Raw genomic sequence first — 57,522 nt, forward strand, 5'->3', positions numbered from 1 at the left:
AATGACCTGCTTATTCGCACCTTCCTTAGATGCACGGAGGGGAATAATTAGAGGTATTGATATTTTGTATGGTTGCACCTGAAAAAAATAACATCGTGATTTTACTGGTGCTATTTCAAAAATAAGAATGGGCTATTCTTTTATATTGAATAGCCCATTCATTATTATTTCATCATCTCGCGAATTAATTTCCCAAGTTGTTTCACGGCCTGCTCTTCGCGTTCTCCCCAGTGCCATGCGGTATTGAAGCGAAAGAAGCGTGTCCAGGTTCCTGACGTCGAGAACATTTTCCCCGGTGCAATGCTGATATGGTGCGCCAGTGCCTGTGTGCTGAGCTCGCCCGCATCAAGCGGTTCAGGCAGTTCGAGCCACAGAAAATAGCCGCTATCGCTATGATGAATTTTGACTTCCGCCGGAAGATGGCGCAGCAGCGTTTGCCAGGCCTGCTGTTTGCGTTCTGCCAGTTGACGACGTAGCCGACGCAAATGCGCGTCATAACGCCGGGTAGAGAGGTAATCCACCAATGCGAGTTGCATCGGGGAACTGGTTGATAAGGTGCTCATCAACTGAAGCCGCTGAATGCGCCGCGCATGCTTCCCCGCCGCCACCCAGCCAACGCGAAATCCGGGCACCAGGCATTTTGAAAACGACGAACAGTGTAGCACTCTGTCGCCACGATCCCAGGCTTTGGCGGGCAGCGGTTTTTCACGGCCAAAATACAGCTCGCTGTAAACATCATCCTCGATCAGCATCACGTTGTATTTTTCCAGCAACGCGACCAGATGGGCCTTTTTCTCTGCGCTGAGCGTAAACCCCAACGGGTTTTGGCTGTTGGTCATCAGCCAGCAAGCCTTCACCGGATACTCTTGTAAAGCCTGCTCCAGTGCAACGAGATCGATCCCGTCCTTGACGTCGGTGGCAACAGACAGCGCTTTTAAACGTAGCCTTTCAAGCGCCTGCGAGGCGCCGTAAAAACAGGGATTTTCGACAATCACCCAGTCGCCAGGTTCGGTCACCGCTTGCAGGCTCAGGTTGAGGGCTTCCAGCGCCCCGGCGGTAATCACAATGTCATCCGGCGAAATAGTGATCCCCTGCTGGGCATAGCGACGGGCAATGGCATTACGCAATTCGGCATTACCCGGCGGCAGGTTTTCAATCACGCTCATTGCCGTCGCCGTTTTGCTCACCTGCGCCAACGAACGGTTAAGCTGCTGCAGGGGAAATAAACGGGGGTCGGGAAATGCGGACGCAAACGGCATCACCGAAGCATCCCGGCTGGCCTGCAGCATGTCAAAAATATACGTGTTGATATCGACCGCTTCATCGCGCACAACCTGCGATTGCGGGGTTGCCGACTCACGTTCGGGCCGCGCGGCAACATAATAGCCGGATTGCGGCCGCGCAATGATCCGCCCCTGACTTTCCAGCAACTGATAAGCATGGCCGACGGTCATAAAACTCATCCCACTGGTCGCCACCTGTTCACGTAAAGAAGGTAGACGATCGCCGGGTTGCCAGACGCCAGAGGCGATTTGATCGCGAATTTGTTCCGCCAGCCGTTGATATTTTTTCATGATGATTCTCGGGAGTCAGATGCAGGTGACGCTCGCAGTGTATATCAGTCAATAAAATTAACAACATTCTGACAACTGTTATGGGATTGTGTTTTTACTGCATTGTGAACGAAAGCGGTTATCCACATGCTCACACCGCGAGCCTGCACAGCATCAATTTTCGTCGCGTGCTTTAAATAGAATAAATAATTGATTTTATGGGTGTTTAAAAAATGAAGTTTTCATATCAGTACCACTAACAAATAACAGCACAGCAACTGTTATGGTTAAAAAGAACTGTTCTGTTTCTGCCCCCCACTGTTCCTCAGGCATAGAATTGCGCTAAATCAATTTTGCCTGCGGAGTTAAGCATGTTCGGTCTTGACGCGTTTCACCTGGCGCGCATCCAGTTCGCGTTTACGGTGTCGTTTCACATCATCTTTCCGGCCATTACTATCGGTCTTGCCAGCTATCTGGCGGTGCTTGAAGGTCTGTGGCTGAAAACCAAAAATCCCACCTGGCGTTCGCTGTATCATTTCTGGTCTAAAATATTCGCCGTCAACTTTGGTATGGGCGTGGTTTCGGGCCTGGTAATGGCCTACCAGTTCGGCACCAACTGGAGCGGTTTTTCCGAGTTCGCCGGGAGTATCACCGGGCCGCTGCTGACCTATGAAGTACTGACCGCCTTCTTCCTCGAGGCAGGATTCCTTGGCGTGATGCTGTTTGGCTGGCAGCGCGTGGGTCCAGGTCTGCACTTCTTCGCCACCTGTATGGTCGCGCTGGGCACCATTATTTCAACTTTCTGGATCCTCGCCTCCAACAGCTGGATGCAAACACCGCAGGGTTACGAAATTATCAACGGACAAGTCGTGCCGGTGGACTGGTTTGCCGTCATCTTCAATCCGTCCTTCCCCTATCGTCTACTGCATATGTCCGTCGCCGCCTTCCTGAGCAGCGCCCTGTTTGTCGCGGCGTCGGCGGCCTGGCATCTATTACGTGGAAATAATACGCCGGCAATTCGTGCCATGTTTTCAATGGCCCTGTGGATGATGCTGATCGTCGCCCCATTACAGGCGTTGATTGGTGATATGCATGGACTTAACACCCTGAAGCATCAACCCGCCAAGATTGCCGCCATTGAAGGCCACTGGGAAAACGTGTCCGGTGAACCGACCCCGCTGTTGCTGTTCGGCTGGCCGGATATGGAACAGGAGCGCACCCGCTACGGGCTGGCAATACCCGCGCTGGGCAGCCTGATTTTGACCCACAGTCTGGATAAACAAGTTCCGGCTCTGAAAGAATTTCCGAAAGAAGATCGTCCTAACTCCACCATGGTGTTCTGGTCGTTTCGCATTATGGCGGGACTGGGGATGTTGATGATCTTGCTCGGCACATTTGCCCTGTGGCTGCGCTACAAACAACGCCTGTATACCTCGCGTCCTTTCCTGCGCTTCGCACTATGGATGGGACCCTCCGGTCTGATTGCCATTCTGGCCGGATGGGTGACCACCGAAGTTGGTCGTCAGCCGTGGGTTGTTTACGGCCTGCAACGGACGGCGGATGCGGTTTCCGCACATGGCGATTTGCACATGAGCATCAGCCTGATGGCCTTCTTTGTGGTTTACAGTTCGGTCTTCGGTGTGGGTTACAGCTACATGATCCGCCTGATCCGTAAAGGACCGCAGGAAGATGACCCGACGAGTCCGCCAACGGGTACTCCTGCACGACCGCTTTCCGCTGCGGTCCTCGATTCTCAACCGGAGGCACATCGCTAATGGGTATTGATTTATCAGTTATCTGGTTCGTTATCATCGTGTTCGCCACCCTGATGTATATCGTGATGGATGGTTTCGACCTTGGGATTGGCATTTTATTTCCGGCCATTCAGGACCCCGACGATCGCGATGTGATGGTCAACAGCGTCGCGCCGGTCTGGGACGGCAATGAAACCTGGCTGGTGCTGGGGGGCGCAGGCTTGTTTGGTGCCTTTCCGCTGGCCTACGCGGTGATCGTCGATGCGCTGACCATCCCCTTAACCCTGATGCTAATCGGCCTGATTTTTCGCGGTGTGGCCTTTGAGTTTCGTTTCAAAGCAACGCCCGCACACCGGCCATTCTGGGATAAAGCGTTTATATGCGGTTCAATCCTCGCCACCTTTACCCAGGGCGTTGTCGTCGGTGCGGTGCTTAATGGATTCTCAGTCAGCGGACGCAGCTACAGCGGCGGACCTTTCGACTGGCTCACCCCTTTCACGCTGTTTTGCGGCGTGGGCCTGGTGGTGGCCTATGCGCTGCTGGGTGCGACATGGCTGGTGATGAAAAGCGAAAATCCACTACAGGATAAAATGCGCAACGCCGCCAAAAAACTGCTGCTGGCGTTGCTGGTCGTCATTGCCATTATCAGCCTGTGGACACCGCTGGCGCACAGCGCCATTGCCGATCGCTGGTTTAGCCTGCCAAACCTGTGGTTCCTGATGCCGGTTCCACTCCTGGTCGCGCTGATCAGCCTGTGGTTGTGGCGTTCGCTGGGCCAGCAGCACAGCCATGCACTGGCGTTTATCCTGACGCTGGGGCTAATTTTCCTCGGTTTCAGCGGACTGGGGATCAGCATCTGGCCGCATATCATTCCACCGTCCATCACCCTCTGGCAGGCGGCAGCCCCGCCACAAAGTCAGGGCTTTATGCTGGTAGGTGCCTTGTTGATTATCCCAATAATCCTCGTCTACACCTTCTGGAGCTATTACGTTTTTCGCGGCAAAGTTCAACCTGGTGAGGGGTATCATTGATGCAACAATCAATCTGGAAACGCCTGATGTGGCTGGCGATCCTGTGGGGCGGCAGCGTGCTGGCCCTGGCCGCTGTTGGCATGGCCTTCCGTGTGCTGATGACGGCAGCAGGTTTTAAGTCCTGAGTCTGCATTCATATTGGTCGGGTAGCGTAGCGTTACCCGACAGCTAAAATCCCAACGTTATATAAACAAAAATGCAATAACCGGCGAATTGATGAAACATCGATTGCCTTTAACTCGATTAAATAATGAAATAGTCACAAGACGAAATTACCGCAATTTTTGTTAAAACGTACCAGAGGGTGAATGATGTTTAAGAAAGGGTTAACGGTGTTATTGCTGAGCAGTGCGCTTTTTTCTGGCCAGCTTTTCGCTACTAATCAGGGACATGAATATCTTCAGGTGCAGGATGCCGATCACTTATTACGTCACACGGCTGACAGCGATGAACTGCGTATGACGGCGGAAGAATCCGCCGCCGATCTCCGCGAACACCATCACTGGCAAAAATCGCGCAAACCCGATACCCATCAAAGTTAACGCTTAGCCTTTACGCTTCGGCAGCGTTTTCATCAGTTCATCCGGACTGACGGAAGCCACGATGCTGCCCGGCAACGGCATTTTCAGAATGTGATGTTTCATCTTGCCGATGACGTGCATTTCGCACGGTCGGCAATCAAATTTCAGCGTCAGCACATCGTCACCGTTGACCAACTGCATTGGCGTCGCTTTCCAGCTTTTGATGTTACCTTTGGCCTGTTTTGGGCATAGATTAAAGGCAAAACGCAGGCAGTGCTTGGTGATCATCACCGGTACCTCGCCTTTTTCCTCATGCGCTTCATAAGCAGCATCAATCAGCTGAACACCATAACGGTGATAAAACGCGCGCGCTTTATGGTTATAGACGTTTGCCAGAAAACTCAGATGCGTTTGCGGGTAAACCGGGGCCGGGTCGGCTACCGGTTTGCGGCGGCCACGCTGGTAACTGGCCAGTCGCGCTGCGTCCAGCATTTCAACGGCGTCACGACGCAGCTGATTAAGCTGACCGTTCGGCACAAACAGTGCGCCCGGCAGATTCACCTGAATATCACGGGCGTAATACAGCGTCTGCCCAAGCTTTGCCAGCCCCTCCTGCAAATTGCTCAGCGCTTTTTCCGCGTTGTTCGCTTCCTCAAACTGGCCGTCCAGCGTGTGGGTGATGCTCACGCCCTCTTCGCTGGTGAGCGTCAGGATCAGCTGTTCCTGCCAGCCGCCCAGTTCAATATCGACCGCCACGCGACGTTCGCTGGACGTTTTGGTCAACGCCTGCTGCCAGTTATGATCGAGGTTACGATTCAACGGATGATGCGGACGCACTTTATGCAGATCGGCCGGCATTTCATTCGGCCAGACCCGATAGCGGTTGTTCCCCGTTTTCTCGACGGTATTGGCGCGAAATCCAACCACATCGCGTTTGATCAACACGTTCAGGCCATCGCCGTTAGCCAGCGGCTCCGTCACTTCAACATCAAGGTAATCTTTACCTACCTTCAGCACTTCGCCTACCGGCAAGCCGATAAACTTCGGCGAGTCAAATGCACCGATATCCCCTTTGCGGGCGGTGACAAAGTAATCTGTGCTGCCACGGTGGAACGTTTTGTCCGTTGAGGGGGTAAAGAAATGTTCTGTACGACCGGCTGAGGCACGGGCCAAATCACCGCGCTGTTCGATAATCGCATCCAACATCTGGCGATAATGGGCGGTGATATTTTTCACGTAGCTCATGTCTTTGTAGCGGCCTTCAATTTTGAAGGACCGCACGCCTGCGTCGATCAACGCGCCCAGATTAGCGGTCTGATCGTTATCTTTCATCGACAGCAGGTGTTTTTCGTATGACACCACCCGCCCCTGATCGTCTTTCAGGGTATACGGCAGGCGACAAGCCTGAGAGCAGTCACCACGGTTAGCGCTGCGCCCGGTCTGGGCATGGGAAATATAGCATTGGCCGGAATACGCCACACACAACGCACCGTGAATAAAAAACTCAAGGGTCGCGTCGGTAGCCTGATGGATGGCGCTAATCTGTTCCAGACTCAGCTCGCGCGCCAGTACAATCTGGGTAAACCCCACATCGCCGAGAAACTTAGCCTTCTCGACGCTGCGAATATCACACTGGGTGCTGGCATGCAGCTCAATGGGCGGAATATCCAGCTCCAGAATCCCCATATCCTGTACAATCAGGGCATCAACGCCGGTCTGATACAGGTCGGTAATCAACCGCTGAGCGGGTTCCAGCTCATCATCGTGTAAAATCGTGTTCAACGTCACAAAGATTTTTGCCCCATAGCGATGGGCGAAAGGCACCAGTTCAGCAATATCCTTCAGGCTGTTACTGGCATTATGACGTGCACCAAACCCCGGTCCACCAATGTAAACGGCATCTGCGCCGTGCAAAATGGCCTCGCGCGCAATCGCGGTGTCACGGGCCGGGCTTAACAATTCAAGACGATGAGGTTGCTGAGGCATACGGTTGTTACCATCCAAAAGCGGTAAAATGGCGGCTATTGTAGTCAGAAGCGCGACGTTGCGAAATAGTTTTCCCTATTAACTCCGTGGGTAATGGATGAGCGAATGAAAGTGAACCGGCAGTTCACTGCTGTTCCGATAACTGTGTGCGGTATCCCCGGCAAAACGCACTCCCTCACCGGTTTTTAACGTTCGCCATCTGCCGTCAATGTCCATATCCAGCAGGCCATTAATCACCACCACATGTTCAATAACGCCGGTCTCATGCGGGGTAGATTCGCTAAGCGCTCCCGGTGCCAGCAGTATCGAAAAATGGTCAAAGCAGAGCTGTGGATCCCACGGGAACAGCGGCGTGACGATCATCGCCTGCTGCTGCGGGTCGAATGCGGGCGTGCTCTCCGCTTCCGGCGGCGTGATAAAGCTCGAAAAGGGAACGTTCAACCCGGTGGCGATTTTCCATAATGTCGCCACCGTTGGGCTGGACTCGTTGCGCTCAATCTGCCCCAGCATGGCTTTTGACACACCGGTCTCCTGCGCCAGACGTGCAAGGCTCCATTCCCGCTGCTGACGTAACGCCCTGAGCGTGGTCGCCAGATAGTGGGTAACATTGTCCATTCGTTATCTCCCTCGATCTCATGTGGCAAAGCACTAGACTATCACTTGTACGCTATAGCGCACAGTGCTACAGTGACCGACCGTTATAACGCACACGGAGCCGCTATGCGCACATATTCACTCCCTCTGCCTACCGTACTGTCTGGTTTTGTTGCTGTGCTGGTCGGCTACGCCAGTTCAGCGGCGATTATCTGGCAAGCGGCGATAGCCGCCGGGGCAACTACCGGGCAAATTGCCGGCTGGATGACCGCGCTGGGCATCGCCATGGGCGTCAGTACGCTGGCATTAACGTTATGGTACCGTGCGCCGATATTAACCGCGTGGTCAACGCCCGGTGCAGCGCTGCTGGTCACCGGTCTGCAGGGTGTCACTATTCAGGAGGCAATTGGCGTATTTATTGTCGCCAATGCGCTGATTGTCCTGTGCGGCGTGACGGGATTGTTCGCCCGACTGATGCAAGTCATCCCTCACTCGCTGGCGTCAGCGATGCTGGCTGGGATCCTGCTGCGTTTTGGCCTACAGGCATTTAATAGTTTGAACAACGAGCTGCTCCTGTGCGGCAGCATGCTGCTGGCGTGGTTGGTGCTCAAAGTTGTCGCCCCGCGCTACGCGGTCATTGCTGCGATGTTGGTGGGAATAATGATTGCCTTGATAAAAGGTGACGTTGTCACTAACAACATCACTCTCTCACCGGTGATGCCGGAATTTATCGCCCCCCACTTTTCCCTCGCCCACAGCATCAGTGTTGCTCTGCCGCTGTTTCTGGTCACCATGGCCTCGCAAAATGCTCCCGGCATTGCCACCATGAAGGCCTCCGGCTATTCATTACCCGTTTCGCCGTTGATCGTGTTCACCGGCCTGCTGGCCCTGTTGTTTTCCCCGTTTGGCGTCTACTCCATCTGTATTGCCGCCATCACCGCCGCGATATGCCAAAGCCCGGAAGCGCACCCGGACGCCCAGCGACGCTGGTTAGCGGCCGCCGCCGCGGGGGGGGTCTGCCGGTCTGGCGCTGCTGGGGGCGATTAGCGGCAGCCTGTATCAGGCGCTGCATCACGAAGCTGAGCGTGACGCGGCGATTATCACCTTTCTGGTCACCGCCAGTGGTTTGACGCTGCTGGGGATTGGCTCTGCATTTTGGGGATTAATTGCCGGAGGGGTGTGCTACACGGTGCTGAGATTAGCGCGCCGCACGTAGCTGCGAGGGCGTTTTGCCCGTCACCTGCTTAAAACGGTTGCTGAAGTGGCTGGCGGAGCTAAACCCGCAGGCCATCGCGATATCAGACAAGCTGCGGGAAGAGTAACAAACCAGCTGCTGCGCCAGCGCCATACGGCGCTGCATTACATATTGATGGGGCGCCATGTTCATCGACTGGCGGAACATTCGGGCGAAGTGAAAATCGCTCAACGCCGCTTCACCTGCCAAATCGCTCAGGGTGATGGGGTATGCCAAATGCGCGTCGATATAGGCCAGCACATTACGCAAGGTGACAGGCGCGAGTCCGCCCGTCACCACCGGCGGTCGCCATTGTACGTTACTGTAATGCTGGATCAGGTGCGTTAATAACAGCGAAGATGCGGCGCTCAGCGTGAGATGGTTAGCAGGCTGTTGCCAGTCATTACCAAGTAGAAACTGGCGGTACACAGCGGTGATCCCCGGATCGCTGCCGAAAGTATGTTCGTCCAGCGTGACGCTATAAGGGCTCTTATCCCAGACTTTCTCCCCCACCTCACGCAAATGCGCGTCGGTGCAGTAGAGATGCACAAACGACAGATCGTCGCGGATATCCCAGCTGGATTCACTCTCTTTGGGCATCAGGCAGAAGCGGTCCGGGCCGCCGCCGTTCTTCCAGCCGCCCGCCGTTTTGTGGTAACTCTCATAGCCATCTGCCACATACAAACTGAGCGTATGGTGATCGCAATATTGGGTGATGGTATCGCGTTTGTTCGACCACGCCGCCAGCTGGATCCCAGAATGTAACGCAACCGATTCATGCAGCACGGCATTATGTTTGCGTAAGTTTTCAAAGGCATCGTAGGGCTGTGGCATACCATCACTTTCAAAAGACGTTGTGAGCAGACTTTCAGTCTATCTCAGCAACAGGGTGTTAACAGCCCTCTTTTCCGCTTTGCATAAAAAAAAGCGCAAGATTTTGCAAGTCTCCCGCAATCGGATGAAAGCGCCCTCGGAAGTGGCGTGGCACAGTCTGCCTTTGAATAGGCAAAATGAGAGCGATGTATGAACGCACTGTTGTACAGTCTGGTAGTGGTGATATGGGGCACGACATGGATTGCCATTTACCTGCAACAAGGCCCGGTTGCCGCCCCTGTTTCTATCTTCTGGCGCTTTGCCGTTGCCAGCACGATGATGATAGTCATTCTGCTGGTCAGCGGAAAATTGCGTAAGCTTTCCGCACGTGACCATCTGTTTTGTTTGTTACAAGGCGGCTGCGTTTTTTGTTTTAACTTCTGGTGTTTTTACACTGCCGCCGCATGGATCAATACCGGACTCGAATCGGTTATTTTCTCAATGGCAGTCCTGTTCAACGCGGTTAATAGCTACTTGTTTTTTGGTCAAAAACCGCCGCGACGTTTTTATGTCGCCGCCGGACTGGGCCTGACAGGCATCGTCACCTTGTTCTGGCAAGATTTAGTCAACAGCGGGTTAAATCATTCACTGCTTCTGGGCATTGGCTTGAGCGCCCTCGGCACGTTTGGTTTCTCACTGGGCAACATGATAAGCCTGCGCCATCAGAAAAATGGCCTCGAGGTGATGACCACCAACAGCTGGGCGATGTTATACGGCACCGTGTTGATTGCTATCATTGCGCTGGTGCGCGGCGACAACTTCACACCTCAGTGGACCTTCAGTTATCTTAGCGCGCTGTTGTATCTGGCAATTTTTGGTTCGGTGATTGCCTTTGGCGCCTATTTCACGCTGGTCGGACGTATCGGTCCCAGCAAGGCGGCCTACAGCACGCTGCTTTTTCCACTGGTGGCACTGACGCTGTCCACGCTGTATGAGGGGTATGTCTGGCAGATTAATGCCATTGCCGGATTAGTGCTGATTTTACTGGGGAATCTGGTGATGTTCACCCGCCCGGAAGTGCTGATGGGGAAACTGCTGTACCGCCGCCGGGTTGCCTGAAAAAATCGCACCATCCGCAGAAAGCAGACGGTGCGTTTTTCATTATTGCTTTTTATTTACGTCAAACATGGAGGCATCTGTCGCCATGTCATCAACAACTTTCTTCAACGTTTCGAACGCCATCGGCGTACTTTCGTTATTCAGATCTTTGCCTTCGCCCTTACGGACAACTTTAATTACCGGCTTATTGGTTGCCGCATCGATCAACTCACCCTCGAAATAGAGGTGGGTATCCATGGTGCGGTGCCCTGTTGCCATTTGTGTACCGGCAACAACCAGTGCAACCGGAACCACTTCATAGAATTGCAGCCCTTCTTTACTGGTATCAACACCAGTGATCGCCCCGCGGAAAATCAAAGTACGTGGGCCAGGCGTTGTCACCAGCGGCTTACGCTTACCAATGGAGGTTTTCATTTGAGTATTGGTATAGCTCAGCAGCCTATCAAGAACCTGTTGTCCAACCTGAGTGGTTGGTTTAGGAACCGGATAATACGTAATCGGGTTATAAACGATATTGTCGTATTTAGATTCATTAAAGCTAGGGTCAACCCAACGAAGCACCGGTTGCCCCGTTGCTGATTTAGTTTCCTTCAGGCCAGAATAGTCTTTTAAAAACCCAGAGTATTTCTCCGGCTGAGTCACTTTTGATGCACAGCCAGATAATGCCAACAGGCCAGTAAGCACTGCAACTTTAAATAAAGTTTGAGTACGCATGAAACGGTCCCTTTAGTTTTCGCAATGGTGCCTGAAAAGAATAGCAAATCAGAATCATTTTGGATGCACTAAAAATGGTAAGGACCGCACAATTTTATCTTAACGTTATCTTAACGTTCAGCACAAAAAAAATGCTGAACGTAGAAAGGCTTATCACAAATGGGTAGGTTAACCAGCTTTACGCGCCAACATTGTTGCAAAGCGCAGTTTAATACGGTTGCCGTTCTCATCCGTACGATGAAGTTCACCCACATCTTCGTTATATTTCAGCAGATCCCATCCGGTGTAATAGCGGCGTAATTCTCCGGCTTTAAACGCAAACGGGAACCCAACGGTGCACGGAAAATCATCGGTATCCATTGCCGCGACGATCAGGTTATATCCGCCCGGTTTGGTGCAGCGTTGCATATTTTCAATCAAGCCCGGGATAGTTTTTGCTTCGAGGAACATCATCACCACGGTGGAAAGAATAAAATCATATTCACCGTCAAAGCGTAACGCATTGAGGTCCGCTACCTCAGCGTGCAGATTGGTCAGCCCTTCTGCGTCTTTAATGCGCTCAAGGTTGGCAATGCTCATTGGGTTTTTATCCCACGCCGTCACGTCATAACCGTTAGCCGCCAGGTACAAGCTATTACGACCATTCCCACAGCCTAAATCTAATGTTTTGCCTGGCGTAACAATTTTTGCCGCCTCGACAACATCGGAATGCGTGCGGGTTAAATCATATTTCTCAGTAAAGTAGTTTTCGTCACAACGGGTCATTATTTATCCTCAGATTTCAGTAATGCTGCACGCTCCGTGCGAATAAGCAGTTTTCCCTGCATCAGCAATGCAAACGTGCGTATCAGTAATAGCGCAATGATAAAATTGGTAAAAATAAACAGCGGGATCGCCAGCGTATGAAAAAAACCTGACTCGCTGCCGTGGCCTAAATGCAGCCCCGTCGTTGCCAGCGCCGAGACGCCGAACGAGAAGCTCCAGAATGATGCATTAAACGGCTGAGACAGATACCACGGCATGAGGCGCAACATGAACAGCAGTTGCAGCAGGCCATAGCCGAACAACATTTTTGCCAGCGTATCGCCTTCGCCACCGTTGACGCTGAGCCAGGCACTACAGGCCACCAGCGCCGGAGCCAGTTGAATACCCAGCGAGGTACGTAATACCGCCGGCAGTTCACCAGAACTGCGTAAACGCTGCAGAATAACCGGCTCAAGGCTTAACCAGGAGAAGACGCCCGCCCCGAGAAACACCAGCCCGGCATCAGTGTAACCAAGCGCGCCGCAGGCCATGGCGCTGATAAAGTTATTGGCCACGGTCGGCAGATACAAACCCGGCGTGGTAGCTTCTTCCGGATGAGAACCCCGCCACAGCCCTGCCGTTTGCCAGGCTGCGTACGACAGCTGGATCACCACCCCAATACCAAACAAGACCACGGCTAAGGGCCGGCACCAGGGTACAAAACCAATCGCCACCAGCATGGTGGTGGCAGGGAAAAGACTGACAAAGCTGCTCATCACCGGGTGGCGTATTTCCGCCAGCACGCTGTGGGGAAAACGCACCAGACGGGTCATAAATGCCAGCGTCAACAGCCCCCAAATGACCATCGCGAGGATCACCAGACCGTCACCTATCCAGTAACTCACCGGCCATATCTGACTGGCATATCGCCAGGCAAAACCCATCCCGATGGTTCCCAGTACCATGCCAAAATAACCGGCCGGAAGATTAAGAACTCGCTCACTGTATTTGTTATTACTCATTTTGTTTATTTTATAAAGTATATTTGAAATACATTTTATGGAATTTACGGCTGTTTAGCCAGTGCTGAAAACTTTGCTACGTTTAACTAAGGTGCGCAACTGGGAAATTCTTTATGACCAAATACCGTCTGAGCGATGAGCCACGTTCCTTCAGTTATCAGGATAATGGCCACAAAAAAAACGTATTGCTACACCAGGTCATCGCCCTCACCGACTTTAATGATGTGCAAGCCGGTACGCCAGGCGGCTGGATTGACGACGAAAGCGTGCTGGCGCAAAACGGTGATTGCTGGATTTACGATGAGAATGCCATCGCCTTTGCCGGGGCGGTTATCTCCGGCAACGCCCGCATTACCCGTGCAAGCGTGATCAGAGAGGGGACGCAAATTGGCGATAACGCATGGATTGACCAGGCAGAAATCAGCCATGGCGCAGAAATACGTGACAACGTCACGATCAAAGATTCGACTGTCCGTGGGGAGTGCCTCCTTTCCGGTGAGGCTCGCGTGTTGAGTGGTTCAGAAATCATTGCCGCCAAAGGATTAACCCGTGAAAGCGACCAGATTTTGCACATTTATGACCGCGCAACCGTCAGCAACTCGCGCGTGGTGCATCAGGCGCAAATCTATGGCGACGCTGTCGTCAATTATGCCTTTATCGAACACCGCGCAGAAGTTTTTGATTTTGCGCGAATAGAAGGCAATGAAGAAAATAACGTCTGGATCTGCGATTGCGCGAAAGTTTACGGCCATGCTCAGGTTACCTCCGGAACTGATGAAGATGCCATTCCTACCCTGCGCTACAGCTCACAGGTGGCGGAGCACGCCGTGATCGAGGGTAACTGCGTCCTGAAGCATCACGTGCTGGTTGGGGGGCATGCGCGCCTACGCGGTGGCCCAATCCTGCTTGACGATCGCATTCTCATTGAAGGCCACGCCTGTATCCAGGGCGAAGTGCTGATCGAACATCACATTGAGGTTACCGGCCAGGCTTGCATCGAGGCCTTTGAGGGCGACGCAATTCATCTGCGCGGCCCGAAAGTGATCAACGGCGAGCAACGTATTACCCGCACGCCTCTGGCAGGCTTATTCTGAGGCGCAATCAATGATACGGGCGTAGAGATTCACATCATGGTACTCACCGTTGAGGAACTCCGCCTGCTTCAGACAACCTTCCAGCAGGAAACCATTGCGCTGTGCGACCTGATTGCTTTCACGGTTATCTACCCGGCATTTAATGATAAAACGGCGGATCTCACCGCGCTGCGCGTAATGTTGAATAAACGCCTGTAGCGCCTGGGACAGTATGCCTTTCCCCTGATGTTCTTCATCCAGCCAGTAACCAATATAGGCAGCTTTGTTCAACGGTTCGATCTGGTTAAACGAGATCACCCCCACCACGTTCTGCTGTTCAAAAATCAGAAACATTTTGGCGTAGCCGCGCTGGTGCAGCATCATATTGCCCTGCACGTTCTTGCGTGTGTCATCCTCGGATTCGACAAACTGTGGCCAGTTCAGCGACTGCTGCAGCCAGCGCTTATTTTTGAGTACCAGTTGATGCAATGGCGTGACGTGTTGCTCTTCGACTGCCCGCAGTTCCAGCGTGTCGCTGACGGGGATGACTTCTGGCATGTTTATCTCCTTCACTTTCGTTAACGGGGCATTTCTGACTGGCATCCGCAGATATTAATCTATTTATCACCCCGGACATCATACTTTTATGCTGTAACAGCAATCACTTAGCGACAATCTACCGCGCTGAACCCGCTACTCTGATTAACCGGGCATCCTCATGGGGATGATCCGCAATGATGACAATAATACCGCTATTTTTTTGCTAAGGAGCAAGCATGGCAGCACCTTTGGGTCGTTTAGCACTTATCCCGTTGTTTCTGATCACCGCCTGTCACCAACCCGTTCCCACCTCGCAGACCGGTCCCGTGCCTTATGCGGTTAGCAAGCAGGTGGTGGTGGATAATACCACCCTTGAGATCTCCCGCAGCGCGCTGGAATATAATATCCACAAAGTTCAGCAGTTGCTGGGAGATAAAACTCGCTTGTGCGCCATTCTCAAAGGCGATGCGTACGGGCACGACCTGTCTCTCGTCACGCCGGTGATGATGCAAAACGGCGTGCAGTGTATTGGCGTCGCCAGTAATGAAGAAATCAGCATCGTGCGTCAGGCCGGTTTTACATCACAACTGATGCGCGTGCGTAATGCCACGGAAAAAGAGATGCGTCAGGCGGCAGATTTTGATACTGAGGAGCTGATTGGCAATCTGGACATGGCGAAACGTCTGAGCGCCATTGCTCAGGAGAAAGGCAAAACCATCCGTATTCATCTGGCGTTAAACTCTGGCGGGATGTCGCGCAACGGTCTGGAAGTCAGCACGGCGGCCGGACTGGAAGAAGCCCGCGCTATTTCGGCCTTACCCGGACTGAAAATTGTCGGCATCATGTCGCATTTCCCGGAAGAAGATGCCGCGGTGGTCAAGCGCGATTTGGCCCGCTTCAATATCCAATCAGCCCAGGTTCTCAAGATTACCGGACTGAAGCGCGAAGACGTGACGTTGCATGTGGCCAATACCTTCGCCACGCTGACCGTGCGTGAATCATGGCTGGATCTGGTGCGCGTTGGCGGAATTTTTTATGGTGATACCATCGCCAGCACAGAATACAAACGCGTGATGACGTTTAAATCATCGATTGCGTCGGTAAACCATTACCCGAAAGGTAATACCGTCGGCTATGACCGTACATATACACTCAAACGCGATTCCGTTCTCGCTAACATTCCGGCAGGTTATGCTGACGGCTATCGTCGCGTGTTCAGCAACGCAGGACATGTGCTGATCCGCGGCCAGCGGGTACCGGTGCTGGGTAAAACGTCAATGAATACGCTGATTGTCGATGTGACCGATTTGCCGCTGGTGACCTCTGGTGATGAGGTGGTGCTGTTCGGTAAACAGGGCAAGGCACAGGTTAGCGCAGAGGAAGTGGAAGAAATCAGCGGCGCGCTGTTCACCGAAATGTCGATTCTATGGGGCGCGACGAACAAACGGGTTATGGTCGATTAAGTCTTAGACAGGAAGGGCTTCCCATTTTTTGCGGAAAGCCCTTTTACACAGTGAGAGCCGTACTATTTAGCTCTCACTGACACTCTCTTTTTGCAGGATTTTGAGCAGATCTTCCTTCAGGTGAAGTTTCTGTTTCTTCAGGCGAACAATATCCAAACTGTATCCCCGACCATCCGAACCTTCCAGTCTGGAAATCTCATGATCAAGGCTGTTGTGTTTTTCGAATAAAGACAGAAAGCGAGGGTTCTCGGATTTCAGTCGGGAAATGAGGTCTCTGTATTCTGGAAACATACTTTCTCCCTGTTAGTGGACAAAAAGCGTGTATAAGAAATACACACCTTCAGCTTACCCATTTGACATAGGGAAAAATGCGAACAGGATCGAGTAAATAGCGTACAGAATGTTTCAGCAGAGATGAGGTCTGTGACTCCCCTTCAGGAGAGACACAGACCGTGCGATTAACGCATTTCGCGGTCGTCAACGTACTGACGTTTATCCGGTGCTGGCGGGAAATACTGATACAGCCAGGTCTCGCTGATCGCATCGCCCTGACAACGCAGGAACATGCGCATATCTACCGGTTCGGTTGAGTCAGAGGTCGGATACCAGTCAAACTGAATACGATAGCCATCGATCGGCTCAACGTAGAGGATTTCAATCTGCTTCGCTTCGCCGCTTGAGAGCGTAATCACCGGCTCAATACCTTTCGGCGCAGCGGCTTTCAGATCGCCACCGACGAAGTCAACGGCAAAGCGGCGCGCCCATTTTTCCGGGTAATGCTCGCCCGGTGCCCACCCTTCCGGGAATCCTCCCATGCCAGTGCGGGTTGCCAACACACGCGCCAACGGTGAGCGTACCGGTGGCTGTGCGCTCCAGTACAGGCGATATTTGAACTCCAGATCGTCACCGGCTTTGATCGCCTTCTCCGGCTGCCAGAAGCAGACAACGTTATCCAGCGTTTCACCGGTGGTTGGGATCTCCATCAAGCCAATGGTCCCCTTGCCCCACTGGTTACGCGGCTCGACCCACAGGCTTGGGCGCTTATTGTACCAGCCCATGATGTCCTGATAGTGGGAGAAGTCACGATCCAACTGCAACAGGCCAAAGCCGCGCGGGTTGTTATCGGTGTAGGCATTGAACTGCAGTTTTTGTGGATTGTTCAGCGGACGGCAGATCCACTCCCCGTTGCCGCGCCACATTGCCAGGCGGTCGGAGTCATGGATTTGCGGGTGAATGGTATCGCACATCCGACGTTCGTTATTACCGCAGCTAAACATGCTGGTCATCGGCGCAATGCCGAGCTGTTTGATGTCTTTACGGGCGTAGACATGGTTCTGCACATCCATGATCACCTGCGTTTTCTCACAGTGGATCACAAATTTAAACGCACCGGTTACGCTTGGGCTGTCGAGCAGCGCATACACCGTAAAGCTGGTCGCGCCCGGTTTGACCGTTTCGAACCAGAACGCGGTAAAGTCAGGAAACTCTTCTTTGCTGTCGGTATAGGTATCCACCGCCAGGCCACGCGCTGACAAACCGTACTGATAGGTGTCATCGACGGCGCGAAAATAGCTGGCACCGAGGAAAGAAACCACATCACGACGGGCCAGTTCTGGCGCTTTAAACACGCGGAAACCAGCGAATCCGAGATCGGTTTGCCCTTCGAGCTGTTTGGTATCTACGCCCGCATCGTTGTATTTGAACAGTTCAGGGCGGAAGTGGATCTCACGCGCCAGATGCGTACTGTCATCAACCGAGAACATGCGCACGCGGCGACGAAACCCCATGCCGACATGGAAAAACTGCGCGTCCAGCTGACGATTTTCAACGTTATTCCACAGCGACTGCTCGGCGTCGTACTGAATACTGTTGTAAGCCTGAGGCGTGAGTTTCGCCAGCGTATCCGGCAACGCGCGCGGCGCACCGCCCCACGGTTTTTGTGCCAAATCATGGGCCATTGATTGCAGTACGGAAAAATCAAAACGTACGGTTTTTCCGTCTGCAATGTCAGACTCTGCCGCATAGGCGGCACGGGAAAAGAGTGATGCAATACCACTGGTTCCGCACACGGCGGCCATTGCCATTGAACCTTTAATAAATCGTCTACGATTCATGCCTGAAAGTAAGTCCTTCTGGTCGTGTGAATGGTCCCGCGCCGGTCAAAATCTGCGGCAAGAGAGTGCACATTTCTGACCGCTCACTCTAGACAAAATTCATTAATAATCCAATTGTTGGTCGCCGATTATCTGTACAAAATCGAAAATATATTATGTCGATGGGAACAGACCGAATCCCGTGTAAATTCCATTAAAGTAAACCACAGCGCCGTTTACTGCGCTCTTCAGCCTCCCGATACAGCACAAACTCATCATAAACCGCACAGCCCAGCGCCTGTTCAAACGCATCCCGACTGGCGTTACCATGACTGCGCGCCTGGGTTTCATTGCCCAGATTAGACTGGAAAATGCCCGCAGCGCTCACCGGTAAGAAATCTTCGTAGGTGATCGGTTGAGCCACCAGCCAGCCTCGTTCGATCAGCGGCTGCGGGTCATCCTCCGGTCGGATCGCCTGACGATGCGCCTCGCCCGACGGCGTTAGTCGATAGCGGAACCAGGCCAGCCCCTGCTGGCGTAGCAAAAACTCACTGTCAGGGAAGGCTTTAAACACCTCTTGAAGATGCAGCTGGTGCGTCAGGTTGTCTTTACCCGTTCCCGCGTGACTCAGAAGTTCATCATATAACTGCCTGCCTTTTGGGGTCAGCGCCACGCCACGCTGTTCAATCTCGCCAAAACGTGCGGTATGCGTACCACGCATTTCACCGGCAAACAGCACCGCCTCCTCCAGCGCTTTAAAGCTGGTCTGGCGCAGCAGAATAGGCACCTCGCGACGCGGCGGCCCTTCAATAAGGATTTTCGGTTCAATGCCACATCCCGGCATCATCGACTGCACACGGTCGATATCCAGCGTGCGTGGCGTCAGGTGGTTGATGTGGCAACCGGGGAAACACACCACATCAGCAATCAGTCGATGTTCGTTGTGTAGCGCGTGATAGGTCTCTTCATCTACCGTAGCGTGCTGATGCCAGCGGAAGGTTTCCAATGCTTCATGCACAAATTCCTGAGTCTGGGCAGATGTAAAACTACCCTGCGCATCAAACTCATCCAGTAATTCGTGGCAACGGCGCGTAAAAATATCGCGTTTTGCGAGAATATCCGCAGCCCGCTGGCGTAATGTTACGTTATCGATCAACTCGAGACGCAATAGCGAGGTAAACACCCGAAACGGATTACGCGAAAGCGAAGCATCATCGATGGGGCGAAACGCCGTGGAATGGACGGGAACGCCCGCCTGGGAGAGATCGTAATAGCTGACCGGGTACATGCCCATAATGGCAAACATCCGCCGCAGCGTGGACAGTTCCTGCGCGGTCCCTACCCGGATCGCACCGTGCCGCTCAACGTTAAGACGCGCTAACTCATCCGCATTGGCCAGTTTTTCATGCAGCGTCGGATTATTTTCCAGTACCGCCAGATTCACATCAGCGACAAGTTCCAGCAACGTGCCGTACTGCGGGACTTCCTGCTGGTACATTGCTGACATTGCCTGCGAAAATTGTTCCCGAATCTCATCTGCCGTGATGGTGTTCGCCATAATGTCATGCCTCCAGTGAATATTACCTGGAGTGTAGAGAACGCTACCGAGTCCGGTGGGAAGAATTTACAAACTGTGATCCCGCATGAATTCCCCCCACCCGCGTAGACGATGAACGGTGCTTACTGGCGTGGTTTCAAATGGTTTTCCAGCCACGGCAGCATCTGTTTTTTACGACTCAGCATCCCTTCAACCTTGCAGGGCTGCGCGATATCTGTCAGTTCTTTTCCGGCAAACCACAGGCTGGTGTCGCCTTTGTTGATATCCGTCAGCATCAGCACGACCAGCGCAGCGTGGCGTTCCTCAGCATAGCGCACCATTTCCGCACGCAAATCGTCCAGCACCGGCGCCACCTGATCCAGTGCGTAAAGCTCGAGCTGCGCCACGCAAACCTGGAGCCCATGAATCGTGAACGTTTTGCAATCTTTATTGAGAAGTTGCCGGGCGCTCATCCCCTCCACGCTGGTTTTAGCTGATAGCAGGTCGCGGCAGAATGCCTCCCGATCAACTCCCGTTTTTTCGACCAACGCGTCCACCGCCTGGCAGTCGTCTGCCGTAGTGGTAGGTGAGCGTAGCGTGACAGTGTCACTCAAAATGGCCCCCAGCAGCAACACGGCCTCGGAGGAAGAGATCTGGCGACGCTCCTCTTCCGACATTAGTTGCCATAACAGCGTCGCGCTACTGCCGACCGGTTTCACCCACACTTCCGGCGGTAAACGCGTCATCAAACCGCCGAGGCGGTGATGATCGATAATACCAACGACATTACTCTCAGCCAGAGAGTCTGGACCCTGAGCGGGTTCAGTAAAATCCACCAGCCAGACATCGCTGTCGGTCAACGGAAACGTCAGCAGTTCGGGCATCGAGAGTCCCGCGTGCTCAAAGATAAATTGCGTTTCACGGTTAGGTTCACCCGCGCGCCATGCCGTCGCCTGCTGGCCGCGTAAGGTTAACCAGCGCGCAGTCATCGCGGCGGTGCAGATGGCATCGCTATCGGGATTAAGGTGCCCTATGACATGTATCATTAATCAGTGCCTTGTAATGTGAAGAGAACAATAGCCAAAGTATACCGATCGGGTACATTCCCTTCCATGATCCCGCTGCGCAGTCAGGCAGTACAAAACATAAGCAAAATAAATCAGTTGTAAGTAAAATACGATAAATGTTAATAATATTTTGCTATCAGGTTATCAAAAACCAACAACTTTACTTGCTACCGATACGGCTCTGTTTTTAACATCGCTTATGGAAAAAAATGTTCTGTTCAATCAGCGTATTCGCTTGCGCCATCTTCACACTTTTGTCGCCGTTGCCCAACAGGGGACGCTGGGGCGCGCGGCTGAAACCCTAAACCTGAGTCAACCGGCTCTCTCCAAAACACTCAACGAACTGGAGCAACTGACCGGGACACGCCTCTTCGAGCGCGGTCGCCTTGGTGCGCAGTTAACGCTACCCGGCGAACAGTTTCTTACCCATGCGGTAAGAGTGCTGGACGCGCTCAATACGGCCGGTCAGGCATTAAATCGTCGGGAAGAAGCACATAATGATGTCGTGCGCATCGGAGCACTACCGACGGCTGCACTGGGTATTCTTCCCGCCGTCATTGGTCCGTTCCACAAGCAGCAAATGGAGACCACGCTGCAAGTTGCCACCATGAGTAACCCGATGATCCTCGCTGGGTTAAAATCCGGGGAAATCGATCTCGGCATTGGCCGGATGGCCGATGCGGAACTCATGGTCGGGCTAAACTACGAATTATTATTTCTCGAGTCGCTCAAGCTGGTAGTACGCCCTAACCACCCGCTGTTGCAGGAAACCATCACGCTAAGCCGGGTGATGGAGTGGCCGGTCGTGGTATCGCCAAAAGGTACAGCGCCGAGGCAGCATGCGGAAGCCCTGCTGCTAAGCCAGGGGTGTGAACTGCCACGAGGTTGTATTGAAACGCTGTCGGCATCGCTGTCGCGCCAGTTGACAGTGGATTACGACTACGTATGGTTTGTGCCGTCAGGCGCGGTGCGGGAAGATTTACGCCAGGCCACACTGGTGTCATTACCGATACCGTCGCAAGGATCCGGCGAACCCATTGGCATTTTGACCCGTAGCGACGTTCAGCTCTCTACCGCCGCACAGATCCTCATCGCCGCGATCCGCAAAACTGTCCCGTTTTGATCTTTCCCGCCGCCAAAAATAAAGGGACCCGCGGGTCCCTTTATCGTTAAAACGTTTCCCAATTCTCACCGTGGGATGGCGACGTTTGCGGCGACGAATAAACCGGTGTGGCAGCAAGGGGCGCGCGTTTTTTCACGCTGCCGCCCTGCAAGCGAAAGGTGCCAACCGCCTGGGTTAAACGTGCAGCCTGCTCCTCCAGCGAGGCCGCAGCAGCAGACGCTTCTTCGACCAGCGAAGCGTTTTGCTGCGTGACTTTGTCCATCTCTGAAATCGCCTGGCTCACCTGCACGATGCCCCGACTTTGCTCATCGGAGGCGGCAGCAATCTCCAGCATAATATCGGTCACGCGTTTTACCGCATCGACGATATCCGTCATGGTATTGCCTGCAGCCACCACTTCCCCGGAGCCTTGATCAATCAGCCGTACGGATTCGCTGATTAATCCTTCAATCTCTTTTGCTGCCTGGGCACTACGGCTTGCCAGTGTACGCACTTCGCTGGCCACCACCGCAAAGCCGCGCCCTTGCTCGCCTGCTCGCGCCGCTTCCACCGCCGCATTCAGCGCCAGGATGTTGGTCTGGAAAGCAATGCTGTTGATGACGGCGGTAATTTCAGAGATTTTCTTCGAGCTGGTCGAAATGTTGCCCATGGTATGCACCACGCCAGAAACCATCTGACCACCCCGACTGGCTTTGCCAGAAGCATCTTCCGCCAGTTTACTGGCATGATGTGCATTATCGGCGTTCTGTTTCACCGTAGCCGTCAGCTCTTCCATACTGGCCGCCGTCTGTTCAATCGCCGCAGCCTGCTCTTCCGTACGCGATGACAGGTCCGTATTCCCCATAGAGATTTCACTGGTCCCGCGATAGATTTCTTCTGCCCCCTGACGCACGGTTCCCACGGTTTTTACCAGCGAATGCTGCATGGCCTGCAAATGACGGCTCAAACGACCAATCTCGCTGCGCCCGGTGGGCTCATCCTGCATGGTCAGATCGCCCGCTGAGATTTGCTCAATGCGTTGGGCGGCACGCAGCAGCGGATGGATCACGGTACGACGCAGCACCATAAACGTCATCAGCGTCAATGCCAGTGCCAGACCGAATGCGCCCAGCATAAAGACCATGCCAATTTGTGTCCGATGATGGGCCTGCTCACTGAGCTGGTTTGCCCTTGCGGTGCGGATCTCAATGGCCTTCAGCAGCGCTTTGTTGTAGGCGGTATCCAGCGGTCTGGCCTGTTCATTTTCATGGTTAATGATCGCTTCAAACATGCCGTTTTTGGCGTACTTGAGCATCGGCTGCAAACCGTCGATATAGGCTTTGAAACTGGCGCTCAGTTCAGCGTCCAGCGCTTCATCTGCCGGCGTTTTCACCGCCCGAGACAGATAGGCATTAAAGCCCTCCTGCGACTGCTTAATCCGCTTTTCCGCCTCCGCAATATTGGCCTTCATATCGTCCATTTCGGCAATACGACTCGCCGCACCAGCATGGATCATATTGATACGCGAGGTGCGCAAGTGGTTAGAGCTGTTCGATAACCCCATCCTGACCTGAATTTCATCAGTCACATCGCGCTGATCGCGGTCGGCCTGCATAAGAAAATAGCTCGCCAGCCCGGAACTTAAGGCGAACAGCAGAAGGATGCCACCGAGAATGGAGGAAAACAGCGGAACCAGTCGGATTTGATGCAGGAAGCCCAGTTTATGCTGGGCCTGCATCGATGTTGTGTTGTCCATGACCGTCGACTCTCTTGTAGGGTTTATGCGTGAAAACACGCCCGATAGATAGTCATCGGCAATCCGCCAGGATTGCTTACCGCGAAAAGCGCCGGTTTCGTCACACTTTCACAACATCATTCTAAAAAATTCAGGAAAGTGCCAGCGGAGAGTTCCGCTGGCGGATGGATCAGTTATCGCCAAAGTGGATAACAGTACGAATAGACTTACCCTGATGCATTAAATCGAACGCCTCGTTGATCTGCTCCAGCGGCAGGCGATGCGTAATAAACGGATCTAACTGAATTTTCCCGCTCATTGCGTCTTCGACCATGCCCGGCAGCTGCGTACGCCCTTTTACACCACCAAATGCGGAGCCGCGCCAGACGCGTCCGGTCACCAGCTGGAACGGACGTGTTTTGATCTCCTGCCCAGCGCCCGCCACGCCAATGATGATGCTCTCGCCCCACCCTTTGTGGCAGCACTCCAGCGCAGCACGCATCACGTTCACATTACCGATGCATTCAAAGCTGAAGTCCACGCCGCCGTCGGTAAGCTCAACAATCACGTCCTGCACCGGCTTATCGTAATCGTTCGGATTGATGAAATCGGTCGCACCCATTTCACCGGCCAGCTTGAATTTCTCCGGGTTGGTATCGACCGCTAAAATGCGCCCGGCTTTCGCCTGTACCGCGCCCTGGATCACCGCCAGACCGATACCGCCCAGACCAAACACCGCCACGGTGTCGCCTTCTTTTACTTTTGCCGTGTTATGGACGGCGCCTATCCCGGTGGTAACGCCACAGCCCAGCAGACAGACTTTGTCCAGCGGTGCCTGTGGATTGACCTTCGCCAGCGAGATCTCTGCGCACACGGTATATTCACTGAAGGTGCTGGTGCCCATGTAGTGATAAATCGGCTCGCCGTTGTAAGAAAAACGCGTTGTGCCGTCTGGCATCAGACCTTTACCCTGGGTCGCGCGCACGGCCTGACAGAGGTTGGTTTTGCCCGATTTACAGAACTTACACTCGCCACATTCGGCGGTGTACAGCGGAATCACATGGTCACCCGGTTGCAGGCTGGTGACGCCTTCGCCCACTTCAACCACAATGCCGCCGCCTTCATGGCCCAGTACTGCCGGGAATACACCTTCCGGATCGTCGCCCGAGAGCGTAAATGCGTCTGTATGGCACACACCGGTGTGGGTGATTTTAACCAGCACTTCCCCTTTTTTTGGCGGCGCGACGTCGATTTCGACAATTTTTAACGGTTGGCCGGGGCCAAATGCAACTGCAGCACGTGATTTCATTTGTCTCTTCCCATTATTGCGAGGTGATGGTGTTATTTTAGATAAGCGCGCAGAAGATGGCCGATTTCAGCCATACGCACGGCACGCTGGTCCGGGGTGGTCTCCCCACTGACCAGTTCATCCTTCAGGTGGATCTCAACCATTTCGCCCATCAGGCCGTTGGATGCGCCGCGTACGGCGGCAATTTGTTGCAGGATCGCCAGACAGGGTTCGCCTGACTCCAGCGCGCGCTCGAGCGCATCAACCTGCCCACGAATACGTCGTACACGAGTGAGAATGCGTTTTTTATCTTCAGGTGAATGCGGCATACGCCCTCCGGATACTATAGGGGGGTATGGTATTTCATTTAATAGCCCCGTGTAAACGGTGAAATTTATGGGGTCATGAGGAGAGGCGCCATTGACCACCAGTATCGGGTAATTAAATAAATGCGAGGCGTCTCCAGAAAATAAATAACATCTCCCTGTTTTATACAATCAACTCACCCGCAGCAAATCCGCAAAACGCGTGGTATATCGTGGGGATAGCATTCCTCGTTTCATTTTCCACTGCTGTTCTATTCCCTGCCCGGCAAACCAGAGCGTTCCGCGCCCTTCTTTATTGAGCCGATCCACCACGGTCATCAACTCCGCGCTGTTGCGTCGAGGGCCATTGTCATCAAACAGATTCAACTGTGCCACGCCTGAACTGAAAAAATCCCCCAGCATCACGCCCGCTTTTTGATAGCGCAGTCCGTCTCGCCAGATAACGTCCAGGCAGCGTGTTGCCGCATTGATAATATCCCGACTATCCTGGGTGGGGATCAGCAATTTGGTCGACGCGCTATTAGCATAATAAGGTTCATTCGGGGCAAATGGACTGGTTTTAATAAACGCAGAGATAAACTGACAATACTGGTGTTCCCCGCGCAATTTTTCTGCTGCACGCGCGGCATAGGCGCAAATCGCCTCCCGCATGGCGTTGTAATCCGTGAGCCTCTCACCAAACGATCTTGAGCAGATGATTTCCTGCTTCACCGCTGCAAACTCTTCAAAACCCAGGCAGGGTTCACCGCGTAGTTCACGTACGGTACGCTCCAGTACCACGCTGAAATGCTTGCGGATAACGTCAGTGTGGGTATCCGCCAGATCCAGCGCACTCTTGATACCCATCGCGTCGAGTTTCTTGCTGGTACGGCGACCAACGCCCCAAACATCATCGACCGGAAGCGCCGCCATCAGCTTACGCTGGCGTTCCCTGTTCGAGAGGTCCACTACGCCGCCCGTCTGCTGTTGCCACTTTTTGGCCGCATGGTTCGCCAGCTTCGCGAGGGTTTTGGTGGGCGCAATACCTACGCCGACGAGCAGATGTGTGCGCTTGTGCAGCGTGCGTCGAATTTCACGTCCAAACGCCGCCAAATTGCAGCAATTCATAACCCCAGAGAGATCGCAAAACGCCTCATCAATTGAGTAGATCTCCACCCGTGGCGCGATCTCTTCCAGGGTGGTCATCACCCGCTGGCTCATATCGGCGTACAATTCATAGTTGCTGCTGAAGGTAACAATCCCGTGCCGGCGGAAAATTTCTTTCTGTTTGAAATAAGGTGCGCCCATTGTTACCAGCCCTTTGGCTTCGGCGCTGCGGGCAATGACGCAGCCGTCGTTATTCGATAGCACCACCACCGGGCGGCCTTTCAAATCCGGGCGAAACACGGTCTCACAGCTGGCATAGAATGCATTTACATCACAGAGCGCAAACATACTCACCCCGTCGATTTGACGATAAAAGTCACAACACCAAAGATATCGAGCGTATCTTCACTGCTGATCCGAATCGGTGACCAGGCGCGGTTCATCGGATTAAGCTGCACGGTAGGTCTGAGCTGGAGACATTTTACTGTAAACTCACCGTCCACCGCGGCAATCACAATATCCCCGTGAGCGGCGGTTCTGGCGCTGTCAACAATCAACAGATCGCCCTCATTGATCCCGGCATCAACCATCGAATCGCCTGCCGCTTTCACAAAGTAGGTCGCGCTGGGGTGCTTGATCAACAAGGCATTCAGATCAATACGCTGCTCCACGTAGTCCTGTGCCGGGCTGGGGAACCCGCACGCGACAACATCACTGAAAAGGGGTAGCGCGATCGCCTCGCGCGGTTCTGAAGGTCTGTACAACATCATGACGCATCCCTCACATACTGTTTTTATATACAGTAGTTGTAGTGAAGCATGCAATCAAGTGATGGGAAGACGGGCGCTGTTTATTGCTTAACCACCTCACGTGTAAGTATGGGTTGCGGTTAAAAATATCGGTTTTGTAAATTATTTCGGGAGGCCCAAATGTTGACGTTTTTTCAGCCAACCACACCACCGCTGCGCTGAATTTAACTATTTCTGAAACCGTTCACGTTGTGTTTTATCCGCCTCTTCTGCCTGGTTTGCCAACGGCTGGAATTGAGCCGGACCATAAAATACTTTTGGTAAAGGAAGTGATTCCATCGACGTTCCCGGATATATTTGCAATTCCCCCAGTCGAGACAACTGATACCCCAACACCACGGCGGGCATTGTGAGCATATAAGGTGCCGTTTTTTCGTAAGAGACCGGGGTCGGTAAGCGATTGTGGTCGAGATTATAGTTACGCTTCAGCACCAGAAATTTATCAGGCACCCTGCGTTTGCTATTCCACCAGTCACCGTCCAACTCACGAAACTTTCTTTCGGTTTCGGTTCCGGTGACCACCCCGAGCTGCAATAGCGCATGGCGCAGTTCACCGTCCATCGCGGCGTTATAAGCATCGATAGTTTCTGCTTTTCCTTGCAAAATCACGTTGATGGCAAGCCGTGCCCCCAAAAGATTTGAATATAAATCTTCCGGTGAAAATGCAGATATCTCTTCGGAAAATCCGGGAACAGACTGAAAACCGTACCATTGTGCAATTTCGTGCCACTGTGCCAACTGAAACGCCAGATGGCCTGCCAGCCAGGCCGCCAGGGTATAGCGCTGGGACAGTGAAGACGGCGGCGTAAATGCTAGGAGCTGCACTCGGCGAACGCCCAACTCTTCACTGTAGAAATAACGCCAGCGCTGACCCAGTTTGGGAAGAATACGCGAGAAAATATAGAACGTATTATCCGCCGTATCGCGAACATGGGCGATATCAATAAACCCACCGCGATGGGTATAAATAAGACCGCTTTTTTCTGCGCTGAGCCCGACAATATTCTTCACGGCACCCAACGCACTATCGTTATAATGATGGCTACCCAGCGTATCCAGGGTCAGGACGTTGCCAATCTGGTAAACCGGAATCGGGACCCCAACCGCTCGGACGTGAAGATCATAGCCAAACGCACAGCAAGGACGTAACGACTCCGGCGGTGAAAGCTGACTGACGACCGGGTAAACCTTGCGCGCGTACTTTATCGGAAACAGGTCCCCTTCTGCACAGGCCAAACCCGCCACCAACCACAAAAACATTAACCCTTTACGCATTCAGAAAGCCTCCGCAACCTGAAAATAAAAACCGGCACTTTCTTTACCAAACCCCAGATCCAGACGCACGTTCATCGCGGGCTTCACTTCAAACCGATATCCCACGCCTGCCGTGGGTAACAACGGATGATCGTCCAGCGCGCTGATGTTTTTTCCCAGCGTCCCGGCACCCAGCCACAATACAAATCCGTGTCGCCAGTTCAGCTTTCGTCGGTACTCTACCTGCCCACTGACAACGTCGTTGTCCCGGTAGCGGCCCTGATAATAGCCACGCATCCGCCGATCGTCGCCAGCCATCGACAACCGATCCCAGGGAACATCCCCTCGCGTAAAACGGCCCCAGAGATCAAAGGCCAATACCGTTTTTTCATTCAGTAAGTGGTAGTAATCGTATTGCCACTCGGTTGCGTTGAAATGGGTGTCAGACCCTACCGATGGATCGAACCAGGTGTATTCCACTTTAAAGAACTGTCCTCGTTGCGGGCGAGTGATCGCATCGCGAGAATCGTAATTCAGGCTGATGCTGGCACCCGATGCAAGTGAGGAGGACTGCGCGTCATAGCGTGTAAAGGTGTCATCCGCGCGGGGATCATCAATAGTCGCGTGCAACGTTGAAAAGTCCCAACCGGCGCCAAGATAAAGATTTTTAACGACCTCCCGCATAATAATCGGATGCACGCGGATGGCGTTATTGGTGTACTCCTGCTCATTGCCCTGCGCCGCATCGTAGCCAATGCCCCAGAAACCAGTCGGCACTCTGTTCACCGAACCGTCAATAAACAGTCGCCAACGATCGTCAGTAAAAAAGGTGTAACTGCTTAACCCAATCCCTAATGCGCCGCTGCTACTGACATAGCCGGTAAAAGACAGCGACGAGTTCTGGGTGGTTTTATCATTGGGATCGACCCGATAAATTCCCGCCACGGCCATCCCCAGACCTAGCCTGAGCTCAGGGGTATAAAACGGGCCCGGCAACACGCTCCAGTTAACGCCCTTCTGCGGATCATAGTGGTTATCGGCCCCCAGTCCGGAAAGCAGTTTATCTACTGATTTTTGATCCAGCGCTACTGCCGCCGAAGGCCAAGCGGTCAGCGTCAGTGACAATGTCAGCATGATGCGATGGGGTCTCATCAGAAACGGTACTCTCCCGCCACGAAGAAACTGTTACGCTCATTGAAACCGAATTCTGTGAGGACATTAAATTGCGGCGTCATTTCAAACTGGGTACCAATCAGCATATTCCAGGGTGATGTTAGCTTCTGTTTAACATCAAACCGCCCTTCATTATTCTGGTTCACGGTGTCAATGAGCGGTTGCAGTGCAGCGGGCATATGCAAGTCGGAAAGGCTGCCCCGGAACTCCTGCTGAACATTCTGGTACATACTCCCCAGCCAGACGCTAAGGTGAGACTCTCCGACGGGCCCCTGGAAACGAAAACGGTATCCCACCCGAGGTGACACCGTTAGCGCCGAAATTTTGCCATCCAGAATGTCGAAATCAGTACGGGTGTAGTTGGTGTCCACTAGCGCAAACCAATTTTCATATCCGCCCGCCAGCGTGATCCCGGTTCCCCAGGTCGTGCCTTTGAAGTCGAGAGTAAAATCGATATCCTGCAATTCACCACTCTGATAAAGCTGATGCACCGACGAGGCAATCACCCTGTCAATACCGGAATAGCGTGTCGGATCGGCATCGACGGAAACGTTCGATACCGATGAACCGCGCGTATGTCCCACTAACCCGTAGATATTGAGAAACGGAAACACCCACATATCGATACGCAGGTTTTCTGATTTACTTTGCTCACGGGTATGCCCGGCATCAATATTAAACATATCGGTCGGGATCGCATGGTTACCCAACGCCAGCCCTGAAAAACCAATGCTGTCGACGTCAATGTTCTGGCGCATATTCATATAGCTGAGATTGACGCCAAACGGCAACGGAATCGAGTATCCACGGGCTTTGGCCTCTTCTCCCCAGATGGGAAAGGTGCGCTCTTCCGTATCCGCGGCACACGCCACACCAGAAACCAGCAGAAGCGGCACCATCGTATTAGTCCATCTCATTATTATCCTCATTTATGTCTCGCTTCATTGGTTACAGGCCAGCGCCCACATTGAAGTAAACCGCCTCTTCGTTGTCACTAAGGGCAACATCAATGCCGGTATGCAGACCGTATTCCCGGGCGATTAAATAGCGGAATCCCGCGCCCCAACCAACTTCGGTGCTGGAGTAAAGATCGCCTGCATTGTCGGTAGCACTCCCCGCGCCTACGAATCCCTGAACAATCCAGCGCGACGTCATTTGCCAGGCAAGCTGTGTTTGCACGGTGCTGACATCATTGCCTTGATAGCGATAACGGGAGATCCCACGCAGCGCGATATAAGGACGCGTCATCGGCGGGAGATGTTGGTCATGTCGGGACAGCATTTGATAATTAGTTGCCAGAGAAAGCGTCCAGTCCCGACTTAGCGGCAGGAAAAATTTGCCATCAAGCGTCAGTAAATCGTAGCGGTAATCGCCCCCAAGGTAGTGACCGTAAAACTGATATTCACCGCTGAGCGACACACCGTGTCCCGGCCAGAAAAAGTTATCGGTGGTATCGTATTCTGCGACAATCCCTAAGCCCGATGACGTGCTGCTGTCACCGAGGACGTGTTTCCAGACGCGGTCGATAACCGGGTTATTTCGCGCAGAAATATCCATTTTCGCCCAAAACTGTGAGGCCCCTAAAAACACCGGAGAATCACCGACACGAAACAATAACTTTTGTATCCCGCCATAACCTTTGGTCTCAGTTTCAATCGCGCGATTGTTGCCGAAACCCGCGAGGTCACCCGAATAGATATCCAGATCGATATTTGCGTAACCTGCCGCAATAAAGTAACGAATATGATCGTCCGTCCAGGTATGCCGGTGGCCGCCCCCCACAAACCAGGTACCGTTATCCGTCGCGCCGCCGCCCAGCGCGGTCATGGCAGGGGGAATGAATTGCCCGTCAACCTGCTGGCCTTTTCCATGAAGAAATAAACCAAACACGCCGCCGCCATAGCCCACGGCAGGTTCTGTAATCACCACAGGGATGGGTAAAAAGCCGTACCGGTTTTCTTGCAAATAGCGGCTCATATCCAGCATCCCATCTTCAGGATCGATCAGGCCAACGGCGTGCGCTTGTCCGCAGAAAATCAGCAGCAAAAGGGAGGTTTTTTTCATGGTGCGGTTCCTTCCGGCGGTATGGCAGGCGCGGCATACCAGTTTTCTTTCGGCACCCTCACCGCATCATCGGGTTGCAACACAAAATTCGGCGACATGATCTGTACGTTAAATTCGTTGAACACATCCTGAATATGGCTGTACAACGCGTTGCGCGCCTCAGCCAATGACTGCCCCGGTAGTAACCTGACCTGCAATTCATAAGAGACATACCAGTCCATTAACGCCAACTGGCGCACAAGCGGCGGCTGGGATAGATCGATTCCTTTTGCCCGCTTGGCGGCCAGTTCCAGCATGGCATGCACCTGCCGCCAGGGGGGGTCATAACCGATGGTGACACCGACGGTCAGATTGATACCGCCCCCCGAGTTTTGTGCGCTGAGATTGGTAATTTTGCCGCTGACCACCACCGCGTTCGGCACCGTGACGACGTAATTTTCACGGGTAATGATTTTGGTAGCGAGCATGCCTATCTCGCTCACCAACCCTTCGTTATCCGCAACGCGAATAACGTCACCTTTACGCAGGGCGCGGGAGTAGATCAGCACCAGCCCGCTCATGGCATGATTCATTACCCCTGCCGACCCGAGTGTCAGCATCAGACCAAAGAACACGCTAATCCCTTTGAACGCCAGTGAATTGGCACCAGGAAGGAAGGGATAGGCTGCTGAAAGGGCGAACAACCACACCACCACGGAAATCAGCTTACGCGTCGCCCCCACGGTTTCAGGGTGAATACCGGGAAGTTGTAAGCGCCCTGCTTCTACCTGATTAAGTACAACTTTAAGCAGCTTAAGAATAAACGCGGTGATAAGAACAATAATCAGGACAATCATCAGCCCCGGTAATGCCGACGCAATCGACAGCGCGATTTCACGCAGCACCCGTATCGACCAATCACCCAAAGATGTCCCCCAGACACGCGTCCAGGGAAACAGGCTAAATACCCAACTGAGCCAGACATACAACGCGACTATGCCCAGCAGAATCATCAATAAGGCATACAAACGTGCCTCGATTGCACCAGTAAAATGCCGCCAGCGCTGGGGGAGCCAGCTTCTGTTGGCAATGATTCGACGCCGGTAATAACGGCGAACCCATCGCCATGAACGGTACGCGCCATAGAAAAAAAGAATCAGCCCCAGCAATCCCGCGGCTGTTTTCACCGCAGACAGCGCCAGCCAACCGCCGTCAAATTGATCGCGCAACGCCGTCCGCTGGGTCTCCATGCGCACCAGCACCCGCTGAGCGGCCTGATCGAGGGTCAGATCGTCGCCTTCATCCAGATCGGCTTGCGCCAGCAGCAGCAGCGGTTTGCCGTTCATGACGATCAGCCTTCCCGGCTGGTTGTAGCGGGTTATTGGCACAATTTTCAGCGGTTCACGCAGGTCCGCCTGCGTAAAATTACGCAGCGTATTATGGATGCGCAACACCCGCTCTTCTGGCGTGGTTAAGCCAAATTTTGCCTGCAGCATCACAATCGGCTGGTGAAAGATATACACCGTCCGCGCACGTTCCTGTTCCGATGGCTGCTGTCGGGGCTCCGCCGCGAATGAGGGAAAAGCCAGAGCGCTAATAAAACCCATCAAAAAAATGAGCAGTACCTTGTTCATACTCACCATCCCGCATGTGTAAACATACTGACCAACACTGTCCGCTTAAATGGAACGGTCTTGAGCATGGTGGAACTCCTTTCATTAGCGGCAAAAAAAGTATAGGAAACAAATTGATGAAAGACGCAGTTAAAAAAAACAATATTTTTACAATTTTAAACATATCAATATTGTTTATAAAAAAGTGCATGCATGATTAGTAGTCTATTGATTAGAAAGGAGGTAATAAAAAACAATGATTTTTCGATAAACGGTATCGCGGTCATAAACCGGGTATAGTGGCGCCATAAAATCATTAAAACGGATACACCATGAGCACTGCAGGGAAAAGTAACCCACTGGCGATTGGCGGCCTGGTCGCCTTGACGCTCATCTGGAGCTACAGCTGGATCGCCATGAAACAGGTCACGCTGTACATCGGCTCGTTCGACTTCACTGCCCTACGCTGCACTTTCGGCGCACTGGTCTTATTTATTGTCCTGATGCTTCGAGGCCGAGGGATGCGCCCGACGCCTTTCCGCTTTACGCTGGCAATTGCTTTGTTGCAGACCTGCGGCATGGTTGGGCTGTCGCAATGGGCGCTGGTCAGCGGCGGGGCTGGTAAGGTCGCGATCCTGAGCTATACCATGCCATTCTGGGTGGTGATTATGGCGGCCATGTTTTTGGGCGAACGCATGCGGCGTATACAGTATGCCGCGATTGCGGTAGCGGCATCCGGACTGCTGCTGGTTTTACAGCCGTGGCAGATGGACTTCACCTCAATGAAAAGTGCGTTGCTGGCGATCCTGTCGGGGATCAGTTGGGGGGCGAGCGCCATTGTCGCCAAGCGCATGTATGCCCGTCATCCGAATATCGATCTGCTCGCGCTAACCTCATGGCAGATGCTGTATGCCGCACTGGTAATGAGCCTGGTGGCCTTCCTGGTCCCTCAGCGCAGCCCTGACTGGCAGCCGGTGGTCTTCTGGGCGTTAGGCTATAGCGCCATACTGGCAACGGCGCTGGCATGGAGTTTATGGCTGTTTGTCCTGCGTAATTTACCTGCCAGTATTGCCAGTTTAAGCACATTGGCGGTACCCGTTTGCGGGGTCCTGTTTTCCTGGTGGCTGCTGGGTGAAGAGCCCGGCGTAGTTGAAGGGAGCGGGATTGTATTGATTGTTGTGGCGCTGGCGATCGTCAGTCTGAAAAAACGGTCCCCTCAGGTGCAGAGCATCAAAAAATAAGTGGCCCAAAACACACGCCCCGCATAATGCGGGGCGTTGATTATCGACATTACGAACGCTTGCGCGGCATCATGCGTAGCAGGGTATTATCCCGCCAAAAATAGTGATGCATCAGGGCGGCGGCGGCATGAAGACCAATGACAAAATAGCCCAGTTTTGCCAGCGTCACATGCCAGGACTTCAGCATATCCACAATATCAAAGTTGGCTTCTGTCGCATGTGGCATAACGATGCCAAAGGCGATCCACGGATTCCCTCGGTTGTACATCATCACCAGACCAATTATCGGCAGGACGATGAACAACAGATAAATAACCAGATGCCCAAGATGCGCCATACCGGTCATCATTGGCTTCGGTTTTGGCACAATCGGCGGCGTCGGATATTTAAGTCTGACCAGCAGGCGCGTTACCATCAGCGCTAAAATCGTGATGCCGCAGGACACGTGTACCATGTTGAACCCGGGGCGATAGCTGCGCGGGAAAAATCCGCGGAGTTCCATGGCACAGTAGGTCACAATCACCAATAAAAAAACCAGCCAGTGGATGCCAATTTGCAGGCCAGAATACTTATTCCCCATAACACTTCCTGAGTAAAAACAATAATGCGTCAACATAACCAGCTTTTGTTAAAAACTCATTAACTTTGTTAGATCCTTTTCCGTTGATTACGTGTAACCGCAAAAAATAACGATTGCCGGTACCCCGCCAGTACAGCGGAATACCGGTTGCAGATGAAGCATTACGTCCCGGTCACCATCAGTACGTCATCGACAAAATTTTTGGCGCGCGGAATATCCGACTCATCCACATGTTCAATAATCAGCGGAATATTCGGATGGTTTTTAGCGAGTAGTTCCACATACAGCAGATAGTTGAGTGACCCGAGGCCGGCAGCCGGCAGTTCCACCGAACCGGCCCCACGGAAGCTGTTATGCTCCGCAGCTCCGTCGCCGAATTTCTCAATAACCACATCAGTTTTTTTGCAGTCCTTGGCGTGGGCAATTTTAATTTTACCGTCGAGCACGTTGAAGATGCTGTGTAGTGTTTCATCAATAGCATCAATGTTTTTGTCGTCGAAATAGTTGGTGGGATCCAACGCCAGCCCAAGCCCTGGATGTTCAACATCACGCATCAACCGCGCAACCTGGCTTACCGAACCGATGATGTTGTTGACGTAGTTTTCCACCAGGAAAACCGCCCCATGCTCCCAGGCAAAGGTCGCCAGCTCTCGGGCGATACTTTTGAATTCCTGATACGCCTCTTCGGTGCTGTTTTGGGGATCGTATAGCCAGTCGCTGTCGACGTTATAAGTCCCTGTTTCGCTGATCACATACGGCGTACCAAAATCCCTTGCATGCGCCAGGATCTCTTTTACCGCTGCGATGTTCTCCGCGCGTTTTACCGGATCAGGATGCACGAGATTGGTATAAGCTGAAATGGCAACAATGGGCAGATTCGCCTGACGAAACGCGTCACGCACCTGGTGCGCTTTCTGTTTGGTAATGTGTCCACGGCTGAGATCAATATCAGTGAATTCGAGGTCGAGCTGTACGCAGCCCATGCCCGCCTGCTTAATCTTCGCAATGGTCTCTTCCAGCGTGTAAGGGTAATAACCGGTAAAAATGCCGACGTTAATCATTTTGTATTCTCCTGAAGGATTTCATTGAGATAAACCGTTCGTTCTTCCTGTATTGAGAGGTAACAGGCTTCAATACAGGCCAGCGTGCCTACGTTATCTTTTGCGCTGATGTCCGGTTCGACGCCGTGCTCCAGAGCGCACATCAGGTTCGCCATGGTGCCGATAAACGCATCCGGGAACCACTGACGTTCCCATTGCGGCATCACCCAGCGATCCGGGTAGTCGCGCAATGCAAGTTTCAACGTGCTGCCGCAATACTCCGGCGGTCGGCGGTGCCAGCCGAAATCACCTTCTGCCAGCCCATCGGTTCCTTCCACACGCCAGTTGATGTAGTTGTTTTTGGCACAGGGTTCCCCCGGCCAGGCCCAGACATCATCCAGGCTGGTCGCGATCAGGCCATTGGCATACTGGAAGGTGTATTGCGTAATACCATCGGTGTGCTCAAAGGTGGTTCGCGGATCAGTGCGGCACACAGCGGTCACTTTTATCGGATGACCAAATAAAAAGCGGAAGGCATCGATATGGTGAATCGCCATCGCATACAGCTCGAGCTTTTTGTATTGCTGCAGGAAGTGCTGCCAGTCGGGTATAGCGCGCATATCAATACTGGCAATCACCGGCGTGCCGATGAGTTGATTATCGAGAATGTACTTCAGCGCCCGCATTGATGGGTCATAGCGCATATTGGAGTTCACTGCGATGGGAATACCACTCTGTTGACTCAGCCGCACGATTTCACGCCCGGCCTCCAGCGACATCGCCAGCGGTTTCTGACAAAGAATGGCTTTCACGTTTTTCGCCGGGGAATCTTTAGCGCAGATAAAGCGCACGATCTCTAACTGAATATGCGGCGGTACAGCGATATCAATAATCTCAATCTGCGGATCACACACCATCTCCTTCCAGGATGCATACACTTTCGGGATGGCAAACATGTCGGACAGGCGCTGGCTATGGGTGGTATCCAGCGAAGTGATACCGTAGGTCGTAAAACCGGCTTTCTGATACGCCACCAGATGGCAGTGCTCAACAATAAAGCCGGCCCCGATAATACCGATTCTATAATCTTTTCTCTGCGGTAACGCCGGACGAGTCGCCTGTTCTAATAAGCGTTCTAACGAATCCATGATGCCCCCGTTGATGATGATATGTGTTGGCGGCGAGGATCACCTCGCCGCTGTTGTTTAGTGCAGCGCACGGCCTTTCACCACCGAACGCTCTCGCTGTGGTGCAGCACTCCGCTGTTTTTGCAACCAGAATTGTTCAATTTCTTCCAGCGATTTGCCTTTGGTTTCCGGCAACATCCGTTTGGTGATAATCAGTTGGATCAGACACATCACGGCAAAGAAATAGAATGTGTTGTTACCGCCAAAGGTGGCGAGCGTAAAAGGAAACAGCCAGACCACCAGGAAATTAAAGATCCACTGGGTAAAGGAGACCAGCGCCACCGCTTTGCTGCGGATCGCGTTAGGAAACATCTCCGAAACCAACGTCCAGAAAACCGGGCCGATACAGGCAGAAAAACAGGCGATATACGAGAACAAAAAGAACAGCGTCACCCCCGCTGGCAAGGCATGATGGAACGAGAAGCCGAGGAAAAACAGCGACACACCCATAATCAACGAGCCATAGAGATAAAGCGGGCGGCGCCCTACTCGATCAATTAACACCACGCCAACCACGGTGGCTGTCAGGTTAATAATGCCCATAAAGATATTGAAATAGAGCGCGGAGCTTATTGAGAACCCGGCAGCCATCATAATTTTCGGAGCATAATCGAGGGCGGCATTACAGCCGATCAACTGCACCAGCACAGCCAGAATCAGGCCTAGCATAATGCTGCTGCGCGCGTCTTTATGAAACAGCGTGCTGGACTGAGTAGCATGATGGGCCGCGAGGTTTTTCTCCACATCAGCGGTCATTCTTTGCGCTTCATCAGCAGAATAAAAACGTTGCAATATATTTAGCGCTTTTTGCTTTTGGCCTTTCAGGGTAAGCCAGCGTGGGCTCTCTGGGATAAACAGCAGCCCGACAAAGAATACGACCGCCGGGACAACGCCGGAAATAAACATCAACCGCCAGTTATTTTCCAGATCCTTAAGAAAATAGTTGGTCAGATAGGAAAGTAAAATACCCAGCATGATGCACAGTTGATATATCGCAGTCATCCGCCCACGCATGGAGGCAGGGGCCATTTCCGCGACATACATCGGCGACAAAACCGAAATCGCTCCCACGCTAATCCCACCCAGCAAGCGGTTCAGTATAAATGTGGTTTCATTCGTGGCGATGCCGGTGCCCACACAGGAAAGACCAAAGATAATGGCAGAAATAATTAAAACACGTTTGCGGCCAAATTTATTAGTGATATACCCCGAGCTGAACGAACCGATAATACAGCCAACTAATAATGAACTGACGCCCCAGCCAAGCTGGAGTTCATTCCAGTTAAAGTAAGTCTGAATAAAAGGAATAGCACCGGCAATAATCGCGATATCAAAGCCAAACATGATCCCGCCAAAAATAGCCGTGCAGCAGCTAAAGTACAAATAAAATGGATATTTCATCGTCACAATCCTTACCAGCATACGGGCTTAATGAGGAGAGAACATTGCCCATATCGCCTTGTCGTGTGCCTGCAATAATCCGCTAATGACCAGGCTGTTGCGAAACGCAACAGCCGCCACATTATTTAAGTTGTGGTACGTAATTTTCTTTAATCCGCTGACGGCGTGTTACGTAGGCGGGTAGCGGCTGCACGTTCGAACCCTCGGAAAACCAGGCGAAGGGGTCGGTACTGGCCACCAGCGCGAAATTGGCCCACGGGTTAAACGATCCCGAACGGATAATCACTTTGGCTTGGTGGGCAATCTCGCTGCACAGTCTTTCATGGCTGGCTTCGCTAAAGTCCGCGCCGGAACCAGTATAAATATCCTGTACCTGACGGTACAGATCCGGATTACAGTCGCGCACTTCGCGAGCGAACTGAATATCTTCGACAAAAACCTCCTGGCGCAGGACGCGGAGAATATCCGTCACGTCCGGGATACCTGGCCAAAAACCAAGATCGATACGGTTAGCGTTCGCCGGGATCGGGAAACCAGCATCGGTCACCAGAATAATATCGGTGTGGCCCAGGGTAGACAGCGCTGCTGCCAGTTGAGGATGTAGGATACGTTCAGGTCTCATTGTTATCTCTCCGAATGGAATTTTTATAATTAACAACCGAGAAAATCTTCAACGTCTTTGCGTGTTTTGTAGGAAGGGACCGTTTCCCAGTCACAGCAGCACAGTGCGGCGGTGGCATTGGCGAAATATGCGGCTTTATCAATAAGTTGACCTTCGCTTAAGGCAACTGCCAGCCCGGCGTTAAAGCTGTCACCCGCGCCGTTACTGTCCACCACGTCGACCTTGCAGGACGGGATTTCCAGGGTGTCGGTACGGGTAAACACCGCGCTACCGGCATCCCCCAGCGTCATCACCACATGGCTGCAGCCGGTTTCCAACAACAGATCGGCAATTTCACGGTTACTGCGCCCATCGTCCGGAGCCAGTCCTAGCGCAACGCGCGCTTCGGTTTCATTCGGCGTCAGGTAATCGATATGGCGAAGATTCACGCCGCGCAGGTCACAGGCGGGCGCCGGATTCAAAATGGTAATCTTTCCAAGCTGTTTGGCGAGTGTCAGGCCATAGAGTGCGGTTTCTAGCGGGATTTCCAGTTGTGCCAGCACAACTTTACTCTGCGCCATTTGCACTTGCGCTTCGTCCACCCGCGCCGGAGTGAAAAGCTTATTGGCCCCCATATCCACGACGATCACGTTACGGGCCTGATTATCTTTAATGATCAATCCAGCGCCGGTGGGCAGCTCGGGCGTTAAGGTCAGCGCCTCAATATTGACGCCTTCTTCACGCATTAACGCGACGAATTCATGGCCAAACGTATCGTCGCCGACCACACCTGCATAGGCCACGTGGGCTCCGAGTCGGGCCGCCTGTACGGCCATATCCGACCCCTTTCCACCCCAGGTCTGGCGGAAGTCGGTGCCGATTAATGTCTCGCCCGCCAGCGGAATACGTTCAGCCGTCATGACCAGCGCTTTGGCATAGCTACCAAGGATAAAAATACTCATCAGTCATTCTCCTTTTCACCTGACAATGGCATAACAATGCGCCATCGCAGCCAGGCTGCGATGGCCATACGTTAATAAGCGTTAATATCCCCTGTCAGACCTTTTACCAGTTCAGGTCCGGAACTGGTGCCGACCAGTTCCGCCCCGGCTTCGAACATCGTTTTCATTTTTTCCAGGGTATTGACCTTACCGGATACTTTTACCCGACACGGTAACTGAATATGGGCTTTGAGAAGCTGGACATCTTCTACCGTCGCTTCACACCCCCCCTTACCCCAACCGCTGGACTGCTTCACCCAGTCAATACCAGCTTCGAAAGCATAGCGTGTTGCTTTGATTTTCAATGCCTCTTCGGTAATAAATCCAAACTCCAGCATGGCTTTCACTTTCATACCGAGGTCATGGGCCACATGGGTCACGGTCTTCAACTCATCAAAATAGAGATCGTCCTGGCCGCCCAGCAAATAGCCAGGATTCGGCGGGAAGTCGAACTCATCCGCGCCCTGCTTCGCCAGTTCGCGCACCACCGCCACTTTCATTGCCGTCGTATCGTTAGCCATCGGGAAATTAACGGTCGTCGCCACGCGCACGCCGCTTCCTTTCAGTATCTCTTTTGCAAGAGCCACCCAGCAAGGTGCAATCATGGCGGCATCAAACTGGTACTGCATGCAGGTTTCCAGATGTTGAATCACCCCTTCACGCGTCAAATCCGGGTTGACGTTGGTGTACTGAATCGCCTTTGCGATCTGACGCGGGTCGTTAAAATCAATCATGGACAGCTCCTGTGTGGTAAGTAAAAAAATTGTAATAACACAGTGAAGATGACGTTACTTTAGCCGGGGCTGACGATAAGCGTGATGGGCAGGATTCCCTGAAACATGGATGAAATTTTCATGTCAATGAAAATGTGAGTGAGTTCAAAAATTGTTCATGTAAAAGGCATGCTGGCTGGGAAAAAGTGCCACCATGGTGAGTACAACGGACGCATCAAAAACACAATGCCAAAGGCCAGCCATGCCCACGCAAAAACAACGGACCCGCATAATTGCCAACTGGTATCGTGGCTCCGATGAGTTTTCACCCTTGATTAACTATCGAATTTTACGCGCCGGCCATATAGATACTGCCGCAGATTTCCGCGTTCATCGCCAGTCGGTCGTCGGCCATGAGTTGATCTTTTGCCTGCGCGGTGCGGGTTTTATTCGTATTGAGGATCGGTTATATCCAGTGAGTCAGGGGCAACTGGCCTGGCTGCCAGTACGCTGGCCGCACGAGCATTTCCCCGATAAAGGCGACCCATGGGAGATCCTCTGGCTGCGAATAGAGGGATCGAAATTGAATAATATCATGCAGATAATGGATGTCCCTCAGCGCCCAGTATTCCAGTTTGCGGATCCAGAAAAAGTTGTTGAGATTTATCACCATATTTTTGCTCGTATGAACAGCTACACCCTTGTGACCGACGCTTACTGCGATATGCTGTGCAGCCAGCTGATTTTTACTCTGCTGGAAAACCGGAGCCACGACGCCGCGCAGTCACAGGTGATCACCCATCGGGGGCTGGGCAAACTGCTGTACCAAATCCACAGTCATTACAACGATGAGTGGGATATCGAAAAGTTTATGCATTATTGTCAGGTGAGTAAGTCGCAGCTTTTTCGCTTGTTCCAGGCGACGTTTAATCAAAGCCCGCTCAAATGGCTGAAGAATTATCGTCTGTCCCAGGCACGACGCTTACTGGTGGAAACTCAGGAAAGTATCAGCCGAATTGCGGTTCAGGTGGGATACAACGATCCGCTGCATTTCTCCCGGGATTTTCATCGTGCGGTAGGTCTGTCACCCAGTGCATTTCGCAAACAGGAACAGCTGGAGGGTGCCCACGCGTCCAGGCATGAGGTGGAATAACGTATACCCCTTTTTATTTCTCGCGAATTCAAGACGTTGTGAATCGTTCCCCGTTTTCAATGTATTAATTATGTTATAGCTACCCTTTGCCACTGAGGGAGCAACGTAATGGAAGCACTGAGCCATGAAACATTAGAGAATATGATGGCGCAAGCCGTTGCCCACGCGACCACCTACCCGATATGGCCGCAGGGCGAAGCCCCCGGAGCAAAAAATAGCGATGCGGTATTTACGCCTGAACCCCGGCACACCGGAACGTCAGACTACGACCGCGCGGTAACCGGCATTCGCGCCCCTGAAATTACCGTCTACGCCCCCGCCAAACCGAACGGCGTGGGGATCCTGGTCACCCCTGGCGGTTCTTATCGTCGCGTTGTGATGGATAAAGAAGGCAGCGCGCTGGCACCGTTCTTTACCGCGCGTGGCTATACCCTGTTTGTGATGACCTATCGCATGCCGGGAGACGGTCACGAGGAAGCATCAAACGCACCGCTGGCCGATGCCCAGCGCGCCATCCGCTACATTCGCGCCAACGCACAGCAGTGGAAAATCGATCCGCTCCGTCTCGGCGTACTGGGGTTTTCCTCCGGGGGGCACGTCGCCGCCAGCCTGGGAACCCGCTTTGCAGAATCGGTGTATGCGCCGATGGATAGCATTGATGAACAGCCCACTCGCCCTGCGTTCATGGCGCTGGTTTATCCGGTGATTAGCCTGCGGGAAGGTGTCGCCCATCCGGGCTCACGTCTTGAGCTGGTTGGCGCCGCGCCCGCAGAGCAAGACATTCACCACTACTCCCTGGAAGAAAGAGCGGATGACACCACGCCGCCCGCCTTCCTGCTGCATGCGATTGACGATCCAGCGGTCAAAGTCGAGAACAGCCTGGTCTTGTTTACTGCGCTGCGCAAGCTCGGCGTACCGGTTGAAATGCATCTGTTTGAACGGGGCAAGCACGGGTTCGGCATTCGCGATACGCAAGGACTGCCGCTGGCCATCTGGCCGGAGATGATGATGAACTGGATAGCCAGCAAGGTGTAATGATTATGCCGGGTAGGTCGCTAAACCAACCCGGCAAAAATATCAGGATTGCAGATAAACCACCTGCGTTTGCAGGTACTCGTTCAGACCGTGCTTGCCATCTGCCCCGCCGATACCGGACTTGCGCCAGCCTGCGTGGAAGCCCTGCATCGCTTCGAAGTTTTCACGGTTGATATAGGTTTCGCCGAATTTCAGCCCTTTAATCGCCTTCATCGCCGTGTTCAGGTTTTGCGTGTAAATCGATGAGGTCAGACCGTAGTCGCTGTCGTTAGCCATCGCAATCGCCTCATCCAGGGCGTCAAACGACACCACTGGCAGCACCGGTCCAAAGGTTTCTTCGTGCATAATCGCCATCTCCTGGCGCACATCCAGCAATAACGTTGGCGGGTAGTAATATCCTTTCCCCTCAACCGCTTTGCCCCCCAGCACCACGCGGGCCCCTTCCTGCACCGCACGCGCAACTTTCTGCTCCACACGCTCCCGCGCCGCGGCGTTAATCAACGGCCCCATCGCAATGTCCTTACGTTCCGCAGGATTGCCAAACTGCACCGCTTTCATCGCCTCGCCCAGGCGATTAACAAACTGATCGTAAATCCCCTTCTGGACGTACACGCGCTCGGCGCAGTTACACACCTGCCCGGTATTAATCACGCGGGAATCGACAATCGCCTTCACGGCCAGCTCGAGGTCCGCATCATCCATCACGATAGCCGGGGCTTTACCGCCCAACTCCAGGCACACTTTGGTGATATTTTTCGCCGCCGCTGTCATAATTTTCTCACCGGCCACTACGCTGCCGGTCATGCTGACCATCGCCACTTTCGGGTTCCCGGCCAACTCCTGACCCACCGTTTCTCCCCGTCCGAGCACCAGGTTAAACACCCCGCGCGGCAGGCCGATGTCATCGACAATTTTGGCAAAAGCGATAGCGTTGTTCGGCGTAAACTCGCTTGGCTTAATGACAATGGTATTCCCGGTCAGCAAGGCGGGAGCCAGCTTACGGGCGATCAAGAAAAACGGGAAGTTCCACGGCAGAATGCCCGTGGTTACGCCAAGGGCGCGTTTAAACAGCAGGATGTTCTCGCCCGGACGATCGCTTTGTAGGATCTCACCTTCATAGCGGCGAGCCCACTCGGCCATGTAATCGATATAGTCGGCGGTAAACGCGACTTCAACATCCGCCAGTTGCTGGATTTTGCCGCCTTCCGCCACGATAAGCGCGCTAATTTCACCGGCTCGCTCACGGATCCCGGCGGAAATCTTGCGTAGCCAGCTGGCGCGTTCAATGGCGGGCAGCGCCTCCCACTCAGGCTGGGCGCGATGCGCTGCGTCAATCGCTTTGCGCGCATCCTCAGCACGTCCATCAGGAATACGGGAAATGACCTCTTCCGTCGCCGGATTGACGACATCAATCCAGGCGTCATCGTGCCAGGTCACAAACTGCCCATCGATATACATAGGATGTTGTACGGGTACTGACATGCGTTGCTCCTGTGATTGATTTGTTTTTAACAAGTAAAACTATTGTTAATTAATATCAATCATGCATAACACATTGCCACTGCGATGGTGGTTCTGTGAGCCGCTTCATAAAAGCGTCAAGCAACGTCGTGGTGACGAGAAAAAACCGGCGGGATGAATGCCCGTTTGCACAAAAAAAGCGACAAACGGGCAGCAGAGATTACAGAGAGCGGCTGTTCAGGAAGTCAATCAGCGCGGCATCGCGTTGCAGATGTAACCCTGCTTGTTCGACGATCGGCGGAATATCCACATGCGTAATAAAATCGCGACCACGGGGTCCATAGCCAGTTTCATCATCACGCAGACGCGGAAGCTCACCGGTAATAAGAGACAGGTAGCGGTCCACCGACCACAGACCTTCAGCGGTTGGCGCGAAATCCACGCCGTCGCCCTGTAGCGTTAACGCAGGGACAAAACCAGGGAAGCTGAGCCAGCGCGGCGCCTGCGGATCGTCACGCGTGACGCGCTCAAAAGTCGCCATGGTGCGGCGCTGCATGGTGGGGTCCTGCACCACAATCACGGTTTCCATGGTCTGGGTTGCCTGACGCAGTAACGCACAGCTAAAGCGGGCATTCTCCCCACAGTTGGTGGATTGGTCCTCCACCCAAATCGTCTCACCGGGAATGTGCCAGAACTGGTGCGCGATATCGGCAAGGATCGCCGCTTCTGCGCGTCCGGCGGTACGCAGGGTGTTATAGCGTGGGTGCTGCGCGATGGCGGCGTACAGAAAGGTCGTGGAATGACCGATACCACCGCTAATCAGCAACGGAACCTGTTGTTCTTTCGCTATCCGACAGGCCGCGTCGATGGTCGGGATCACCGCATTCCCGGCCAGAATCACGCAATCAGCCTGAACTGTGATATTTTCGGCGAAATCATTCTGCGCCAACCATTGCCCCACGGTGTTAATCGCCGTAAGGGTGCTGGCGGAGAGTGGCGGAAACTGTCTCATGTTCATGACTCCTGGTGTTTATTCTTTACCGGGTTCAGTAAGCCTGATAAGTGCAGCGCCATCAGGCACTGCACCGTATCTCGCCGGATGGCGGCGTCGCCTTATCCGGCCTACAGCCCCACCACGCGTTAACCCGTAATCTGATCCATCGCCTGCAGGATACGCTTATCCGAAATCGGATACGGCGTACCAAGCTGCTGGGCAAAGTAGCTGACTCGCAGTTCTTCTATCATCCAGCGGATCTCTTTGACATCGTCATCTTCGCGACGCGCGGGCGGCAGTTTATTGAACCACTGCTGCCAGGCCTGCTGCACGCTGTCCACTTTCAGCATCTGCGCACGATCGCGGTGCGGATCGATGGCCAGTTTCTCCAGACGTTTCTCGATAGCCTGCAAATAACGCAGCGTATCGCCCAAGCGTTTGAAGCCGTTGCCGGTAACGAATCCACGGTAGACCAGTCCGCCCATTTGCGCTTTGATATCCGAAAGCCCCAGCGCCATGGTCATGTCCACGCGGCCTTTCAGACGTTTGTTAATATTGAACACCGCTGTCAGGATCTGTTCGACCTGCTTGGCAATCTCCACCACGGTGTCGTTCAGTTCGGCGCGCACTTTTTCGTGCAGCGCCGCAAAGCCCTCTTCCGTCCACACCGGGCCGCCGTTGGCGTCGATTAATCGATCCACACCACAAGAAATACAGTCATCAATCAAATCCAGCACTTTGCCGTACGGGTTAAAGTACAGCCCCAACTTGGCTTTATTCGGCAACTTCTCGTGCAGATACTTGATGGGCGACGGAATATTCAGCAGCAGCAGACGGCGTAACCCGCTCCACATAGCCTGCTGTTGTTCCAGCGGATTATCAAACAATTTGATAGCCACGCTGTCGCGTTCATCCACCAGCGCGGGCCACGCTTTGACTTTATAGTTACCGCGTTTTTGCTCGTAGCTTTCCGGCAACTGGCCGAAGCTCCAGATGTGCAGCCCGCTCTGTTCGATGCCGTCATCCGCCACCGCCGACAGCGTTTCCTGCACTTTGCCTTTCAGCGTGTCTTTCAACGCCTGCAGCGAACGACCTTCCTGCAGCTTCTTGTTTTTATCATCCACCACCCTGAAGGTGATTTTCAGGTGATCGGGCACCTGATCCCAGTGCCAGTCGTCGCGGTCAACGGTAACGCCAGTCATCCGGCGCAGTTCGCGCTCCAGCGAGTCCAGCAACGGCAGTTCCAGCGGCGTTACGCGGCCTAAAAACGCTTCCGCATAGTTTGGCGCTGGCACAAAGTTGCGTCGCACCGGCTTCGGCAGCGATTTAATCAAGGCGATCACCAGTTCACGACGCAGCCCCGGAATTTGCCATTCAAACCCGGACTCTTCGACCTGGTTTAACAGCGGCAGCGGAATATGTACGGTGACACCGTCGGCGTCAGCGCCGGGTTCAAACTGATAGCTCAGTCGTAGCTTGAGATTGCCCTGATGCCAGAAGTTCGGGTAATCCAGCTTGCTGATTTTTTCCGCGCCCTCTTTGATGAGCATGCTCTTTTCAAAGTTGAGCAGGTCCGGCGTTTCACGGCTGACCTTTTTCCACCAGCTATCAAAATGGCGGGCAGAAACCACATCATGGCTGATGCGCTGGTCGTAAAATTCAAACAGCGTTTCATCATCGACCAGGATATCGCGGCGGCGTGATTTGTGTTCTAACTCTTCCACTTCCGCCCGCAGCTTCAGGTTGTCGCGGAAAAACGCATGCCGGGTCTGCCAGTCGCCTTCCACCAGCGCGTGACGGATAAACAGTTCGCGTGACAGCGCAGGGTCTATCAGGCTGTAGTTGACCTTACGCGCCGCGACAATCGGCAGCCCGTAGACAGTGACTTTTTCTGTCGCCATCACCGCACCCTGCGCGCGCTCCCAGTGCGGTTCACTGTACGAGCGTTTGATCAAATGCTGGGCAACCGGCTCCACCCACTCAGGGTCAATACGCGCGGCAATACGTCCCCACAGTCGGCTGGTTTCCACCAGTTCTGCCACCATCGTCCACTTCGGCGGTTTTTTGAACAAACCGGAGCCGGGGAAGATCGAAAAACGAGCGTTACGCGCGCCGGTAAATTCCTGCTTATCGGCATCTTTCATCCCGATATGCGACAGTAAACCGGTCAGCAGCGCGACGTGGATCTCCCGATACTCAGCAGGCTCGCTGTTAACCGGGATCCCTAACTCTTTCACCACCTGACGTAGCTGGGTGTAAACATCCTGCCATTCACGCACGCGCAGATAGTTGAGGAAATCGAGTTTACACTGGCGGCGGAACTGATTCGACGACAGCGCTTTTTGCTGCTCGCCAAGGTAATTCCACAAGTTCACAAAGGCGAGGAAGTCGGACTCTTTGTCGTGGAATCGACGGTGTTTTTCGTCAGACGCCTGCTGTTTGTCCATCGGACGCTCACGCGGATCCTGAATGGACAGCGCCGAGGTAATAATCATCGCCTCACGCACGCAGCCATGCTTCTGCGCTTCCAGCACCATCCGCGCCAGACGCGGATCCACCGGTAACTGACTGAGCTGGCGGCCCAACGGCGTGAGTTTATATGCGGTTTGCTGTTCATCAGTGGTGATTGCGCCCAGCTCTTCCAGCAGGCGCACACCGTCCTGAATATTGCGTTTATCCGGCGCTTCCACGAACGGGAACGCGGCGATATCGCCCAGCCCCAGCGCGGTCATTTGCAAAATGACGGAGGCCAGGTTGGTACGCAAAATTTCCGGATCGGTAAATTCCGGGCGCGACAGGAAGTCGTCTTCGGAATACAAACGAATACAGATCCCTTCCGATACGCGTCCGCAGCGGCCTTTACGCTGGTTGGCGGAGGCCTGCGATACCTGTTCAATGGGCAAGCGCTGAACTTTGGTGCGGAAGCTATAGCGGCTGATACGCGCGGTACCCGGGTCAATGACGTATTTGATCCCCGGCACGGTCAGTGAGGTTTCCGCCACGTTGGTCGCCAGCACAATACGGCGTCCGCTGTGCGACTGAAACACGCGGTTCTGCTCGCTGTTGGAGAGACGCGCATACAACGGCAACACTTCGGTGTGGCGTAAATCCAGCTTATTCAGCGCATCGGCTGTGTCGCGGATCTCACGCTCGCCACTCATGAAGATCAGAATATCCCCCTGGCTTTCACGTCCCAGTTCATCCACCGCGTCAAAAATCGCCTGCAGCTGATCGCGCTCGGTGTCGTCCGCATCTTCAACAATCGGACGGTAGCGCACTTCCACCGGGTACGTTCGACCGGAGACTTCGATAATTGGCGCGTTATTGAAATGCTTTGAAAAACGCTCAGGGTCGATGGTCGCCGAGGTGATAATGACTTTCAGATCCGGGCGACGCGGCAGCAGCTCTTTCAGATAGCCGAGCAGAAAATCGATGTTCAGGCTGCGCTCGTGGGCTTCATCGATGATGATGGTGTCGTACTGCATCAGCATGCGATCCTGCTGGATCTCCGCCAGCAGGATACCGTCCGTCATCAGCTTAACCATGGTGTTATCACTAACATGGTCGCTGAAACGCACTTTATACCCGATGCAGCCGCCCGGCTCAGTTTGCAGCTCTTCGGCGATACGGTTAGCTACGGTACGCGCCGCCAGTCGACGCGGCTGGGTATGGCCGATAAGCCCCTTCACCCCACGCCCCAGCTCCATACAGATTTTCGGTAACTGGGTGGTTTTACCGGAGCCGGTTTCCCCGGCAACAATCACCACCTGATGGTCGCGAACCGCGTCCAGGATGTCTTGTTTTTTCTGGCTAACAGGCAAGTTTTCCGGGTAGGTAATGTCCGGTCGTGCCGCTTCACGCAGCACAACTTTACCGGCAGCCTGTTCAATCTCTTTTGCCATCTCCTGGTAAATGGCCTGTTGTGCATCAGGATTTTTAACCTTCTTCACGCCGTGCAGGCGGCGGGAGAAACGCTGTTTGTCGCGCAGCATCAGTGATTCCAGCTGCTGCTGTAGCATGTTGAAGGTTATTTTTTGTTGTTCTGTCATAGCGTTAGAGGGCAGTGCTCTGCCGGGTTAAATCTCTTTAAGATGATAGGTATAGAGTACCACATCGGCGCTTTTCATGTGTTGTTCAATAATTTCGAACATAGGATTCGATATATTGCGCTATCACTGCGGCAGGATTGTGAATAAAGTGTCAACAAGCAACGGGGCACATCCCCTTCAAACACATAAAAGGAAACACCCATGAGCAAGGTATTAGTTCTTAAATCCAGTATTCTGGCAGGGTACTCTCAGTCTGGTCAGTTGTCTGATTATTTTGTTGAACAGTGGCGTGAAAAGCACTCTGCTGACGACATCACCATCCGTGACCTGGCGGCAAATCCTGTTCCGGTACTGGACGGCGAACTGGTAGGTGCAATGCGCCCGAGCGATACGCCGCTGACGCCGCGTCAACAGGAAGCACTGGCGCTGTCTGATGAGCTGATTGCTGAGCTGAAAGCCCATGACGTGATTGTGATCGCCGCGCCGATGTATAACTTCAACATCCCTACGCAGTTGAAAAACTATTTCGACCTGATTGCGCGTGCTGGCGTAACCTTCCGTTACACCGAGAAAGGGCCGGAAGGTCTGGTGACCGGTAAACGTGCAGTTATTGTCACCAGCCGTGGCGGTATCCATAAAGATACGCCGACTGACCTGGTTACCCCATATCTGTCGACCTTCCTGGGCTTTATCGGCATCACCGATGTGAACTTCGTGTTCGCAGAAGGTATCGCGTACGGTCCGGAAGTGGCGACCAAAGCACAGTCTGACGCCAAAGCCGCCATCGATAGCGTCGTCGCTGCCTGATAATTCACCCTCTCACCATCTGGTGGGAGGGTTTTTAACCCACACCAATTTTACTTCTTTGCCCGCATCCGCATCTGCTTGCCGTGAATACGATTGATATCACGCCAGATTATCGAATACTCCCGGCATTTCGCCAGATTCTCTTCCCAGCAATGGCACAAAAATTGTTCAGGCTCCGCAACATCCCGGCTTAACAGTTTGAACAGCCAACGATTCCAGACATACCACTTGAGAAGCCACATGTTTTCACTCCAGGAGACGCAGGAGAGGGAATATATCAGCATCAACACCGTGTAGTGTGGCAACTATTGCGCTGCCGAAAACGCTACACCAGCATCATCAACCAGGCCGCCCACAGCGCAGCAACCCAATAAAGCGTACGCCGAAACTGCGCCAATGCCCCCGCCTGGCGCTCGGTCAGGCTCAGCGTCTTCAGCTTGTCGCGCTGCCAGATGGCATAGAGTGTCTCTCCGGCCTGCACGTTGTTTTGCACATTGAGCAGCGAAAAGTAGCGGGCATCAAGCCACAGGCGCCAGCAGCCAAACCAGACAATGGCGCACAACAGCGCGATAACTGCACGTAGCCCCCCCGACGGTGCGACAACGATCGCCCACACCATGGGTGGGACGCTAAAAAGCAGGATGAAACGCCAGCTTTCCAGCGTGTGTCGTAGCAAATCGCGGTGCAGCGCTTCATTATTCGTTACGCCGTCACTTTCTGTTGCCATTGCTGCAGCCTCTCCAGATGTTTATCCGTCAGCACCACCTGCGCCCGACGTTCGCGAATATACGCCACCGCCTGCTCAACGGTTGCCACATGGCCGCATTGCAACAACCACGCCGCAACCACCATCGCACTGCGCGACAGCCCCAGCGCGCAGTGTACCAGTACGGTCCCCTGCTCTTTATGTAGCGTTTCCAGCCGGTCTACCGCCTGTTGTAACTCGGCGTCGCTCGGGATCACCAGATCCAGCATCGGGACGCAAGCGTAGGCGCGCATAGAAGTAGCATGCCCGCGCGCAAACTCAAAGGTCAGGTCAAGTACCGCGTTTTGTTCAGGTATGCGGCGTGGAAAACTACCGAGATAGACGCCAGCGGTAATGTTGCTCAGCGGTGGCAGACGGCGGGTAAATCCGCGCATCGACAGCCACATACCTACTCGCCAGGGCAGCGTCAGCCCGTACACGGCAGGCGGCAGTCGCCCTTGTTCATCTTTGCCCGTGGTCGCCGCGCCGAATCCGCCGTAGCCATAGCTCACCATCAGCAACGATACAGCAGGCCACAGCAGCCAGGGCGTTAGCCATACGCTGGCAATAGTGCATAACGCGGCACCCGACAAATAACGACGCATCAGCCTTAAGCGCGCCGCATCCGGTTTGCGCCAACACCAGCAACGCTTTTCCGGCACCATCCAGTCAATCAGCATGCCTGCCGCCAGCCCGGTAATGATATCGATAAAATGATGCTGCCAGGTGGTGAGTACCGACACGGCGATCAGCAAGAACCAACCGTCACATAACCTGCGCCAACCCCCACTGAGGTGATGACTGAAATGCCGCCACAGCAGCCAGCAGAGAATAATATGCAGCGACGGGGACTGGTTATACGGCAAGTCGAACTGTTCAAGCTGAGCAAACAGCCAGCCTGCCGCGCCGCTGACCTCCGGGCGCGTAAAGCTAAACTGGAGTGGAAACAGCAAAAAACCGACGCAGGCAATCACCGACGCCAGGAACAGACGCAGCACCAGCCGCCGCTGCTCAACGCGCGTGGTGCAGACAAACAGTGACAATCCGTAAAACAGATCCAGACTCCAGTACGGCAGAATAGTCCACGGAAGAAAGGGAATGGCGGACTCCCAGCCAAACACGATGCTGCCCACATTGTCATGCTGCGTGTCCTGCCAGGCAGTAAACTGATTGACCTTGCCATAGGTAAGAAAGAAAAAAGGCGCCAGCAGCATTAGCCAGCCCACCGCCTGTACCATCACCTTACGGCGTTCAGCCCCCACGGCGCACCGCCAGCGAGACAGTGAAAATCCCCCACTCATCAATCAGCTGCGTGCACTTATCAAACCCGGCTTCACGCACCAGCGCATCCATTTCCCCTTGCGTACGCACGCGCATCACCCAGGCTTTGCCGTCTTTGTGGCTGGTCAACGACCAGGCGATGGTTTTTAACTGCGGATGCCAGGGCTGCCCGGTGTAGATCAGCACGCCTCCAGGGGCAATCGCGTCAGCCAGCCCGGCGAGCGAATTACGTACCAGCGTATTTTCAGGGAAGAGTTCATATAACCCAGAAACAATACCTAATGTGGGACGCGGTTCCAGCGACGCCAGCTGTTCGCGGTTGAAGGCATCGCCCTGCTCGAAGCGGGCAATTTCAGCCATACCGCGGCTGGCGATCATCTCACTGCCTTTCTTAACATTCAGTTCGCTGTAATCGCGCAGCAAAATCGAGTTGACCGCCGCTTCGCCTTCCAGTGCGTCGAGTACATAGCGCCCGTGTCCGGCCGCGATATCCACTACATGCACTGCGGTTCCTTGCTCTGCCAGTTGCGCCACCGCCTGGCGGATCAGCATCTGCAAATGAACCTTGCGCTGGCGAATCCCCTTCCAGCCCACGCTGTTCAGGTAGTTTTTGTCAATCAGCCGACCCAGCGCGCTGCTGCCCTGAGGCTGGTTGCGATAGACATAATCCAACGTACTACCCGAATCAAAACCGGTCTCAAACCCCAGACGCACGCCCGTTGATTGCGTCCCGAGTAATTTCATCCCATAGCGCAGGCCACGATAGGCAATATCGTCAAGCGAATACGGCGCAGGTCCGCCACTAAGCAGCCGCCAGCTATCTGCTCCGGGGCTCCAGCGGTCTTCATTACGGTAGTCAAAGCGCTGCGGCGGCATCGCGTACAGCGTGTCGATAAAATCACGCATTTTGTCGAACGCCAGATGCCGGTCTTTTTCACCCAGTGTGTCGTGATAAAAGCCCGGCAACACGTGCAGTTCCTTGAGTGGGCTTCTGAGGCGTTGGTAAAAATCAATTTGCGGCTGGCGATGGACCACAAAATCATCCCCGGAAACCAACAGCTGTACAGGCAGAGTAATGGCGCTGGCATCGCTGACAATACGCTCCGCCGTTTTATAGAGATCGAGCAGGATGTTCACCGCAATCGCCCGGGTGATCTGTTTATCCTGGTTAAAACTCGCCACGCGCTCAGGATCGTGCGTCAGGTATTTGCCCTTGACGTAGGAGTTGACGAAAAACAGGCCGCGCAGGCGATGCATTAAGGCCAGCCCCGGACGGGCAAACGGTACGTACAGTTTGACTTTGAACGCCGGGGACGCCAGCACCAGCCCACGAATGGAAGGCGCATAATCATGAGCCCAGGTCGCTGCCAGCACTGCACCCACGCTTTGCGCCACCACCACCACATCTTCCATTGCAGCCTGGCTGTCAGCAGCGGCAAAGCGCACGAACTCGTCGACATCCTGCACCGAACGTGCCAGCGACGGGCTATATCCGCGCTGTCCTGGCGACTGCCCGTGACCGCGCGCATCCCAGGCATAGAACGCGGTGTCCGGCATCGCAAGCTCATCGACAATGTGTTGCAAACGCCCGGAATGTTCGTGTCCGCGATGAAACAGGACAATCACTTTTGGCGCAGGAGCTGCTGCTAATGCCGGCCAGTGGCGGAAAAACAGCGCGGTGTTGTCGCTGGTCAAAAATGGACGTTCATCGGGCACTCGAATGTTAGTCATGAGGGTGCGGTCCTGTAGTTTGTTGCTGTAGCAGCACCAGCTGCTGTCTGAGATCGTCCATAAAAACGCGTTTATCGCTCTGCGCGACCAACGGTCTGCCAATGTTGACGTCAATAAACAGCGGCAGAGGAATACGATTCCCCTTCGCCATCACATGCTCCGTTCCGCGCAGCCAGACGGGAATAATCGGTACCGACGGCATACGCTGACTGAGGTGCCAGATGCCGGATTTCAGTGGTGCCAGTATTCCCGGTTCGCCGCGGGTACCTTCAGGGAAAAGGATCAAGATCTTGCCGTCGCGTAAGGCCTGTTCACACTGTGCCAGCGGGTCAGCTTCGCCGCCCTTACGCGTAATCGGAATAATGTTGAGAATATTAAGCGCAAACCAGGCCATCCATTTATTACGCAGAAAATAGTCAGCGGCGGCCACCGGATGGATGGCCCCCTGACGGCGCAGCGCAAACAGCGACAGCAGCGCAAAAACATCCATATGACTGTTGTGATTTGCGACCACAATCGCCGGCCCCTGCTGCGGCAAGCGATCCCGGTGCCTGACGCGCAGCCCAAGCCACAGCCAAATTACCGGCCAGACGATGCACAGCGTAAACAGCGTTCGTAGCAATGTGTTGATCATACGTTAATAGTAAAAATAGCGAATGAAGTGGAAAAATACCGGGGCGGTGAAGATCAGCGAGTCCAGCCGGTCGAGAATACCGCCGTGACCTGGCAGCAGTGTACCGCTGTCTTTCACGCCAATATCGCGCTTAATGGCCGACATCACCACATCGCCACAGAAACCGCTGATGCCGATAATAAGCCCTGCCAGCATCGCCATCGGGATGCTTAACGGTGTCATGAGCGGGCCCAGCACCGCCGCCGCAAGCGTGGTGGTTGCCACACCGCCAACCAGTCCCGCCAGGGTCTTATTGGGGCTGATCTTAGGGATCACCTTGATACGGCCCATTGATTTTCCCCACAGGTACTGGGCAATGTCGTTGAATTCCGTTAAGCCGACGAGGAACAGCACCAGCAGTGCCCCGGTCTGCTTGCCGTCATCGGGCAGCACCAACAAAAATGCCACGTGACTGAACGCAAACACGGTGGTCATCAAGCTCCAGTGATGCTGGGAGGCGTAGCGTAAAAATCCCTGCGTATCGCCAGCAATCACCATACGCACCGGCAAGAATAAGAACGCATACACCGGAATAAACACCACGAACATGCCGTACCAGTTGATACCAATCAGCCAGTAGTTAATGGGGATCGCAATAAACATCCACAACAGCGGCATACGGTCGGTCTGGCGCGACGGGGCCAGCGTTAAAAACTCTTTTAACGCCATAAAGCTCACCAGCGCGAAGAAGGTCAACGCCAGCCAGGGCGGGCTTAAGATAGCCAGTGAAAACAGTACAATGATCACCCACCAGGTGCGAATACGCAGCGTCAGCTCACGCCAGTCTTTACCCGGCCGACGCCACACCAGCAGACCGTTTGCCAGTGTCGCTATCACAAGCAGGGCAAAAATCACCGCCAGCGACTTTTCCAGCAGCATCATTTCGCCCCCTCGTCACGTAATGCGCTCTTACAGCGGTTAACGATAGTCCACAGCAGCAATAGCGTGGCAATGCCCCAAATAACGTTATTCCACTGCGCCACCTGCGGCCACAGCGCCAGCACCAGCCCCCATGTACCGAACACCAGTGCCCTGTCGCTTTTGCCGAACGGTCCGGCATAGCTGCGCACGCCATTGATGGTTTGCGCCAGCACACCGCAGAATTCCGTCATCAAAGCACAAAACAGCATAACCAGTACCAGCAGCGCATTACTGCCGGAAAGCAGCATAAACGGCAGATACAACGCGAGATCGGAGAGAATATCCCCGGTTTCATTGAGAATAGCGCCCAAGCGGGATTGTTGGTTACATTCACGCGCCAGCATGCCGTCCAGCGCATTGAGCGCCATGCGTATAAATAAAACGATGGGTAAAAGAATGAAAAGTTTAGGTTCGGGGAAGATAAACAGCACAGCACCAGTGATAAAAGAAAGCGCCATCGCGGCCAGTGTGACGTGATTGGCGGTGACGCTTTTTTTATCTAACCAGAACATGAGCGGGCGTAAAAGCGCCTGGAAAGCAGGCTTTATCTGATAAAGCGTCATCATCACTCCTTGATAATTTATTGATTCAATTATAGTGGATTAATTAACCATTACCTGCCTGATACTGGCCATTATTTCAAAATGAGATTTAATAAACATATGTTGATTACTTTTTCAACCACTTCCCGTTAATGCCCTGGACGTACTCCCCCGGTTTAGCGCGCGCCACCAGTTTTTGTCCGGCCATTTTTGCCACTTCATCAACAGGAATATTGTTACTCTCAGCCAGTTGCTGGTAGCTGGCGCTACGCGCCTTGTTTATCTCACTCACCAGCGTCTGGGTCTCAGCATCGGTTTGCAATGCCACAAGGTAGCCATTGAGCGTTTCACCCACCCGCCCCTGGGTTCTGGCTTCATTCAGGGTCAGCGCAAACGCATTGGCGCTCAGTAAACTCAGGAGCAACAGGGTCACTTTAAGCGTTTTTTTCATCGTCACCTCAGAATAAATCACTGCGTGATTTCAACAGGCTCTCGACGTCTTTATCGACTTTAATATGGATCTCATGCTCGATTTTGACGTTCATATTGATGGTGATGGGCTCTTTCGGCGCCGCGACTTCAATACGCGGGGTGCAACCTACCAGCAAAGATGACGCCAGCAGTCCCAGCATGGCCGCAATAGTTTTCATTGTTGTTCCTCACATTCCTTGCCTTCCAGGCAATGGGTTTCTGGCAGCGCTGCATTTTGCTCAAGCCATGCCTGTAAATTGTCGCCAAAACGCAAACTGCGCCATAACGTAAAGACGTTTTCTTCATGGGTGTAATTCAAATTCACCGTCCCGACTTTGCCATCTACCCGGCTATTGCCGGTGACGGCTGCCTGCATGGTTAATACGCCAAGGTTATCAAGATTTATTTTCGTCCAGGAATGGGTGATTTCCATATAACGCAGCCAGTTTATCGCCGCACCGGCCGCCATATTGTCTTTGACCACCGCATCCGCCGTGTCTTTATCGATGCGCAACGTCATCGGCCCAGGGTTGGTCAACCAGCCGTCTTTGATAATCCATTTTTCATTGTTTAACCAGAGCGGCAATGCGCCGCTGACCGGCCCGGAC

The 57,522-nt window shown here is 53.5% G+C and carries 54 protein-coding genes and 1 pseudogene (1 of these 55 only partly in view); 13 read left to right on the forward strand and 42 right to left on the reverse strand.

Annotation, left to right across the window (positions count from 1 at the left end; genetic code table 11):
• Positions 1-164 precede the first annotated feature (164 nt).
• On the reverse strand, positions 165-1,574 hold the full coding sequence (locus tag FDW88_RS06760) for a PLP-dependent aminotransferase family protein (RefSeq protein WP_137362261.1): 1,410 nt from the start codon (positions 1,572-1,574) through the stop codon (positions 165-167).
• Between the two features lie 350 nt (positions 1,575-1,924).
• On the opposite strand from FDW88_RS06760, the gene FDW88_RS06765 reads away from it, so the two are divergent.
• From FDW88_RS06765 to FDW88_RS06780, 4 genes are all read left to right on the forward strand, one after another.
• The gene (locus FDW88_RS06765) at positions 1,925-3,328 is read left to right on the forward strand and encodes a cytochrome ubiquinol oxidase subunit I (protein WP_117342827.1); all 1,404 of its coding nucleotides are present in this window, start codon (positions 1,925-1,927) and stop codon (positions 3,326-3,328) included.
• A complete protein-coding gene (gene cydB / locus FDW88_RS06770) occupies positions 3,328-4,338 on the forward strand; it encodes a cytochrome d ubiquinol oxidase subunit II (RefSeq protein ID WP_115258450.1) in 1,011 nt (336 codons plus the stop codon). The genes FDW88_RS06765 and cydB overlap by 1 nt, the downstream gene beginning before the upstream one ends.
• The gene (locus tag FDW88_RS06775; protein WP_137362262.1) at positions 4,338-4,463 is read left to right on the forward strand and encodes a DUF2474 domain-containing protein; all 126 of its coding nucleotides are present in this window, start codon (positions 4,338-4,340) and stop codon (positions 4,461-4,463) included. Before cydB ends, FDW88_RS06775 begins: the two co-directional genes overlap by 1 nt.
• A gap of 186 nt (positions 4,464-4,649) precedes the next feature.
• A complete protein-coding gene (locus FDW88_RS06780; protein ID WP_117342828.1) occupies positions 4,650-4,880 on the forward strand; it encodes a DUF2554 family protein in 231 nt (76 codons plus the stop codon).
• A gap of 3 nt (positions 4,881-4,883) precedes the next feature.
• Here the strand turns inward: FDW88_RS06780 and FDW88_RS06785 are convergent, their stop codons facing one another.
• Together FDW88_RS06785 and FDW88_RS06790 are read right to left on the reverse strand one after the other, a co-directional pair.
• Entirely contained in the window at positions 4,884-6,845 is a 1,962-nt protein-coding gene (locus FDW88_RS06785; RefSeq protein ID WP_117342829.1) for a U32 family peptidase, read from the reverse strand.
• A gap of 78 nt (positions 6,846-6,923) precedes the next feature.
• Positions 6,924-7,460: a helix-turn-helix domain-containing protein gene (locus FDW88_RS06790; RefSeq protein ID WP_115258447.1), complete on the reverse strand. Its 537-nt coding sequence runs from the start codon at positions 7,458-7,460 to the stop codon at positions 6,924-6,926.
• Positions 7,461-7,565: 105 nt separating this feature from the next.
• Here FDW88_RS06790 and FDW88_RS06795 point away from each other — a divergent pair.
• Positions 7,566-8,655: pseudogene (locus tag FDW88_RS06795) on the forward strand (benzoate/H(+) symporter BenE family transporter).
• On the opposite strand, the gene FDW88_RS06800 reads toward FDW88_RS06795, so the two are convergent.
• Positions 8,638-9,507: a helix-turn-helix domain-containing protein gene (locus tag FDW88_RS06800; protein WP_115258445.1), complete on the reverse strand. Its 870-nt coding sequence runs from the start codon at positions 9,505-9,507 to the stop codon at positions 8,638-8,640. The pseudogene FDW88_RS06795 and the gene FDW88_RS06800 overlap by 18 nt on opposite strands.
• Positions 9,508-9,696: 189 nt before the next feature.
• Between FDW88_RS06800 and FDW88_RS06805 the strand changes: the two genes are divergently transcribed.
• On the forward strand, positions 9,697-10,605 hold the full coding sequence (locus FDW88_RS06805) for a DMT family transporter (RefSeq protein WP_137362263.1): 909 nt from the start codon (positions 9,697-9,699) through the stop codon (positions 10,603-10,605).
• A 42-nt stretch (positions 10,606-10,647) separates the two neighbouring features.
• Here FDW88_RS06805 and FDW88_RS06810 read toward each other — a convergent pair whose 3' ends face one another.
• The 3 genes from FDW88_RS06810 to tehA all read right to left on the reverse strand — a co-directional run bounded on the left by FDW88_RS06810 (position 10,648) and on the right by tehA (position 13,085).
• Positions 10,648-11,319: a DUF3313 domain-containing protein gene (locus FDW88_RS06810; protein WP_115258444.1), complete on the reverse strand. Its 672-nt coding sequence runs from the start codon at positions 11,317-11,319 to the stop codon at positions 10,648-10,650.
• Positions 11,320-11,487: 168 nt separating this feature from the next.
• Entirely contained in the window at positions 11,488-12,084 is a 597-nt protein-coding gene (gene tehB, locus FDW88_RS06815; RefSeq protein ID WP_117342834.1) for a tellurite resistance methyltransferase TehB, read from the reverse strand.
• Positions 12,084-13,085: a dicarboxylate transporter/tellurite-resistance protein TehA gene (tehA, locus tag FDW88_RS06820; protein ID WP_137362264.1), complete on the reverse strand. Its 1,002-nt coding sequence runs from the start codon at positions 13,083-13,085 to the stop codon at positions 12,084-12,086. The genes tehB and tehA overlap by 1 nt, the downstream gene beginning before the upstream one ends.
• Before the next feature lie 113 nt (positions 13,086-13,198).
• On the opposite strand from tehA, the gene ydcK reads away from it, so the two are divergent.
• Entirely contained in the window at positions 13,199-14,179 is a 981-nt protein-coding gene (gene ydcK / locus FDW88_RS06825; protein ID WP_137362265.1) for a YdcK family protein, read from the forward strand.
• Here ydcK and rimL read toward each other — a convergent pair.
• Positions 14,171-14,716 carry a 50S ribosomal protein L7/L12-serine acetyltransferase gene (gene rimL, locus FDW88_RS06830; protein ID WP_137362266.1) on the reverse strand — a complete coding sequence of 182 codons (546 nt, stop codon included), beginning with the start codon at positions 14,714-14,716 and terminating at the stop codon, positions 14,171-14,173. The genes ydcK and rimL overlap by 9 nt on opposite strands.
• A 218-nt stretch (positions 14,717-14,934) precedes the next feature.
• Between rimL and alr the strand changes: the two genes are divergently transcribed.
• Positions 14,935-16,161 (forward strand): alanine racemase, encoded by a 1,227-nt coding sequence (alr, locus tag FDW88_RS06835; RefSeq protein ID WP_137362267.1) that lies wholly within the window; start codon positions 14,935-14,937, stop codon positions 16,159-16,161.
• Between the two features lie 66 nt (positions 16,162-16,227).
• On the opposite strand, the gene FDW88_RS06840 is transcribed toward alr, so the two are convergent.
• The 4 genes from FDW88_RS06840 to FDW88_RS06855 all read right to left on the reverse strand — a co-directional run bounded on the left by FDW88_RS06840 (position 16,228) and on the right by FDW88_RS06855 (position 20,837).
• Entirely contained in the window at positions 16,228-16,452 is a 225-nt protein-coding gene (locus FDW88_RS06840) for a YdcH family protein (protein ID WP_003833168.1), read from the reverse strand.
• A gap of 167 nt (positions 16,453-16,619) precedes the next feature.
• Positions 16,620-18,275, reverse strand: coding sequence for a glucan biosynthesis protein D (locus FDW88_RS06845; RefSeq protein WP_117342838.1), 1,656 nt, complete (start codon positions 18,273-18,275; stop codon positions 16,620-16,622).
• 193 nt (positions 18,276-18,468) lie between these two features.
• Positions 18,469-19,812 carry a VOC family protein gene (locus FDW88_RS06850; RefSeq protein WP_137362268.1) on the reverse strand — a complete coding sequence of 448 codons (1,344 nt, stop codon included), beginning with the start codon at positions 19,810-19,812 and terminating at the stop codon, positions 18,469-18,471.
• A 122-nt stretch (positions 19,813-19,934) separates the two neighbouring features.
• Positions 19,935-20,837: a manganese-dependent inorganic pyrophosphatase gene (locus FDW88_RS06855; RefSeq protein WP_137362269.1), complete on the reverse strand. Its 903-nt coding sequence runs from the start codon at positions 20,835-20,837 to the stop codon at positions 19,935-19,937.
• 220 nt (positions 20,838-21,057) lie between these two features.
• Between FDW88_RS06855 and FDW88_RS06860 the strand changes: the two genes are divergently transcribed.
• Positions 21,058-21,981: a LysR substrate-binding domain-containing protein gene (locus FDW88_RS06860; RefSeq protein WP_117342843.1), complete on the forward strand. Its 924-nt coding sequence runs from the start codon at positions 21,058-21,060 to the stop codon at positions 21,979-21,981.
• Between the two features lie 46 nt (positions 21,982-22,027).
• Here the strand turns inward: FDW88_RS06860 and FDW88_RS06865 are convergent, their stop codons facing one another.
• From FDW88_RS06865 to FDW88_RS06910, 10 genes are all read right to left on the reverse strand, one after another.
• Positions 22,028-23,716: a methyl-accepting chemotaxis protein gene (locus FDW88_RS06865; protein WP_115258431.1), complete on the reverse strand. Its 1,689-nt coding sequence runs from the start codon at positions 23,714-23,716 to the stop codon at positions 22,028-22,030.
• Positions 23,717-23,885: 169 nt separating this feature from the next.
• Positions 23,886-25,004, reverse strand: coding sequence for an S-(hydroxymethyl)glutathione dehydrogenase/class III alcohol dehydrogenase (locus FDW88_RS06870; RefSeq protein WP_096756948.1), 1,119 nt, complete (start codon positions 25,002-25,004; stop codon positions 23,886-23,888).
• 32 nt (positions 25,005-25,036) lie between these two features.
• Positions 25,037-25,312, reverse strand: coding sequence for a metal/formaldehyde-sensitive transcriptional repressor (locus FDW88_RS06875; RefSeq protein ID WP_003833178.1), 276 nt, complete (start codon positions 25,310-25,312; stop codon positions 25,037-25,039).
• A 168-nt stretch (positions 25,313-25,480) separates the two neighbouring features.
• Positions 25,481-26,743, reverse strand: a complete 1,263-nt coding sequence (locus FDW88_RS06880; protein ID WP_137362270.1) for a Y-family DNA polymerase — start codon at positions 26,741-26,743, stop codon at positions 25,481-25,483.
• A gap of 2 nt (positions 26,744-26,745) precedes the next feature.
• Positions 26,746-27,165 (reverse strand): translesion error-prone DNA polymerase V autoproteolytic subunit, encoded by a 420-nt coding sequence (locus FDW88_RS06885; RefSeq protein WP_117342847.1) that lies wholly within the window; start codon positions 27,163-27,165, stop codon positions 26,746-26,748.
• A 207-nt stretch (positions 27,166-27,372) separates the two neighbouring features.
• Positions 27,373-28,479, reverse strand: a complete 1,107-nt coding sequence (locus FDW88_RS06890; RefSeq protein WP_137362271.1) for a DUF4056 domain-containing protein — start codon at positions 28,477-28,479, stop codon at positions 27,373-27,375.
• Positions 28,480-29,610, reverse strand: a complete 1,131-nt coding sequence (locus FDW88_RS06895; protein ID WP_137362272.1) for a BamA/TamA family outer membrane protein — start codon at positions 29,608-29,610, stop codon at positions 28,480-28,482.
• Positions 29,610-30,548, reverse strand: coding sequence for a porin family protein (locus FDW88_RS06900; protein ID WP_161959023.1), 939 nt, complete (start codon positions 30,546-30,548; stop codon positions 29,610-29,612). Before FDW88_RS06900 ends, FDW88_RS06895 begins: the two co-directional genes overlap by 1 nt.
• A gap of 31 nt (positions 30,549-30,579) precedes the next feature.
• Entirely contained in the window at positions 30,580-31,695 is a 1,116-nt protein-coding gene (locus FDW88_RS06905) for a BamA/TamA family outer membrane protein (protein ID WP_164496614.1), read from the reverse strand.
• Complete coding sequence (locus FDW88_RS06910; RefSeq protein ID WP_137362273.1) at positions 31,692-33,308, reverse strand: mechanosensitive ion channel family protein; 1,617 nt, start codon at positions 33,306-33,308, stop codon at positions 31,692-31,694. Before FDW88_RS06910 ends, FDW88_RS06905 begins: the two co-directional genes overlap by 4 nt.
• A 311-nt stretch (positions 33,309-33,619) precedes the next feature.
• On the opposite strand from FDW88_RS06910, the gene FDW88_RS06915 reads away from it, so the two are divergent.
• Positions 33,620-34,528, forward strand: a complete 909-nt coding sequence (locus tag FDW88_RS06915) for a DMT family transporter (RefSeq protein ID WP_137362274.1) — start codon at positions 33,620-33,622, stop codon at positions 34,526-34,528.
• Between the two features lie 49 nt (positions 34,529-34,577).
• Here the strand turns inward: FDW88_RS06915 and cybB are convergent, their stop codons facing one another.
• The 7 genes from cybB to deoC form a co-directional block, all read right to left on the reverse strand.
• Positions 34,578-35,108 carry a cytochrome b561 gene (cybB, locus tag FDW88_RS06920; protein ID WP_115258383.1) on the reverse strand — a complete coding sequence of 177 codons (531 nt, stop codon included), beginning with the start codon at positions 35,106-35,108 and terminating at the stop codon, positions 34,578-34,580.
• 161 nt (positions 35,109-35,269) lie between these two features.
• Positions 35,270-36,169, reverse strand: coding sequence for a sugar phosphate isomerase/epimerase (locus FDW88_RS06925; protein ID WP_115258382.1), 900 nt, complete (start codon positions 36,167-36,169; stop codon positions 35,270-35,272).
• Entirely contained in the window at positions 36,166-37,296 is a 1,131-nt protein-coding gene (locus tag FDW88_RS06930; RefSeq protein ID WP_137362275.1) for a Gfo/Idh/MocA family protein, read from the reverse strand. The genes FDW88_RS06925 and FDW88_RS06930 overlap by 4 nt, the downstream gene beginning before the upstream one ends.
• 57 nt (positions 37,297-37,353) lie before the next feature.
• Entirely contained in the window at positions 37,354-38,736 is a 1,383-nt protein-coding gene (locus FDW88_RS06935) for a sugar porter family MFS transporter (protein WP_161959024.1), read from the reverse strand.
• A 121-nt stretch (positions 38,737-38,857) separates the two neighbouring features.
• Entirely contained in the window at positions 38,858-39,358 is a 501-nt protein-coding gene (gene rbsD / locus FDW88_RS06940; RefSeq protein WP_115258378.1) for a D-ribose pyranase, read from the reverse strand.
• Between the two features lie 29 nt (positions 39,359-39,387).
• Positions 39,388-40,299, reverse strand: coding sequence for a ribokinase (locus FDW88_RS06945; protein WP_170974155.1), 912 nt, complete (start codon positions 40,297-40,299; stop codon positions 39,388-39,390).
• Between the two features lie 71 nt (positions 40,300-40,370).
• Positions 40,371-41,072 (reverse strand): deoxyribose-phosphate aldolase, encoded by a 702-nt coding sequence (gene deoC, locus FDW88_RS06950; protein ID WP_115258376.1) that lies wholly within the window; start codon positions 41,070-41,072, stop codon positions 40,371-40,373.
• A 241-nt stretch (positions 41,073-41,313) separates the two neighbouring features.
• Between deoC and FDW88_RS06955 the strand changes: the two genes are divergently transcribed.
• Entirely contained in the window at positions 41,314-42,204 is an 891-nt protein-coding gene (locus FDW88_RS06955; protein ID WP_161959026.1) for an AraC family transcriptional regulator, read from the forward strand.
• A gap of 108 nt (positions 42,205-42,312) precedes the next feature.
• Positions 42,313-43,239, forward strand: coding sequence for an alpha/beta hydrolase (locus FDW88_RS06960; RefSeq protein ID WP_137362277.1), 927 nt, complete (start codon positions 42,313-42,315; stop codon positions 43,237-43,239).
• Positions 43,240-43,281: 42 nt separating this feature from the next.
• Here the strand turns inward: FDW88_RS06960 and aldA are convergent, their stop codons facing one another.
• The 3 genes from aldA to hrpA all read right to left on the reverse strand — a co-directional run bounded on the left by aldA (position 43,282) and on the right by hrpA (position 49,743).
• Positions 43,282-44,721 carry an aldehyde dehydrogenase gene (gene aldA / locus FDW88_RS06965; RefSeq protein WP_115258373.1) on the reverse strand — a complete coding sequence of 480 codons (1,440 nt, stop codon included), beginning with the start codon at positions 44,719-44,721 and terminating at the stop codon, positions 43,282-43,284.
• Positions 44,722-44,920: 199 nt separating this feature from the next.
• Complete coding sequence (locus FDW88_RS06970) at positions 44,921-45,718, reverse strand: YdcF family protein (protein WP_170974156.1); 798 nt, start codon at positions 45,716-45,718, stop codon at positions 44,921-44,923.
• 122 nt (positions 45,719-45,840) lie between these two features.
• Positions 45,841-49,743 (reverse strand): ATP-dependent RNA helicase HrpA, encoded by a 3,903-nt coding sequence (hrpA, locus tag FDW88_RS06975; protein WP_137362279.1) that lies wholly within the window; start codon positions 49,741-49,743, stop codon positions 45,841-45,843.
• A 201-nt stretch (positions 49,744-49,944) separates the two neighbouring features.
• Between hrpA and azoR the strand changes: the two genes are divergently transcribed.
• A complete protein-coding gene (azoR, locus tag FDW88_RS06980; protein ID WP_115258370.1) occupies positions 49,945-50,550 on the forward strand; it encodes an FMN-dependent NADH-azoreductase in 606 nt (201 codons plus the stop codon).
• 50 nt (positions 50,551-50,600) lie between these two features.
• Here azoR and FDW88_RS06985 read toward each other — a convergent pair whose 3' ends face one another.
• From FDW88_RS06985 to FDW88_RS07030, 10 genes are all read right to left on the reverse strand, one after another.
• Positions 50,601-50,792, reverse strand: a complete 192-nt coding sequence (locus tag FDW88_RS06985; protein WP_096756937.1) for a hypothetical protein — start codon at positions 50,790-50,792, stop codon at positions 50,601-50,603.
• Positions 50,793-50,875: 83 nt separating this feature from the next.
• Positions 50,876-51,277, reverse strand: a complete 402-nt coding sequence (locus FDW88_RS06990) for a hypothetical protein (protein ID WP_137362280.1) — start codon at positions 51,275-51,277, stop codon at positions 50,876-50,878.
• Complete coding sequence (locus FDW88_RS06995; RefSeq protein WP_137362281.1) at positions 51,253-52,557, reverse strand: phosphatase PAP2/dual specificity phosphatase family protein; 1,305 nt, start codon at positions 52,555-52,557, stop codon at positions 51,253-51,255. The genes FDW88_RS06990 and FDW88_RS06995 overlap by 25 nt, the downstream gene beginning before the upstream one ends.
• Positions 52,547-54,307, reverse strand: a complete 1,761-nt coding sequence (locus FDW88_RS07000) for a bifunctional alpha/beta hydrolase/class I SAM-dependent methyltransferase (RefSeq protein ID WP_137362282.1) — start codon at positions 54,305-54,307, stop codon at positions 52,547-52,549. Before FDW88_RS07000 ends, FDW88_RS06995 begins: the two co-directional genes overlap by 11 nt.
• Positions 54,300-54,938 carry a lysophospholipid acyltransferase family protein gene (locus tag FDW88_RS07005; protein WP_370316940.1) on the reverse strand — a complete coding sequence of 213 codons (639 nt, stop codon included), beginning with the start codon at positions 54,936-54,938 and terminating at the stop codon, positions 54,300-54,302. The genes FDW88_RS07000 and FDW88_RS07005 overlap by 8 nt, the downstream gene beginning before the upstream one ends.
• Positions 54,939-54,944: 6 nt before the next feature.
• Complete coding sequence (locus FDW88_RS07010) at positions 54,945-55,862, reverse strand: phosphatidate cytidylyltransferase (RefSeq protein ID WP_117342860.1); 918 nt, start codon at positions 55,860-55,862, stop codon at positions 54,945-54,947.
• Positions 55,859-56,464: a CDP-alcohol phosphatidyltransferase family protein gene (locus tag FDW88_RS07015; RefSeq protein ID WP_096756931.1), complete on the reverse strand. Its 606-nt coding sequence runs from the start codon at positions 56,462-56,464 to the stop codon at positions 55,859-55,861. The genes FDW88_RS07010 and FDW88_RS07015 overlap by 4 nt, the downstream gene beginning before the upstream one ends.
• 106 nt (positions 56,465-56,570) lie before the next feature.
• Positions 56,571-56,894: a YdbL family protein gene (locus FDW88_RS07020; protein ID WP_096756930.1), complete on the reverse strand. Its 324-nt coding sequence runs from the start codon at positions 56,892-56,894 to the stop codon at positions 56,571-56,573.
• 7 nt (positions 56,895-56,901) lie between these two features.
• Positions 56,902-57,093, reverse strand: coding sequence for a YnbE family lipoprotein (locus FDW88_RS07025; RefSeq protein ID WP_003020350.1), 192 nt, complete (start codon positions 57,091-57,093; stop codon positions 56,902-56,904).
• A protein-coding gene (locus FDW88_RS07030) for a YdbH family protein (protein WP_137362283.1) crosses the window boundary here: on the reverse strand, positions 57,090-57,522 show its 3' end. It continues 2,207 nt past the right edge of the window; only the last 433 of its 2,640 coding nucleotides appear in the window; the start codon falls outside the window, past its right edge; its stop codon occupies positions 57,090-57,092. Before FDW88_RS07030 ends, FDW88_RS07025 begins: the two co-directional genes overlap by 4 nt.

This window comes from Citrobacter sp. wls829 (genome assembly GCF_005280825.1).
Classification (GTDB): Bacteria; Pseudomonadota; Gammaproteobacteria; order Enterobacterales; family Enterobacteriaceae; genus Citrobacter; species Citrobacter gillenii.

What these genes read in the sequence shown, in the direction of transcription:
- FDW88_RS06760 (WP_137362261.1), bottom strand. Translation starts at nt 1,574, where the DNA reads ATGAAAAAATATCAACGGCTGGCGGAACAAATTCGCGATCAAATCGCC.
- FDW88_RS06765 (WP_117342827.1), top strand. Translation starts at nt 1,925, where the DNA reads ATGTTCGGTCTTGACGCGTTTCACCTGGCGCGCATCCAGTTCGCGTTT.
- cydB (WP_115258450.1), top strand. Translation starts at nt 3,328, where the DNA reads ATGGGTATTGATTTATCAGTTATCTGGTTCGTTATCATCGTGTTCGCC.
- FDW88_RS06775 (WP_137362262.1), top strand. Translation starts at nt 4,338, where the DNA reads ATGCAACAATCAATCTGGAAACGCCTGATGTGGCTGGCGATCCTGTGG.
- FDW88_RS06780 (WP_117342828.1), top strand. Translation starts at nt 4,650, where the DNA reads ATGTTTAAGAAAGGGTTAACGGTGTTATTGCTGAGCAGTGCGCTTTTT.
- FDW88_RS06785 (WP_117342829.1), bottom strand. Translation starts at nt 6,845, where the DNA reads ATGCCTCAGCAACCTCATCGTCTTGAATTGTTAAGCCCGGCCCGTGAC.
- FDW88_RS06790 (WP_115258447.1), bottom strand. Translation starts at nt 7,460, where the DNA reads ATGGACAATGTTACCCACTATCTGGCGACCACGCTCAGGGCGTTACGT.
- FDW88_RS06800 (WP_115258445.1), bottom strand. Translation starts at nt 9,507, where the DNA reads ATGCCACAGCCCTACGATGCCTTTGAAAACTTACGCAAACATAATGCC.
- FDW88_RS06805 (WP_137362263.1), top strand. Translation starts at nt 9,697, where the DNA reads ATGAACGCACTGTTGTACAGTCTGGTAGTGGTGATATGGGGCACGACA.
- FDW88_RS06810 (WP_115258444.1), bottom strand. Translation starts at nt 11,319, where the DNA reads ATGCGTACTCAAACTTTATTTAAAGTTGCAGTGCTTACTGGCCTGTTG.
- tehB (WP_117342834.1), bottom strand. Translation starts at nt 12,084, where the DNA reads ATGACCCGTTGTGACGAAAACTACTTTACTGAGAAATATGATTTAACC.
- tehA (WP_137362264.1), bottom strand. Translation starts at nt 13,085, where the DNA reads ATGAGTAATAACAAATACAGTGAGCGAGTTCTTAATCTTCCGGCCGGT.
- ydcK (WP_137362265.1), top strand. Translation starts at nt 13,199, where the DNA reads ATGACCAAATACCGTCTGAGCGATGAGCCACGTTCCTTCAGTTATCAG.
- rimL (WP_137362266.1), bottom strand. Translation starts at nt 14,716, where the DNA reads ATGCCAGAAGTCATCCCCGTCAGCGACACGCTGGAACTGCGGGCAGTC.
- alr (WP_137362267.1), top strand. Translation starts at nt 14,935, where the DNA reads ATGGCAGCACCTTTGGGTCGTTTAGCACTTATCCCGTTGTTTCTGATC.
- FDW88_RS06840 (WP_003833168.1), bottom strand. Translation starts at nt 16,452, where the DNA reads ATGTTTCCAGAATACAGAGACCTCATTTCCCGACTGAAATCCGAGAAC.
- FDW88_RS06845 (WP_117342838.1), bottom strand. Translation starts at nt 18,275, where the DNA reads ATGAATCGTAGACGATTTATTAAAGGTTCAATGGCAATGGCCGCCGTG.
- FDW88_RS06850 (WP_137362268.1), bottom strand. Translation starts at nt 19,812, where the DNA reads ATGGCGAACACCATCACGGCAGATGAGATTCGGGAACAATTTTCGCAG.
- FDW88_RS06855 (WP_137362269.1), bottom strand. Translation starts at nt 20,837, where the DNA reads ATGATACATGTCATAGGGCACCTTAATCCCGATAGCGATGCCATCTGC.
- FDW88_RS06860 (WP_117342843.1), top strand. Translation starts at nt 21,058, where the DNA reads ATGGAAAAAAATGTTCTGTTCAATCAGCGTATTCGCTTGCGCCATCTT.
- FDW88_RS06865 (WP_115258431.1), bottom strand. Translation starts at nt 23,716, where the DNA reads ATGGACAACACAACATCGATGCAGGCCCAGCATAAACTGGGCTTCCTG.
- FDW88_RS06870 (WP_096756948.1), bottom strand. Translation starts at nt 25,004, where the DNA reads ATGAAATCACGTGCTGCAGTTGCATTTGGCCCCGGCCAACCGTTAAAA.
- FDW88_RS06875 (WP_003833178.1), bottom strand. Translation starts at nt 25,312, where the DNA reads ATGCCGCATTCACCTGAAGATAAAAAACGCATTCTCACTCGTGTACGA.
- FDW88_RS06880 (WP_137362270.1), bottom strand. Translation starts at nt 26,743, where the DNA reads ATGTTTGCGCTCTGTGATGTAAATGCATTCTATGCCAGCTGTGAGACC.
- FDW88_RS06885 (WP_117342847.1), bottom strand. Translation starts at nt 27,165, where the DNA reads ATGATGTTGTACAGACCTTCAGAACCGCGCGAGGCGATCGCGCTACCC.
- FDW88_RS06890 (WP_137362271.1), bottom strand. Translation starts at nt 28,479, where the DNA reads ATGCGTAAAGGGTTAATGTTTTTGTGGTTGGTGGCGGGTTTGGCCTGT.
- FDW88_RS06895 (WP_137362272.1), bottom strand. Translation starts at nt 29,610, where the DNA reads ATGAGACCCCATCGCATCATGCTGACATTGTCACTGACGCTGACCGCT.
- FDW88_RS06900 (WP_161959023.1), bottom strand. Translation starts at nt 30,548, where the DNA reads ATGAGATGGACTAATACGATGGTGCCGCTTCTGCTGGTTTCTGGTGTG.
- FDW88_RS06905 (WP_164496614.1), bottom strand. Translation starts at nt 31,695, where the DNA reads ATGAAAAAAACCTCCCTTTTGCTGCTGATTTTCTGCGGACAAGCGCAC.
- FDW88_RS06910 (WP_137362273.1), bottom strand. Translation starts at nt 33,308, where the DNA reads ATGAACAAGGTACTGCTCATTTTTTTGATGGGTTTTATTAGCGCTCTG.
- FDW88_RS06915 (WP_137362274.1), top strand. Translation starts at nt 33,620, where the DNA reads ATGAGCACTGCAGGGAAAAGTAACCCACTGGCGATTGGCGGCCTGGTC.
- cybB (WP_115258383.1), bottom strand. Translation starts at nt 35,108, where the DNA reads ATGGGGAATAAGTATTCTGGCCTGCAAATTGGCATCCACTGGCTGGTT.
- FDW88_RS06925 (WP_115258382.1), bottom strand. Translation starts at nt 36,169, where the DNA reads ATGATTAACGTCGGCATTTTTACCGGTTATTACCCTTACACGCTGGAA.
- FDW88_RS06930 (WP_137362275.1), bottom strand. Translation starts at nt 37,296, where the DNA reads ATGGATTCGTTAGAACGCTTATTAGAACAGGCGACTCGTCCGGCGTTA.
- FDW88_RS06935 (WP_161959024.1), bottom strand. Translation starts at nt 38,736, where the DNA reads ATGAAATATCCATTTTATTTGTACTTTAGCTGCTGCACGGCTATTTTT.
- rbsD (WP_115258378.1), bottom strand. Translation starts at nt 39,358, where the DNA reads ATGAGACCTGAACGTATCCTACATCCTCAACTGGCAGCAGCGCTGTCT.
- FDW88_RS06945 (WP_170974155.1), bottom strand. Translation starts at nt 40,299, where the DNA reads ATGAGTATTTTTATCCTTGGTAGCTATGCCAAAGCGCTGGTCATGACG.
- deoC (WP_115258376.1), bottom strand. Translation starts at nt 41,072, where the DNA reads ATGATTGATTTTAACGACCCGCGTCAGATCGCAAAGGCGATTCAGTAC.
- FDW88_RS06955 (WP_161959026.1), top strand. Translation starts at nt 41,314, where the DNA reads ATGCCCACGCAAAAACAACGGACCCGCATAATTGCCAACTGGTATCGT.
- FDW88_RS06960 (WP_137362277.1), top strand. Translation starts at nt 42,313, where the DNA reads ATGGAAGCACTGAGCCATGAAACATTAGAGAATATGATGGCGCAAGCC.
- aldA (WP_115258373.1), bottom strand. Translation starts at nt 44,721, where the DNA reads ATGTCAGTACCCGTACAACATCCTATGTATATCGATGGGCAGTTTGTG.
- FDW88_RS06970 (WP_170974156.1), bottom strand. Translation starts at nt 45,718, where the DNA reads ATGAACATGAGACAGTTTCCGCCACTCTCCGCCAGCACCCTTACGGCG.
- hrpA (WP_137362279.1), bottom strand. Translation starts at nt 49,743, where the DNA reads ATGACAGAACAACAAAAAATAACCTTCAACATGCTACAGCAGCAGCTG.
- azoR (WP_115258370.1), top strand. Translation starts at nt 49,945, where the DNA reads ATGAGCAAGGTATTAGTTCTTAAATCCAGTATTCTGGCAGGGTACTCT.
- FDW88_RS06985 (WP_096756937.1), bottom strand. Translation starts at nt 50,792, where the DNA reads ATGTGGCTTCTCAAGTGGTATGTCTGGAATCGTTGGCTGTTCAAACTG.
- FDW88_RS06990 (WP_137362280.1), bottom strand. Translation starts at nt 51,277, where the DNA reads ATGGCAACAGAAAGTGACGGCGTAACGAATAATGAAGCGCTGCACCGC.
- FDW88_RS07000 (WP_137362282.1), bottom strand. Translation starts at nt 54,307, where the DNA reads ATGACTAACATTCGAGTGCCCGATGAACGTCCATTTTTGACCAGCGAC.
- FDW88_RS07010 (WP_117342860.1), bottom strand. Translation starts at nt 55,862, where the DNA reads ATGATGCTGCTGGAAAAGTCGCTGGCGGTGATTTTTGCCCTGCTTGTG.
- FDW88_RS07015 (WP_096756931.1), bottom strand. Translation starts at nt 56,464, where the DNA reads ATGACGCTTTATCAGATAAAGCCTGCTTTCCAGGCGCTTTTACGCCCG.
- FDW88_RS07020 (WP_096756930.1), bottom strand. Translation starts at nt 56,894, where the DNA reads ATGAAAAAAACGCTTAAAGTGACCCTGTTGCTCCTGAGTTTACTGAGC.
- FDW88_RS07025 (WP_003020350.1), bottom strand. Translation starts at nt 57,093, where the DNA reads ATGAAAACTATTGCGGCCATGCTGGGACTGCTGGCGTCATCTTTGCTG.